Source organism: Kribbella flavida DSM 17836 (assembly GCF_000024345.1).
In the GTDB taxonomy this organism is placed as follows: Bacteria; Actinomycetota; Actinomycetes; order Propionibacteriales; family Kribbellaceae; genus Kribbella; species Kribbella flavida.
This window is the reverse complement of record NC_013729.1, coordinates 5,141,689-5,198,617: the sequence shown is the minus strand read 5'-3', so window position 1 is coordinate 5,198,617 and position 56,929 is coordinate 5,141,689. Positions and strand designations below refer to the sequence as shown.

General features: G+C 71.1%; 51 protein-coding genes (1 of these 51 cut by a window edge). 38 read left to right on the top strand and 13 right to left on the bottom strand.

Annotation, left to right across the window (positions count from 1 at the left end):
- Positions 1–1,146, bottom strand: partial view of an ROK family protein gene (locus tag KFLA_RS23895; protein WP_012922393.1) — the 5' portion only. It extends 15 nt beyond the left edge of the window; 1,146 of the gene's 1,161 nt are visible here — the first part of the coding sequence; its start codon is at positions 1,144–1,146; its stop codon lies beyond the left edge, outside the window.
- A 75-nt stretch (positions 1,147–1,221) separates the two neighbouring features.
- Here KFLA_RS23895 and KFLA_RS23890 point away from each other — a divergent pair, with 75 nt between their 5' ends.
- From KFLA_RS23890 to KFLA_RS23880, 3 genes are read left to right on the top strand one after another with little or no spacing between them, the layout of a single operon-like run.
- A complete protein-coding gene (locus KFLA_RS23890) occupies positions 1,222–1,839 on the top strand; it encodes an HAD-IA family hydrolase (RefSeq protein WP_012922392.1) in 618 nt (205 codons plus the stop codon).
- On the top strand, positions 1,839–2,981 hold the full coding sequence (locus KFLA_RS23885; RefSeq protein ID WP_012922391.1) for an MFS transporter: 1,143 nt from the start codon (positions 1,839–1,841) through the stop codon (positions 2,979–2,981). The genes KFLA_RS23890 and KFLA_RS23885 overlap by 1 nt, the downstream gene beginning before the upstream one ends.
- 13 nt (positions 2,982–2,994) lie before the next feature.
- Entirely contained in the window at positions 2,995–3,636 is a 642-nt protein-coding gene (locus tag KFLA_RS23880) for an alpha/beta hydrolase (RefSeq protein WP_012922390.1), read from the top strand.
- Here KFLA_RS23880 and KFLA_RS23875 read toward each other — a convergent pair.
- Positions 3,633–4,244 carry an HAD family hydrolase gene (locus KFLA_RS23875; protein ID WP_012922389.1) on the bottom strand — a complete coding sequence of 204 codons (612 nt, stop codon included), beginning with the start codon at positions 4,242–4,244 and terminating at the stop codon, positions 3,633–3,635. The genes KFLA_RS23880 and KFLA_RS23875 overlap by 4 nt on opposite strands.
- A gap of 192 nt (positions 4,245–4,436) precedes the next feature.
- Here KFLA_RS23875 and KFLA_RS23870 point away from each other — a divergent pair, with 192 nt between their 5' ends.
- The 5 genes from KFLA_RS23870 to rpmB all read left to right on the top strand — a co-directional run bounded on the left by KFLA_RS23870 (position 4,437) and on the right by rpmB (position 10,038).
- The gene (locus tag KFLA_RS23870; RefSeq protein WP_012922388.1) at positions 4,437–5,723 is read left to right on the top strand and encodes an ABC transporter substrate-binding protein; all 1,287 of its coding nucleotides are present in this window, start codon (positions 4,437–4,439) and stop codon (positions 5,721–5,723) included.
- Positions 5,724–6,722 carry a carbohydrate ABC transporter permease gene (locus KFLA_RS23865; protein WP_012922387.1) on the top strand — a complete coding sequence of 333 codons (999 nt, stop codon included), beginning with the start codon at positions 5,724–5,726 and terminating at the stop codon, positions 6,720–6,722. It begins immediately after the preceding gene.
- Positions 6,712–7,554, top strand: a complete 843-nt coding sequence (locus KFLA_RS23860) for a carbohydrate ABC transporter permease (RefSeq protein WP_012922386.1) — start codon at positions 6,712–6,714, stop codon at positions 7,552–7,554. The genes KFLA_RS23865 and KFLA_RS23860 overlap by 11 nt, the downstream gene beginning before the upstream one ends.
- A 30-nt stretch (positions 7,555–7,584) precedes the next feature.
- Positions 7,585–9,570 (top strand): aldo/keto reductase, encoded by a 1,986-nt coding sequence (locus tag KFLA_RS23855; RefSeq protein ID WP_012922385.1) that lies wholly within the window; start codon positions 7,585–7,587, stop codon positions 9,568–9,570.
- A 246-nt stretch (positions 9,571–9,816) separates the two neighbouring features.
- Positions 9,817–10,038 carry a 50S ribosomal protein L28 gene (gene rpmB, locus KFLA_RS23850; protein ID WP_012922384.1) on the top strand — a complete coding sequence of 74 codons (222 nt, stop codon included), beginning with the start codon at positions 9,817–9,819 and terminating at the stop codon, positions 10,036–10,038.
- A gap of 67 nt (positions 10,039–10,105) precedes the next feature.
- Here the strand turns inward: rpmB and KFLA_RS23845 are convergent, their stop codons facing one another.
- Together KFLA_RS23845 and KFLA_RS23840 are read right to left on the bottom strand one after the other, a co-directional pair.
- Positions 10,106–10,576, bottom strand: coding sequence for a P-loop nucleotide/nucleoside kinase family protein (locus tag KFLA_RS23845; protein ID WP_148256721.1), 471 nt, complete (start codon positions 10,574–10,576; stop codon positions 10,106–10,108).
- Between the two features lie 18 nt (positions 10,577–10,594).
- The gene (locus tag KFLA_RS23840) at positions 10,595–11,599 is read right to left on the bottom strand and encodes an SAM-dependent methyltransferase (protein WP_012922382.1); all 1,005 of its coding nucleotides are present in this window, start codon (positions 11,597–11,599) and stop codon (positions 10,595–10,597) included.
- Positions 11,600–11,643: 44 nt separating this feature from the next.
- On the opposite strand from KFLA_RS23840, the gene KFLA_RS23835 reads away from it, so the two are divergent.
- From KFLA_RS23835 to KFLA_RS23780, 12 genes are all read left to right on the top strand, one after another.
- Positions 11,644–12,828, top strand: a complete 1,185-nt coding sequence (locus KFLA_RS23835) for an MFS transporter (RefSeq protein WP_049797423.1) — start codon at positions 11,644–11,646, stop codon at positions 12,826–12,828.
- A gap of 10 nt (positions 12,829–12,838) precedes the next feature.
- Positions 12,839–14,476, top strand: a complete 1,638-nt coding sequence (locus KFLA_RS23830; protein ID WP_012922380.1) for a DAK2 domain-containing protein — start codon at positions 12,839–12,841, stop codon at positions 14,474–14,476.
- Complete coding sequence (recG, locus tag KFLA_RS23825) at positions 14,473–16,716, top strand: ATP-dependent DNA helicase RecG (RefSeq protein WP_012922379.1); 2,244 nt, start codon at positions 14,473–14,475, stop codon at positions 16,714–16,716. The genes KFLA_RS23830 and recG overlap by 4 nt, the downstream gene beginning before the upstream one ends.
- Before the next feature lie 52 nt (positions 16,717–16,768).
- On the top strand, positions 16,769–17,359 hold the full coding sequence (gene rsmD / locus KFLA_RS23820) for a 16S rRNA (guanine(966)-N(2))-methyltransferase RsmD (RefSeq protein WP_012922378.1): 591 nt from the start codon (positions 16,769–16,771) through the stop codon (positions 17,357–17,359).
- Positions 17,356–17,826, top strand: coding sequence for a pantetheine-phosphate adenylyltransferase (gene coaD, locus KFLA_RS23815; protein ID WP_012922377.1), 471 nt, complete (start codon positions 17,356–17,358; stop codon positions 17,824–17,826). The genes rsmD and coaD overlap by 4 nt, the downstream gene beginning before the upstream one ends.
- 130 nt (positions 17,827–17,956) lie before the next feature.
- Complete coding sequence (locus KFLA_RS23810; RefSeq protein WP_049797422.1) at positions 17,957–18,478, top strand: YceD family protein; 522 nt, start codon at positions 17,957–17,959, stop codon at positions 18,476–18,478.
- A 62-nt stretch (positions 18,479–18,540) separates the two neighbouring features.
- Entirely contained in the window at positions 18,541–18,732 is a 192-nt protein-coding gene (gene rpmF / locus KFLA_RS23805) for a 50S ribosomal protein L32 (protein WP_012922375.1), read from the top strand.
- A 13-nt stretch (positions 18,733–18,745) separates the two neighbouring features.
- Positions 18,746–19,495, top strand: a complete 750-nt coding sequence (gene rnc, locus KFLA_RS23800; protein WP_012922374.1) for a ribonuclease III — start codon at positions 18,746–18,748, stop codon at positions 19,493–19,495.
- Positions 19,496–19,660: 165 nt separating this feature from the next.
- Positions 19,661–20,515: a bifunctional DNA-formamidopyrimidine glycosylase/DNA-(apurinic or apyrimidinic site) lyase gene (mutM, locus tag KFLA_RS23795; RefSeq protein WP_012922373.1), complete on the top strand. Its 855-nt coding sequence runs from the start codon at positions 19,661–19,663 to the stop codon at positions 20,513–20,515.
- A 140-nt stretch (positions 20,516–20,655) separates the two neighbouring features.
- On the top strand, positions 20,656–20,856 hold the full coding sequence (locus KFLA_RS23790; protein ID WP_012922372.1) for a hypothetical protein: 201 nt from the start codon (positions 20,656–20,658) through the stop codon (positions 20,854–20,856).
- A gap of 245 nt (positions 20,857–21,101) precedes the next feature.
- A complete protein-coding gene (gene smc / locus KFLA_RS23785; protein ID WP_012922371.1) occupies positions 21,102–24,647 on the top strand; it encodes a chromosome segregation protein SMC in 3,546 nt (1,181 codons plus the stop codon).
- 137 nt (positions 24,648–24,784) lie between these two features.
- Positions 24,785–25,888 carry a threonine aldolase family protein gene (locus KFLA_RS23780; protein ID WP_012922370.1) on the top strand — a complete coding sequence of 368 codons (1,104 nt, stop codon included), beginning with the start codon at positions 24,785–24,787 and terminating at the stop codon, positions 25,886–25,888.
- A 61-nt stretch (positions 25,889–25,949) separates the two neighbouring features.
- Here KFLA_RS23780 and KFLA_RS23775 read toward each other — a convergent pair whose 3' ends face one another.
- Together KFLA_RS23775 and KFLA_RS23770 are read right to left on the bottom strand one after the other, a co-directional pair.
- Positions 25,950–26,855 (bottom strand): M56 family metallopeptidase, encoded by a 906-nt coding sequence (locus KFLA_RS23775; protein ID WP_012922369.1) that lies wholly within the window; start codon positions 26,853–26,855, stop codon positions 25,950–25,952.
- Positions 26,852–27,283, bottom strand: a complete 432-nt coding sequence (locus tag KFLA_RS23770) for a BlaI/MecI/CopY family transcriptional regulator (protein ID WP_012922368.1) — start codon at positions 27,281–27,283, stop codon at positions 26,852–26,854. Before KFLA_RS23770 ends, KFLA_RS23775 begins: the two co-directional genes overlap by 4 nt.
- Before the next feature lie 116 nt (positions 27,284–27,399).
- Between KFLA_RS23770 and KFLA_RS23765 the strand changes: the two genes are divergently transcribed.
- The 5 genes from KFLA_RS23765 to ftsY are packed head-to-tail and all read left to right on the top strand — an operon-like array spanning position 27,400 to position 34,418.
- Entirely contained in the window at positions 27,400–28,851 is a 1,452-nt protein-coding gene (locus KFLA_RS23765; RefSeq protein WP_012922367.1) for a cytochrome ubiquinol oxidase subunit I, read from the top strand.
- 60 nt (positions 28,852–28,911) lie between these two features.
- Entirely contained in the window at positions 28,912–29,910 is a 999-nt protein-coding gene (gene cydB, locus KFLA_RS23760; protein ID WP_012922366.1) for a cytochrome d ubiquinol oxidase subunit II, read from the top strand.
- Positions 29,907–31,538, top strand: a complete 1,632-nt coding sequence (cydD, locus tag KFLA_RS23755; RefSeq protein ID WP_012922365.1) for a thiol reductant ABC exporter subunit CydD — start codon at positions 29,907–29,909, stop codon at positions 31,536–31,538. The genes cydB and cydD overlap by 4 nt, the downstream gene beginning before the upstream one ends.
- Complete coding sequence (cydC, locus tag KFLA_RS23750; RefSeq protein WP_012922364.1) at positions 31,535–33,181, top strand: thiol reductant ABC exporter subunit CydC; 1,647 nt, start codon at positions 31,535–31,537, stop codon at positions 33,179–33,181. The genes cydD and cydC overlap by 4 nt, the downstream gene beginning before the upstream one ends.
- A 55-nt stretch (positions 33,182–33,236) precedes the next feature.
- On the top strand, positions 33,237–34,418 hold the full coding sequence (gene ftsY, locus KFLA_RS23745; protein WP_012922363.1) for a signal recognition particle-docking protein FtsY: 1,182 nt from the start codon (positions 33,237–33,239) through the stop codon (positions 34,416–34,418).
- 9 nt (positions 34,419–34,427) lie between these two features.
- Here the strand turns inward: ftsY and KFLA_RS23740 are convergent, their stop codons facing one another.
- Genes KFLA_RS23740 through KFLA_RS23730 form a run of 3 tightly spaced genes read right to left on the bottom strand, consistent with a single transcriptional unit; the run spans position 34,428 to position 36,651 of the window.
- Entirely contained in the window at positions 34,428–35,126 is a 699-nt protein-coding gene (locus KFLA_RS23740) for a DivIVA domain-containing protein (protein ID WP_012922362.1), read from the bottom strand.
- Positions 35,123–36,265 carry a globin domain-containing protein gene (locus KFLA_RS23735; RefSeq protein WP_012922361.1) on the bottom strand — a complete coding sequence of 381 codons (1,143 nt, stop codon included), beginning with the start codon at positions 36,263–36,265 and terminating at the stop codon, positions 35,123–35,125. Before KFLA_RS23735 ends, KFLA_RS23740 begins: the two co-directional genes overlap by 4 nt.
- Complete coding sequence (locus KFLA_RS23730; protein ID WP_012922360.1) at positions 36,265–36,651, bottom strand: group I truncated hemoglobin; 387 nt, start codon at positions 36,649–36,651, stop codon at positions 36,265–36,267. Before KFLA_RS23730 ends, KFLA_RS23735 begins: the two co-directional genes overlap by 1 nt.
- A gap of 238 nt (positions 36,652–36,889) precedes the next feature.
- On the opposite strand from KFLA_RS23730, the gene KFLA_RS23725 reads away from it, so the two are divergent.
- Positions 36,890–38,095: an RNA polymerase sigma factor gene (locus KFLA_RS23725; RefSeq protein WP_012922359.1), complete on the top strand. Its 1,206-nt coding sequence runs from the start codon at positions 36,890–36,892 to the stop codon at positions 38,093–38,095.
- Here the strand turns inward: KFLA_RS23725 and KFLA_RS23720 are convergent.
- Both KFLA_RS23720 and KFLA_RS23715 read right to left on the bottom strand, forming a co-directional pair.
- Complete coding sequence (locus KFLA_RS23720) at positions 38,067–39,038, bottom strand: asparaginase (RefSeq protein WP_012922358.1); 972 nt, start codon at positions 39,036–39,038, stop codon at positions 38,067–38,069. The genes KFLA_RS23725 and KFLA_RS23720 overlap by 29 nt on opposite strands.
- 67 nt (positions 39,039–39,105) lie before the next feature.
- Positions 39,106–39,681, bottom strand: coding sequence for a helix-turn-helix transcriptional regulator (locus KFLA_RS23715; protein WP_012922357.1), 576 nt, complete (start codon positions 39,679–39,681; stop codon positions 39,106–39,108).
- Between the two features lie 79 nt (positions 39,682–39,760).
- On the opposite strand from KFLA_RS23715, the gene KFLA_RS23710 reads away from it, so the two are divergent.
- Genes KFLA_RS23710 through KFLA_RS23700 form a run of 3 tightly spaced genes read left to right on the top strand, consistent with a single transcriptional unit; the run spans position 39,761 to position 42,440 of the window.
- Positions 39,761–40,711: an NAD(P)/FAD-dependent oxidoreductase gene (locus tag KFLA_RS23710; protein ID WP_012922356.1), complete on the top strand. Its 951-nt coding sequence runs from the start codon at positions 39,761–39,763 to the stop codon at positions 40,709–40,711.
- Between the two features lie 26 nt (positions 40,712–40,737).
- Complete coding sequence (locus tag KFLA_RS23705; protein ID WP_012922355.1) at positions 40,738–41,190, top strand: sigma factor-like helix-turn-helix DNA-binding protein; 453 nt, start codon at positions 40,738–40,740, stop codon at positions 41,188–41,190.
- The gene (locus tag KFLA_RS23700) at positions 41,187–42,440 is read left to right on the top strand and encodes a hypothetical protein (RefSeq protein ID WP_012922354.1); all 1,254 of its coding nucleotides are present in this window, start codon (positions 41,187–41,189) and stop codon (positions 42,438–42,440) included. Before KFLA_RS23705 ends, KFLA_RS23700 begins: the two co-directional genes overlap by 4 nt.
- A 5-nt stretch (positions 42,441–42,445) precedes the next feature.
- Here KFLA_RS23700 and KFLA_RS23695 read toward each other — a convergent pair whose 3' ends face one another.
- Positions 42,446–43,042, bottom strand: a complete 597-nt coding sequence (locus tag KFLA_RS23695; RefSeq protein WP_041290436.1) for a TetR/AcrR family transcriptional regulator — start codon at positions 43,040–43,042, stop codon at positions 42,446–42,448.
- A 251-nt stretch (positions 43,043–43,293) separates the two neighbouring features.
- On the opposite strand from KFLA_RS23695, the gene KFLA_RS23690 reads away from it, so the two are divergent.
- The 4 genes from KFLA_RS23690 to KFLA_RS23675 are packed head-to-tail and all read left to right on the top strand — an operon-like array spanning position 43,294 to position 48,307.
- Positions 43,294–44,649 carry an ammonium transporter gene (locus KFLA_RS23690; protein ID WP_063822789.1) on the top strand — a complete coding sequence of 452 codons (1,356 nt, stop codon included), beginning with the start codon at positions 43,294–43,296 and terminating at the stop codon, positions 44,647–44,649.
- On the top strand, positions 44,646–44,984 hold the full coding sequence (locus KFLA_RS23685) for a P-II family nitrogen regulator (RefSeq protein WP_012922351.1): 339 nt from the start codon (positions 44,646–44,648) through the stop codon (positions 44,982–44,984). The genes KFLA_RS23690 and KFLA_RS23685 overlap by 4 nt, the downstream gene beginning before the upstream one ends.
- An 11-nt stretch (positions 44,985–44,995) precedes the next feature.
- Positions 44,996–47,254 carry a [protein-PII] uridylyltransferase gene (locus KFLA_RS23680; protein WP_012922350.1) on the top strand — a complete coding sequence of 753 codons (2,259 nt, stop codon included), beginning with the start codon at positions 44,996–44,998 and terminating at the stop codon, positions 47,252–47,254.
- Between the two features lie 9 nt (positions 47,255–47,263).
- Positions 47,264–48,307, top strand: a complete 1,044-nt coding sequence (locus KFLA_RS23675) for a DUF2332 domain-containing protein (RefSeq protein WP_012922349.1) — start codon at positions 47,264–47,266, stop codon at positions 48,305–48,307.
- Between the two features lie 36 nt (positions 48,308–48,343).
- Here KFLA_RS23675 and KFLA_RS23670 read toward each other — a convergent pair whose 3' ends face one another.
- Positions 48,344–49,084: an arginase family protein gene (locus KFLA_RS23670; protein ID WP_237706582.1), complete on the bottom strand. Its 741-nt coding sequence runs from the start codon at positions 49,082–49,084 to the stop codon at positions 48,344–48,346.
- Positions 49,085–49,442: 358 nt separating this feature from the next.
- Here KFLA_RS23670 and ffh point away from each other — a divergent pair, with 358 nt between their 5' ends.
- From ffh to KFLA_RS23645, 5 genes are all read left to right on the top strand, one after another.
- On the top strand, positions 49,443–51,020 hold the full coding sequence (ffh, locus tag KFLA_RS23665; RefSeq protein WP_041290433.1) for a signal recognition particle protein: 1,578 nt from the start codon (positions 49,443–49,445) through the stop codon (positions 51,018–51,020).
- Between the two features lie 202 nt (positions 51,021–51,222).
- Positions 51,223–52,695, top strand: a complete 1,473-nt coding sequence (locus tag KFLA_RS37130) for a lytic transglycosylase domain-containing protein (protein WP_012922346.1) — start codon at positions 51,223–51,225, stop codon at positions 52,693–52,695.
- 405 nt (positions 52,696–53,100) lie between these two features.
- Positions 53,101–54,174 carry a lytic transglycosylase domain-containing protein gene (locus tag KFLA_RS23655; RefSeq protein WP_237706581.1) on the top strand — a complete coding sequence of 358 codons (1,074 nt, stop codon included), beginning with the start codon at positions 53,101–53,103 and terminating at the stop codon, positions 54,172–54,174.
- Positions 54,175–54,199: 25 nt separating this feature from the next.
- Positions 54,200–55,294 (top strand): amidohydrolase family protein, encoded by a 1,095-nt coding sequence (locus tag KFLA_RS23650; RefSeq protein WP_012922344.1) that lies wholly within the window; start codon positions 54,200–54,202, stop codon positions 55,292–55,294.
- A gap of 181 nt (positions 55,295–55,475) precedes the next feature.
- Entirely contained in the window at positions 55,476–56,843 is a 1,368-nt protein-coding gene (locus tag KFLA_RS23645) for an N-acetylmuramoyl-L-alanine amidase (RefSeq protein WP_012922343.1), read from the top strand.
- The last annotated feature ends 86 nt before the right edge of the window (positions 56,844–56,929 follow it).

Here is a 56,929-nt window from a genome sequence, read left to right as displayed (position 1 = left end):
TTCTGCCCAGGCGGTCAAGGCGCTCTCGGTGGTGAGGTGGTCCAGGCCGAGTGCCGCGGCACCGCGCAGTACGCCGTCCTCGGAGTGGGCCGAGTCGAGCACCGGCGGGGGAGCGGCCCGGCGGAACTGCATCAGGCTCTCGCGGTAGCCGCGTTCGAAAGCCTCCGGCGCCGCGGCCCGCAGCGGGACGGCCAGACCGCCGAGCGTCACCACCTCCGGGTCGTGCGCGTTGACCAGGCCGGCGATCCCCGACCCCAGCGCCGCGGTGACCAGTTCGATCGCCGAACGTGTTGCCGGGGATGGTGGCCGGCGCAGTACGTCCTCGGCGTAGCCGTAGGGGTCGTCCGGTTCCGGCTCGCCCAGTCGGCGGGCCAACGCGCGGCCGTCGATCTCCAGGTCCCAGCAGCCGCGCGCGCCGCACGGGCAGAGGACCGAGCGATCGCCGAACGGCATGTGCCCGTACTCGCCGCCCGTACCGGTCGCCCCACCGGCCGGAACTCCGCCGAGGATCAGCGTGCCGCCCACACCGACCTCGACGATGAGGTGCAGCGCCGTCCCTGCTCCCGCGGCAGCTCCGGTCCGGGCCTCGGCCACGCCACTGAGCGTCGCGTCGTTGCCCGCCAGCAGGGGGAGGCCAGTGCCTTCGACCACTGGCGACAGGTCGACATCGCGCCAGCCGAGCGTCGCCGCTTGCAGAAGCTGGTTGCCCCGGACGGAGCCGACGACGGCCAGCGTGACGGCGACCAGCCGGTCGCCGTACTGCTGCTGCGCGGCGATGACTGTCTCGCGGAAGCTCGCGAGGACCGAGTCCGGCCGTCTGCTGCGGTGGCGCGTCGTCTGCTGCAGCTCCAGCGTGCCGTCGAGTTGGGCGATCGCACTCCGCCAGGTGCCTTGCCGCAGGTCGAGCACGAGGACGAGCGGTCCGTGCGGGTGAGCCTGCAGAACAGTGGTCGGCCGGCCCCGGCCGTGGATCGGGGCCGGCAGTTCGCTGAGCAGCGAGAACTCGCGCAGCCGGGCGGTCACCTCGGTCGCCGAACTCGTGCTCAGCCGGAGCTCCTTGGCGACCGCGGCGCGCGTGATGCCGGGGCGCCGGGCCATCAGGTTCAGCACCTCGGCCGCCGTCTGCCATCGCCCTCGTCTGGCCACGTCGCAGCTCCCAGCTCTTGCGGGCCCCAGGTGCCCAGAGGTTATCCTCGGTGGACGAGCTTAATGGAGGCCTCGATGGATGTCCGGAACGTACACGCGGTGCTCTTCGACATGGACGGCACCCTGGTGTCCTCCGACGCCGCGGTCGAGCGGGCCTGGACGACCTGGTCGGCCGAGTACGGCGTGGACCCGGCCGGGGTGCTCGCGATCGCCCACGGCAGTCCCGCCGAGTCCACGGTCGACCGCGTCCTGCCCGGCCTCGACCCGACGCTGCGGACGCTCGCCGCGGGCCGCCAGCTGCAGCTGCAGTACGACGACCTGTCGGACGTGACAGCGACTCCCGGCGCGCTGGAGCTGCTCGACGTGCTGGAGCGGCGGGGGCTGCCCTGGGCCGTGGTCACCAGCGCGGACCAGCGTCTTGCCAAGGCGCGGTTGTCGGCGGCGGCGATCCACCCGCCGGTCCTGGTGACGATCGAGGACATCACTCGGGGCAAGCCGGACCCGGAGGGATACCTGCGCGGGGCGGAGCTGCTCGGCGTACGGGCGGAGCGGTGTCTGGTGGTGGAGGATGCCGAGGTCGGGCTCGAGGCGGGGCGTGCGGCCGGGGCCTTCACCGCTGCGCTCAAAGGGCTGTCGGGTGATCTCGCACTGACCGACCTGCACCAGCTCGCGAAGCTGCTGGCGACGGGCTGATGGATCGGCGCGTCGACCTCCGGATCGGGCTGGCCCTCTCCGCGCTCGGCTTCCTGCTGGCCGGACTCGGGGCGTCGATCGCGGTGCTGGCCCGCGATCTGGACCGGCCGACGGACGAGCTGGCCCTGCTGTCCTCCGCTTTCGCGGTCGGTCTGCTGATCGTCGCGGCCACCGGTCCGGCGCTGCTGCGGTCCGTTGCCATCGGCACCGTACTGCGGATCGGCGCGCTGCTGTGTGCCGTCGGCGCGACTCTGCTCGCGCTGGCCCAGGGCTTCCTGCCGGCAATCTCCGGAGGGCTCTCGGTCGGGATCGGTGGCGCACTGCTCGTGCTCGTCGCGCCGCTGTTGCTGCACGGTCCGGCAGCCGCCGCTCGCCTGACCCGGGTCAACGCGGTGGCCAGTGCGACGGGCATCTTCGCGCCGCTGGCGATCGGTGGACTGGACTCGCTCGGACCGACCGGCCGGCTCGCCCTGCTCATCGCCGTACCGCCGTTGGTGCTGCTGGCGATGATGGCCGGTCCAGGCGTGGGGCCGACCTTTCAGGACGACGCCGAGCGGTCCCCGGTGACGCAGGTACTCCGCGGGTGGCTGCGCGTCGTACTGGCTGTCGGGGTGGAGTTCTGCTTCGTCATCTGGGCGGTCGCGCGGCTCGCGGCGACCGGTGTACCGATGGCGACGGCGGCTCTGCTCGGCAGCGGATTCCCCATCGGAATGGCCGTCGGCCGGGCTATCGGGCCGCTGCACTGGCGGAACTGGTCGCCGCTCGTCCCGGCGGGTCTCCTGGCCGCGGCCGGCACGCTGCTGGTCACCGTTTTCGACAGCCCGGCCCTGGTGACTGCCGGACTCGTCCTGGCCGGCCTCGGCGTCGCGCCGATCTATCCGCTCACCATTGCCGCACTGGTCGCCACTCCGGGCATCAACCCGGCCCGGCTGACCGCTCTCGGCGCGCTGGCCTCGGGAACCGCGATCCTGCTCGCTCCGAGTCTCCTGGCGGGGCTGGCCGGCTGGCTGGAGATCCGCATAGCCTTCCTGATTCCCCTGCCGCTGCTGGCCGTTCTCTGGACCATCAGCCGGCCGTTGTCCGCAAGCCCGAAGCGCGACCTGTCTGCTTCAATCAGCGGTCACGGGGACGACCGCGACTGACCGAAGGAGGCCGATGACGGCCGCGACTCTGCACGCCCGACCGCTCGCTCCGCGCGGAACAGCTCCGGGGGCGGGCCTGCACTTCTTCGGCACCGCAGCGCTGTTCGTGCCCACCGACCTGCCGGATGGTTCGCTGCCGATGGTCGTCCTGCTGCACGGCGCCACGTCGCACCCGGAGCAGGCGCTGCCGTACCTGCGGGACCAGGCCGAGGAGGCGAAGTTCCTGCTGCTCGCGCCGAAGTCGCGGGCAATCACCTGGGACGCCATTCGGACCGGGTTCGGTCCGGACGTCGAAGCTCTGGACACCGCGCTGACCGAGGTGTTCGAGCGCTTCGGAGTCGACCCGGCGCGGATCGCCGTCGCCGGCTTCTCCGACGGGGCGTCGTACGCGCTCGGGCTGGGCCTCGCGAACGGTGACCTGTTCAGCCGGGTGATCGCGTTCTCACCCGGATTCGTCGTGCCCGGGCCGCGGCACGGCAGGCCGCCGGTCTTCGTCTCGCACGGCGACGCGGATCCGGTCCTGCCGATCGAGCGCTGCAGTCACCGGCTCGTGCCGGCGCTGCGGGCGACCGGCTACCAGGTCGACTTCCACGAGTTCTCCGGCGGGCACGAAGTACGGCCGGACCTCGCCACGGTCGCCGTCTCGGATCTCTAGCTGAGCAACCCGTACGACTGCAGCAGCTCACGCAGTTCGGGGAGGCCGCTGGAGAGGTGGAACTGCTCGGCGTGCAGGCCGGCCTCGCGGGCGCCGTCGACGTTGGCCTGGTTGTCGTCGACGAACAGCACCGCCGTGGGCGGCAGGTCGATGGCGGCCACGATCGTCTTGAAGTACGCCGGGTCGGGCTTCGCCACACCGAGGTCGCAGGAGTAGAAGGACCGGTCGAACCAGGCGCCGTAGTTGCGCTGGTCGTTCATGATCGCCCGCCGGTAGGCCTGCTGGTTGGTCGCCAGGTGGCAGCCGACGCCGGTCGCGCGCAGTTCCTGCACCAGCGCGATCGCGTCCGGATCGGCCTCGAACCGCTGCCACAGGCCGAGCACCTGCTCGAGCGGAGTGGTCACGTTCCAGCGGGCCAGCACCTCGGCCACCGCCTCCCGGAAGTCCGCCTTGCCGGCCACCGAAGGAGCCTCCGAGGCCATCAGGTCGAGCACGAACTCCCCGGCGGGCCGGCCGGCGGGCACAGAGCTCTCCAGCGCTGCCTGCCAGTCGACGGTCGGCAGCTGGATCACGCCGTCGGCGTCGAACAGCACGGCTTCGATGGTCATGCGCCCATCCAACCAGCCGGCCGGAGCGCGTCCGCAGTCCGGTCTGGACGATGACCGACCGCTTCCGGACGATGGACGCAGCGCGAGCAGCGAACCCTTGACCGGTTCAGTTGGTATGCGCTTACCTTGAGCGGTCCGAACATATCCGGACAACTTCTGGCGCAATCGAACACAGAGAGCCCGGTGAGGCGCATGACTCTGACCAGACGGAAGTTCCTGACCCTGAGTACCGGCGGTGCCGCCGCCGCACTCGGCCTCACCGGCTGCGGCGGGTCGCGAGATTCGCTCGGCGGCCCGGACGAGCTGAGCATGTGGACCTGGGTCGGCTCGGTGAACGACTCGCTGATCGGCCAGGCCGAGAAGGCGATTCCCGGCGCGACCGCCAAGCGCCTGGCGATGACCCGGATCGGCACCAGCTACAAGACCAAGGTGCTGACCGCGCTGGCCGGCAAGTCGCTGGTGCCCGACATCGTGGCGATGAACGACGACGTCGCGACGTACTTCCCGAACGCCGACCAGTTCCTCGACCTGCACGAGCTCGGCGCCGACCGGTTCAAGGGCGACTTCCTGGAGTGGAAGTGGAAGCTCGGCATCACGCCGGAGAACCGGATGATGGCCTACCCGATGGACACCGGCCCGACCGCGCTGTTCTACCGCCGCGACCTGTTCGCCAAGGCCGGCGTCGAGACCGAGCCCGAGGACGTCGCCGCGGCCGCGCCGGACTGGGAGAGCTACATCCAGCTGGCCAAGAAGGTGAAAGCCGCGATCCCGGGCTCGGCGATCACCGACAACATCACCAGCATCTACCTCTACGCGCTGGCCCAGCAGACCAAGCGCTACATGACGCCCGACGGCCAGTACATCGGCGACCAGGACCACCTGCGGCAGGTCTGGGACCTGGCCGTGCGCGTGGTCAAGGAAGGGCTGTCGGCGAACGCGCAGGCCGACACCACCGACGTCAACGCCGTGGTCACCAACGGCCGGCTGGTGGCCTTCAACGCTGCGGTCTGGTGGGCGCAGCTCGGGCCGAAGAACGCCGCACCGGCGACCAAGGGCAACTGGCGGGTCTGCGCCCCGCCCGGTGGCGCCGGCAACCGCGGCGGTTCGTTCCTGGCGATCACCAAGTACTGTAAGGACCCGGAGGCCGCGTTCGCCTTCATCACCTGGCTGGAGTCGGCCAAGAACCAGGCCGAGGCGTTCCTCGACCCGGTCCTGTTCCCCTCCACGCCCGCCTCGTACGACGACCAGCGGCTGACCGCGCCGGACCCGTTCTTCGGCGGCCAGCGGATCGTCGACGTGTTCGCCGCCTCGGCGGAGAAGTACCCGGGCTCGTACTTCAGCCCGTACGACAGCGTCATCGCCACCCCGATCACCGCCGAACTGGTCAACGTCGAGGTCGGCAGCAAGACCTCGGACCAGGCCTGGAAGGACGCTCAGGAGCAGGTGCACCGCGAGCTGTCCCGGATGGGGGCGATCTAGATGGCCGTCAGCAACGCGGTGAGCGCTCCCGCGGTGACCGCCACCACCAAGGACCCGGCCGGCCGGCCGCCGAACAGGTACCGCCGCGCGCTGCCGCAGTACGCCGCGATCTCGCCGTTCTTCATCCTGTTCGCGATCTTCGGCGCGTTCCCGGTGCTGTTCTCGATCTGGCTGTCGCTGCACTCCTGGGACGGCATCGGCGCGATGCAGTGGGTCGGGCTCGAGCAGTACAGCTACCTGCTCAGCGACCCGAAGTTCTGGGCCGCGATCACCAACACGCTGATCATCTGGGTGCTGTCGACGGTTCCGATGCTGCTGCTCGCGCTGGTGATCGCGAACGCGCTGCACAACGCGACCCGGTTCCGCAGCTTCTACCGGATCGCCTACTTCATCCCCAACATCACCTCGGTGGTCGCGGTGACGATGGTGTTCGGCTCGATCTTCAGCAACAACTTCGGCCTGCTGAACGCGTTCCTGCAGTCGGTCGGGCTGAACAAGATCGAGTGGCTCAGCCAGCCGTGGGGCATCAAGGTCGCGATCGCCACCATCGTCACCTGGCGCTGGGTCGGCTACAACGCGATCATCTTCCTGGCCGGTCTGCAGGCGATCCCGTCCGACGTCTACGAGGCGGCCAAGGTGGACGGCGCGTCGCCGCGGCAGACGTTCTGGCGGGTCACCGTGCCGATGCTGCGCCCGGTGATCCTGTTCGCCGCGATCACCTCGACGATCGGCGGGCTGCAGATCTTCACCGAGTCCCAGGTGCTGCTCGGCAACTCCGGCGGCCCGGGCGGCGCCGGCACCACGATCGTGTCGTACCTGTACCAGAACGCGTTCGGCGCGAACCAGTTCGGCTACGGCGCCGCGATCGGCTGGGCGCTGTTCATCCTGATCGTGCTGTTCTCGATCATCAACTGGCGGCTGATCGGCGGCGACGAGAACGACCGGCTGACCAGCCGGCTGCGGCGGCGGGCGGGAAAGGAGCAGACCGATGAGCGCTGAGTCGAATCACTCCGGCCGGATCCGCGAGGTCGTCAGCCACCTGGTGCTGATGTTCGGCGTCGCGCTGTCGATCTTCCCGTTCTACTGGATGCTGGTGATGGCCTCGAACACCACTCCGGACATCTTCACCTACCCGCCGAAGCTGGTGGTCGGTTCGCACCTGCTGGAGAACATGCGCAACGTGCTGGACAACATCGACTTCTTCGGCGCGATGCTGATCACGCTGCTCGCCTCGCTCGGGGTGACGGTGCTGGTGCTGTTCTTCGACTCGCTGGCGGCGTTCGCGTTCGCCAAGTACGAGTTCCCGGGCAGCAAGTGGCTGTTCGGGCTGCTGCTGGCCACCTTCATGATCCCGTCGCAGCTGGCGCTGGTGCCGCAGTTCGTCACGCTGGCCGAGTTCGGCTGGATCGGGTCGCTGAAGGCGCTGATCATTCCCGGCGCCGCGAACGCGTTCGGCATCTTCTGGATGCGCCAGTACGCCCGCGGCGCGATTCCCGACGAGCTGATCGCGGCCGCCAAGGTCGACGGCGCCGGCTTCTTCCGGCAGTACCTGACCGTCGGGCTGCCGGTGCTGCGGCCCGGCCTGGCCTTTCTCGGCATCTTCACCTTCATCAACGTCTGGAACGACTACCTGTGGCCGTTGATCGTGATGACGGACCCGAACAAGCTCACTCTCCAGGTCGCCCTGCAGCAGCTGAACGGTGTCTACGGCACCGACTACAGCATGGTGATGGCCGGTGCTTTGATGAGTGTGGTGCCGCTGATCGGGGTCTTCGTCATCGGCGGCCGCCACTTCATCGCCGACATCGCCGCCGGCGCCGTGAAGTCCTGACCCTGTCCGCACACTTCGAGGGGACCCTCTGTGCCCAACAGCTCGCTCCGCTGGGGAATCCTGGGGACCGGCAACATCGCCTCCAGGTTCGCCAGTCAGCTCCCGTCCTCGACCACCGGCGAGCTCGCCGCGGTCGGCAGTCGCAGCCAGGCCTCGGCCGACGCCTTCGGGGACACCTACGCGATCCCGCACCGGCACGCGTCGTACCAGGCGCTGCTGGCCGACGAGACCGTCGACGCCGTCTACATCGCCACCCCGCACCCGCTGCACCCGGAGTGGGCGATCAAGGCGGCCGAAGCCGGCAAGCACGTGCTGTGCGAGAAGCCGCTCGCGATCAACCGGTCCTGGGCCGCGGCGATGATCGAGGCCGCGGTCCGCCACGACGTCTTCCTGATGGAGGCGTACATGTACCGGTGCCTGCCGCAGACCAAGCTGGTCGCCCAGCTGGTCCGCGACGGCGAGATCGGCACCGTGCACCAGATCCAGGCGTCGTTCGCGTTCCAGGCGCAGTTCCGCGCCGACAGCCGCCTGTACGCCGACGAGCTGGCCGGCGGCGGCATTCTCGACGTCGGCGGCTACCCGGTGTCGATGGCCCGGCTGATCGCCGGGGCCGCGGTCGGCAAGCCGTTCGCCGACCCGGCGGCGGTCACCGGTGCCGGCACGGTCGGCGAGACCGGCGCCGACGAGTGGGCGGTCGCCACCTTGTTCTTCGACAGCGGGATGACCGCCCAGGTCAGTACCGGGGTGCGGCTGAAGGACGAGCCGGTGGTGAAGGTGTTCGGCAGCGACGGCTACCTGGTGGTCGAGGACCCGTGGTTCGGCGGTGACGGCAAGCCGACCCACGTGACCGTGCACAAGGTGGGCCACGAGCCGCGGGACATCTCCGCGGAGCCGGCCTTCATCTACGCCGCCGAGGCGGACGCCGTCGCGGCCGCGATCGAGCAGCGGCAGGCGCCGGAGATGTCCTGGGCGGACACGCTCGGCAACCTGGAGGTCCAGGACGCCTGGCGCCGGGCGATCGGCCAGCAGTACGCGAGCGAGCGCGACGACGCGGTGATCCCGACCACGACGGGCCGTCCGCTGGCCCGGCGCGCGGACGCCCCGATGACGTACGGCGTGGTGCCGGGGCTGGACAAGCAGGTCTCCCGGCTGGTGATGGGCGTCGACAACCAGAACACGCTGCCGCACGCGGCGACCATCTTCGACGACTTCGTCGAGCGCGGCGGCACGACGTTCGACACGGCGTACGTCTACGGCGGCGGCCGGGGCGAGAAGCTGCTCGGGCAGTGGATGGCCTCGCGCGGCAACCGAGACGAGGTCGTTGTCATCGGCAAGGGTGCGCACACGCCGCACTGCGACCCGGCGTCGATCACCCGGCAGCTGGAGGAGAGCCTGGAGCGGTTGCGGACCGACCACGTCGACCTCTACCTGATGCACCGCGACAACGAGCAGATCCCCGTCGGTGAGTTCGTCGACGTGCTGGACGAGCACTTCCGGGCCGGCCGGATCAAGGCGTACGGCGGCTCGAACTGGTCCACCGCGCGGTTCGACGAGGCCAACGCCTACGCCGCCGCGCACGGCAAACAGCCGTTCACCCTGCTGAGCAACCACCTCAGCCTGGCCCGCGCGTACGACGTCCCGTGGAAGGGCTGCCGGCACGTCAGCGACGACGAGTCGCAGGCGTGGCTGCGGGAGCGGCAGGTCGCGCTGTTCCCGTGGTCGAGCCAGGCGCGCGGCTTCTTCACCGGCCGGGCCACGCCGGAGGACACCACCGACGAGGAGCTCGTGCGCTGCTTCTACTCCGACGAGAACTTCGAGCGGCTGCGCCGGGCCCGGGAGCTGGCCGAGCAGAAGGGCGTCGAGCCGACCGCGATCGCCCTGGCCTGGCTGCTGCACCAGCCGTACCCGGTCTTCCCGCTGATCGGCCCGCGGCAGATCTCCGAGACCCGCACCTCGCTGCCGGGCCTTTCGGTCCAGCTGACCGAGGACGAGGTGGCCTACCTGACCGCCGAATGACGACTTCGAGCACGGCTCAGCCACGATCTCGCGGCGAAAATGGCTGAGCCGTGCTCAAGGTGGGGGTGGAAGCCGGCCGTGGGGCGCGGGACGGCCCGAGGTCGACTGCCGGAGGACCAGGACCGAGTTGGTCCGGGCTGACGGCGCTGTGTAGCATGGTCTGTCGGTGCCCTGAGGTCGAGCACGACGTCGAGCACCTCTGTGAGCACCCTGAACGCCCTTGAAGACCCTTGAACACGGAGAATCATGTCTAAGAAGTGCGATGTTTGCGGCAAGCAGCCGACGTTCGGCAACAGTGTTGCCCGGCTCGGCAAGGGCGCGATGATCCGCCGGGTCAAGGCGCGTACGCCGCGGCGGTTCAACCCCAACATCCAGCCGATCCGCGCGATCATCAAGGGCACGCCGACCAAGATGAAGGTCTGCACCTCCTGCATCAAGGCGGGCAAGGTTCAGCGCGTCGTCGGTTAGAACTTCCGGCCTCCGGTAGGCCGGCCTCCGTGTAGGGCCTCAGAGGCGCCCGGGATCTCCCGGGCGCCTACTGCTGTTGCACGACGTACCGGTCGTAGGCGGTCAGCTCCTCCGGCGCCGGCCGCTCGAAGCTCCCGTCGTACGCCGTGAGCTCGTCGCGGGTGATCCGGAAGGTGGCGGCCGGGGCGAGCTCGTTGCGCGCGCTCAGGCGTAACCAGAGCACGTCGAGCGGAGGGTCCAGCACGATCAGCTCGGTCCGGGCGCCGAGGTCTGTGGACCGCCGGCGGAACAGCTCACGCTCCTCGCGGCTCCAGCAGCCGTAGTCGAGGATCACGTTGGTCTGCAGCGTCAGGGCGCGGGCGGCGACGCTCCAGAGCAGCTGCGATTCGAGCACCCAGCGCTTGCCATTGTGCTCGCCGGCGCCGAACAGCGCGCTCATCCACTCGTCGGGGGTCAGCCGGAGCGCGTTACGCTCGGTCTCCAGTCGCCTGGCCAGCGTGGTCTTGCCTGAGCCGGGTAACCCGATCAGGAGCGTCATGATTGCGGCCGGCATCGGTCAGCGGGCCCGGGCGACGACGGTGATCTCGCGGCGGTTGTGGTGCAGCTGACGCGCGTGCAGCACGTCGTACTCCTTGCTCAGCACGTCCATCCCGCGCCGGGCCGCGTCGAGCGGGTTGCGGCCGCCGCCCTTGAGGGTGACCACGGCCAGAGCTCCGCGGCGCAGGTGCGGGACGGCGTCGAGCATCACCCGGGCACTCATCACCTGGTCCATCCGCATGTCGTTCACGACGGCGTCGAAGCGGACCTGGTTGCGGCGGAAGAACTCGCCGGCCGTGGTGGCGACGTGGTGGATCCGGCGGTCGGTGTCGAGCCGGGGGTCCAGCGCGCCCGGGTCGACCGACCAGACCTCCTGCTCGTACTGCCGCAGGATCCGGGTCCAGCCGCCCGGGCTGGCGCCGAGGTCCAGGGCTCTGCCGCCCGGCCGCAGGTCCAGCCGGAAGGTCTGGATCGCCTCCTCCAGCTTGAACTCCGACCGTGACACCCGCTCGTCGGACCGGGCCAGTCGCATCCGGCCCCCGGGCCAGTCGGCGAGGCTGTGCTCGAGCCGGTTGAGCCCGACCAGGACCGCGCGGCCGGACACGAAGCAGGACACCACGATCTCCTGCCCCGACCGGCTCACCTCGACGCCGCGAGCGCCCAGCGCGTCCTCGAGCAGGTGGTAGAAGGTCCCTCCGCTGCCGGCGCCGTCCGTCCAGGTCTGCACCGCCAGGCGCTGCGGATGCCGCGGCAGCTCGGCCAGCACCAGCTCGGCGAGCTCGTGCCCCGGCGGTACGTCGTCCGGCGGGAAGCCGGCGATCTCCACGGTCAGGTGCCGGACGAAGATGATCCGGCCGTCGTCGCAGGCGGCGGCCAGCTCACCGACAGGTGGCGCGTTCGCCACGAGCCGGCCGAGGTTCGCGCTGACCCGCTCGATCTCGACGTCGCGGCCGAACTCCTCGCGGATCTCCCGCACCGCCAGTTCGTAGCTGTCGGGGGAGAACGAGAAGAGCAAGGCAGGCACAGCACATGGTAAGCGCCGGCCGACCGCCCGCTACATTCGCAGCCGTGACGGCCGACCGCGGAACAGCTGAGACGAGCACAGGGCGCTCCACGGGGCCCTTGTGGGCAGCCGGTTTCACCACCGCCTTCGGGGCCCATGCGGTCGCTGCCAACCTCGGTGGCTTCTCCGAGGACGCAGTGCAGTCCCTGCTGACGCTCGGCATCCTGCTCGCCCTGTACGACGGTGCCGAGGTCCTGCTGAAGCCGCTGTTCGGCACGATCGCGGACCGGGTCGGCGCCCGGCCGGTCCTGCTGGCCGGACTGGTCGGCTTCGCGGTCGCCTCCGCGGCGTACGCGGTGGTGGACAGTCCGGGCTGGTTGTGGGTCGCCCGGCTCGGTCAGGGCGCGGCGGCCTCGGCGTTCTCGCCGGCGGCCTCGGCGCTGGTGGCGCGGCTGAACCCGGCAGCAAAGCACGGAAGGGCTTTCGGCAGCTACGGGTTCGCGAAGAGCGTCGGCTACACGCTGGGCCCGCTGCTCGGTGGCGGACTGGTGTGGGCCGGCGGGCTGCGACTGCTGTTCGCGGTGACGACTGTTCTGGCGCTGGTGGTGGCGGTCTGGGCGCTGCTCGCCGTGCCGGTGGTTCCGCCTCTGCCACGTACTCGACAGACAGTTCTGGACCTGGCCAAGCGGATCGCCGACCCCGTCTTCCTTCGGCCTACCGCGGCCCTGGCCGCTGCCACCGCGGCGTTGTCGGTCGGAGTCGGCTTCCTGCCGGTCACCGGCGCTTCTGCTGGGCTGGGACCGATCGCCACGGGTGCAGCCGTGTCTGTGCTCGCTGCAACGGCTGCGGTCGTGCAGCCGCGTGCTGGGCGAGCCCTGGACGCCGGTCGGCTGGGCACGCGAACCGGCCTGACGGTGGGCCTGCTGATGACGGTGCTGGGACTGCTCAGCGCGGCGCTGCCCGGACTGACCGGGCTGCTGATCGCCGCGGTGCTCATCGGGACCGGAACCGGGCTGATCACCCCGCTGGGCTTCGCGGCTCTGGCGGCGTCCACTCCGCCTGAGCGGTTGGGGCAGACGATGGGCACGGCGGAGCTGGGCCGCGAGCTGGGCGACGCCGGTGGCCCGCTGCTGGTCGCAGGCATTGCCACTGTCGCGACACTCGGCGTCGGGTACGCCGGGCTCGCCGCCCTGCTGGCGCTGGGCCCGGTGGCCGGTCTGCTCAGCGCATCACTTCGGGCCAGACGTTAGCCTTCCGGGCGTGGAGGAGCTGACGGTCGAGGTGCTGCGGAGCTGGGCGCGTGCTGCGCTCGTGGAGCTGGGGCGCGCCCGGACGGAGATCGACGAGCTCAACGTGTACCCCGTGCCGGACGGTGACACCGGCACCAACCTCTACCTGACCTGGGAGGCGGCGTGCGAGGCGCTGCCCGAGGGAGAGCTGACCTTCGCCGAGGCGGTGCAGGCGTTCGGCCGCGGGGCGCTGCTCGGGGCCCGCGGCAACTCCGGCGTCATCACCTCGCAGTTGGTCCGGGCCTGCGGGCTGCGGCTGGCCGAGAACCTTCCCCGCGAGCAGGACGACACCCCGGACTCCCGGCTCGCCGACCCGCGGATGAGCGAGCCGGTCGCCTTCGCCGACGCGTTGGTGTTCGCCGCCGACGCGGCGTACGGCGCGGTGGCGCAGCCGGTCGAGGGCACGATGCTCACTGTCGCCCGGGCCGCCGCTGACGCCGCCCTGACCGCCGCCAACGAGGGCAGGTCGCTGCCGGAGGTCTGTCTGGCCGCGGTCGCGTCGGCCCGCCAAGCTCTGACCCGGACCACCGATCAGCTGGAGGTCCTGCGCCGAGCAGGCGTCGTCGACGCCGGAGGGGCCGGCCTGGTGGTGATCCTGGGCGCGATGGAGCAGGTGCTGACCGGACGGGCTCCGGGAAAGACCACCGGAGTGCCGGCTCGGATCCCGGCGCCCGACCTGGCCGGCACCGGCGACGACCTCGGGCCGGACGGACCGGCGTACGAGGTGATGTACCTGCTGGACGCGGCCGACGAGGCGGTGGGGGAGTTCCGGCGGGCGCTGACCGGACTGGGCGACTCGGTCGTCGTGGTCGGCGGCGACGGGTTGTGGAACGTGCACGTGCACACCGACGACGTCGGCGCGGCGGTCGAGCTGGGCATCGGGATCGGACGGCCGTACCGGATCCGGGTGACGCACTTCGCCGACCTCGCCCCGCACCCGCCGGCGCCGGGCCGGGCGGTGATCGCGGTCGCGGCCGGCGACGGGCTGGCGCGGCTGTTCGGCGAGGCCGGGGCGGTGGTGATCCGGGGCGGGCCCGGGCGGCGCTGCTCGACCGGCGAGATCCTGGCGGCCATCGAGCGGTCCAAGGCCCCGGAGATCGTGCTGCTGCCGAACGACAAGGACTCGATCGCGGTCGCCGAGGCCGCCGCGGCGGCGGCCCGCCAGGACGGCGTACGGGTGGCGGTGATCCCGACCCGGGCGCAGGTCCAGGGGCTGGCCGCGATCGCGGTGCACGACCCCGAGCGCAGCTTCGACGACGACGTGGTGCAGCTGTCCGCGGCCGCCGGCCAGACCCGGCACGGCGCGGTCACGATCGCGGTGAAGGACGCCTGGACGATGGCCGGCACCTGCCGGATCGGTGACGCGCTGGGCGTCGTGGACGGCGACTTCACGCTGATCACCGAGGACCTGGAGACGGCCGCGACCAGCGTCGTGGACCGGCTGCTGGGCGGCGGTGGAGAACTGCTGACGGTGGTCAGCGGCCGCGACGCCGACCCCGCGCTGGTCGAGGCGGTGGTGCGGCACGTGCGCCGGCACCGCAAAGATGTCGACGTCGTGGTGTACGACGGAGGGCAGGAGCGGTACCCGTTGCTGATCGGGGTGGAATGACAACAGACATCGACCGGAAGCTGCGCGACTTCCTCGGCGCGAAGACCGCGAAGACGTTCGCGGAGGTGCTCGGCATCGAGACGGTCGGGCAGCTGCTGCGGCACTACCCGCGGCGCTACCTGAAAAAGGGCGAGCTGACCCCGTTCGACGAGCTGGAGGTCGGCGACCAGGCGACCGTCAGCGGCCGGGTGAAGAAGGTGACCGTGCGCTCGCTGGACTCCAAGCAGGAGATCCGGCTGGAAGAGGTCAACAAGTACCGGCGGCACCGGACGATCACCAAGGTGGTCGTCACCGACGGCCGCAACGACCTGGAGCTGGCGTTCTTCAACCAGCCGTGGCTGGCGAACAAGCTGACGCCGGGCACCGCCGCGCTGTTCTGGGGCGAGGTGACCACGTTCCGCGACATCCGGCAGCTGAAGGGCCCGGGCACCGAGATCCTCGACGAGGAAGACCTCAGCGAGGCCGAGATCGAACGCCGGGCCAAGCCGTTCCGCCCGTTGTACCCGGCGACCGCGAAGCTGCCGACGGCAACGATCGAGCGGAGCATCAAGATCGTGCTGGACAACCTGGAGGACGTCGAGGACCCGATTCCCGAGCTGGTGCTGGCGAACGAGAAGCTGCTCGGCCTGCGCGAGGCGCTGCAGAAGATCCACCTGCCGGAGACGGAGAAGGACTGGGACACTGCCCAGCAGCGGTTCCGGTTCGAGGAAGCCCTGGTGATGCAGACGATCCTGGCGCAGCGGCGCGCGGTCGCCGACGCGCTCAAGGCGGTGCCCCGGAAGCGGACACCGGGCGGCCTGCTGGACGACTTCGACGCGCGGCTGCCGTTCCAGCTGACCGAGGGCCAGGCCGAGGTCTGCGACGAGATCTTCGCCGACCTGGCCCGGCCGCACCCGATGCACCGGCTGCTGCAGGGCGAGGTCGGCTCCGGCAAGACGGTGGTCGCGCTGCGGGCGATGCTGTCGGTGGTCGACGCGGGCGGTCAGGCCGTCCTGCTCGCGCCCACCGAGGTGCTGGCGACCCAGCACCACAAGACGCTGACCAAGATGCTCGGCGAGCTGGCCGAGGCGGGCATGCTCGGCGGCGCCGACCGGGCCACCCGGGTGGGCCTGCTGACCGGCTCGCTGAACGCGGCGTCCCGGCGTACGGCGATGCTCGACGCGGCGAGTGGAGCCGCCGGGATCGTGGTGGGCACGCACGCGCTGCTGGAGGACAAGGTCCAGTTCGCCGACCTCGGGCTGGTGGTGGTCGACGAGCAGCACCGGTTCGGCGTCGAGCAGCGGGCCGCGCTGAGCACCAAGTCGGGGGAGAACACCCCGCACGTGCTGGTGATGACCGCGACGCCGATCCCGCGCACGGTGGCGATGACGGTGTTCGGCGACCTCGCGGTGTCCACGCTGACCGAGCTGCCGGCCGGGCGGTCGCCGATCAAGTCGTCGGTGGTGCCGGCCAAGGAGAAGCCGGCCTGGCTGGAGCGGGCCTGGCAGCGGGTCCGCGAGGAGGTCCAGAAGGGCCACCAGGCGTACGTCGTGTGCCCGCGGATCGGCGACGACGTGAAGAACGCCGGTGACGAGGAAGGCGAGTTCGCCGCCGGCGGCGAGGACGAGGGCGACGCCAAGAGCAAGCCGCGGCCGGCGATCTCGGTGCTGCAGGTCGCCGAGGTGCTGCAGCAGGTGCTGCCGGACCTGCGGCAGGCGGTGCTGCACGGGCGGCTGCCGGCCGAGGAGAAAGACGCGGTGATGTCCCGGTTCGCCGCCGGCGAGATCGACGTGCTGATCGCGACCACCGTGATCGAGGTCGGCGTCGACGTGCCGAACGCCTCGACCATGGTGGTGATGGACGCCGACCGGTTCGGCATCTCCCAGCTGCACCAGCTGCGTGGCCGGGTCGGGCGGGGCAAGGTGCCGGGGCTGTGCCTGCTGGTCACCGACGGCTGGCCGGGCTCGAAGTCGCGCGAGCGGCTGGACGCGGTCGCCGCCACCACCGACGGCTTCGAGCTGTCCCGGATCGATCTGGAGAACCGGCGCGAGGGCGACGTGCTCGGTGTCGCGCAGTCCGGCCGCCGGTCCAGCCTGAAGCTGCTCAGCGTGCTGCGCGACGAGGAGGTCATCTACGCCGCCCGGCACGTGGCGAACTCGCTCGTCTCGGTCGATGCCGACCTCGCCGGTTACCCCGCACTGCGGGCTTTCGTCCGCGACGCGCTGGAGTCCGAAACCACCGAGTACCTGGAGAAGACATGAACTTTCGGCCGCGCCTGCGGCACGGCGCGAACTCGAGGGGACGGGATGCCCCGTGACCCGGATCATCGGTGGGGCGGCGCGGGGGCGGCGGATCGGGGTGCCGGCGGGAACGGGGACGCGGCCGACGGCGGACCGGGTGCGGGAGGCGATGTTCTCGTCGCTGGAGTCGGAGTTCGGCACCCTGCTGGGGCTGAACGTGCTCGACCTGTACGCCGGGTCCGGTGCCGTCGGGCTGGAGGCGCTGTCCCGGGGCGCGGCGCGGGCGGTGCTGGTCGAGGCGGACCGGCGCGCGGCGGACGTGATCGCCGCCAACATCCGGGTGGTCGGGTTGCCCGGCGCGACGCTGCTCACCCGGCCGGCCGAGAAAGTGGCCCAGGGCGACAATCCGGCGCCGTTCGACCTGGTGTTCGCCGACCCGCCGTACAGGCTGGAGACGGCCGAGCTGCAGGACGTGCTGCTGGCGCTGGCGGAGCGGGGCTGGCTGGCCGACGACGCGGTGGTCGTGATCGAGCGCGGCAAGCGGGAGCCGTGGGAGTGGCCGGCCGGATTCGCGGCGCTGCGGGACCGCAAGTACGGCGAGACGCGGCTTTGGTACGGTCACCGCCATGAGCAGGAGACCGGCGTGAGCGAGGCCCCGGCGTGAGCAGAGCGGTGTTCCCGGGCACCTTCGACCCGCCCACGAACGGGCACCTGGACGTGATCGCCCGCGCGTCGGCGGCGTTCGACGAGGTGATCGTGGCCGCCGGGGTGAACCAGGCCAAGCAGCGGCTGTTCGGCGACGACGAGCGGGTCGCGATGCTGACCGAGATCGCGCAGCCGTTCGGCAACGTGACGGTCGCGACGTTCGAAGGGCTGCTGGTCGACTACTGCCGCTCGGTGGACGCGCAGGTGATCGTGAAGGGACTGCGCTCCGGCAGCGACTACGACTACGAGCTGCGGATGGCGCAGATGAACCGGCGGTTGTCCGGTGTCGACACGCTCTTCCTGCCGACCGCTCCGGACCACGGCTACGTCTCGTCCAGCCTGGTCAAGGAGATCGCCAAGCTGGGCGGCCCGGTGGACGCCTTCCTGCCGCCGGCCGTTCACTCGCGGTTGCTCGCGAAGCTGTAGAGCCGGCCCCGGATTGGGCTACCCGCCGGGGACTTGGTAATGTTGTCCACTGGTCTCGACGAGACCGAGATTTTGCCTGCCCACGCCTGAAAGGGATGTCCTGAGCGCCTTGGACCCGCGGTCCCCACTCGTGATCGACACGCACGAGCTGAAACGCCGCGCCGGGTCCCAGCGCGAGGTCTCCTTCACGGCACCGGCACCGGCCGATCTCGGGATCGACGTGATCGGCGTCCCCGAGGGCGACCCCATCCAGTTCGATCTGCGGCTGGAGTCGGTTGTCGAAGGGGTGCTCGTCACCGGATCGGCCACCGGCCGCCTGGTCGGGGAGTGCGCGCGGTGCCTGGTCGACATCGAGGACGAGTTCCTCGCCGACGTCCAGGAGCTGTACGTCTACCCGGAGAGCGAAGCCGAGCCGGACGAGGCCAGCCGGATGGAGGGCGATCTGATCGACCTCGAGCCGGCGCTGAGGGACCAGGTGGTGCTCGCGCTGCCGTTCACGCCGCTGTGCACGGACGACTGTCCGGGACTGTGCCCCGAGTGCGGGACACGCCTGGCCGACGAGCCCGGGCACCAGCACGAGAACGGGATCGACCCCCGGTGGTCGGCCCTCGGTGGCCTGCTCCAGCAGAATGAACGACCGCAGGACAAGTAGACAGTTACCGCACACCAGCCGGCCGGGTCTCGTACCCCCGGCCGAACCGAGGAGTCATAACCGTGGCCGTTCCGAAGCGGAAGATGTCGCGCAGCAACACCCGGAGCCGTCGGGCCCAGTGGAAGGCCACTGCCGCCGCCCTGGTCACCTGCGTGAACCCCGCCTGCCGCGCGAAGCACCTGCAGCACACCGTTTGCCCGACCTGCGGCCAGTACGGCGCGAAGGGCGAGCGTCGCCAGGTCGTCGAGAGCTAAGAGGCACCAGTCAGTGAATTCGGTCAACCCTGAGCCAGCCTCGGGGCACGGGGGCCTGTACGCCGAGCTGAACCAGCGGCTCGGCGTATCGCTGGCTGACGAACTACTGGAGCACGCCTTCACCCACCGTTCGTTCGCGTACGAGAACGGTGGGCTGCCGACCAACGAGCGCCTGGAGTTCCTCGGGGACTCCGTGCTCGGCGTCATCGTCACGGAGTCGCTGTTCCGCAACCATCCGGACCTGTCCGAGGGCCGGCTGGCCAAGCTGCGTGCCGCGGTCGTCAACATGCGCGCGCTCGCCGGTGTCGCCCGCGACCTCAAGCTCGGCAAGTACCTGCGGCTGGGCCGGGGCGAGGAGGCGACCGGCGGCCGGGACAAGTCGTCGATCCTGGCGGACTGCGTGGAGGCGCTGATCGGCGCCGTCTACCTGGACCGCGGGTTCGAGGTGGCCGGCCGGGTCGTGCACACGCTGTTCGACGACCTGATGGAGTCGTCGGCCCGGCTCGGCGCCGGACTGGACTGGAAGACCTCGCTCCAGGAACTGGTGGCCCAGCTGGGCGTCGGCGTTCCGGAGTACGTGATCGCCGAGTCCGGCCCGGACCACGCCAAGACGTTCGAGGCGCGGGTGCGGATCGGTTCCGACACCTACGGCCACGGCATCGGCCGAAGCAAGAAGGAAGCCGAGCAGCAGGCCGCCGAGACCGCCTGGAAGGCTCTGCGCGCGGCACACCCGGACAGCATCGACCCGTCCCAGCAACCCTAAGGTGTCCTGCCTTGGGGATTCGTACACCGTCTCCGGCGCCCGGAGGGGCACCTCGCTGCGTTGTCGGGCCGCCACGATGAACCCCGCATCGAGGCGGCCCTCCGCCTTGCGATGCACCCCTCCGGACACCGGAGCCGTCGCACGACTCCCCAAGGCAGGACACCGGTGCCTGAGCTCCCCGAGGTAGAGGTCGTTCGCCGCGGACTCGCGGATTTCACCACCGGGCGGACGATCGACGCGGTCGAGGTGCTGCACCCGCGGCCGGTGCGCCGGCACCTGGCCGGGCCGGACGACTTCGCAGCGTCGCTCAAGGGCCAGACGTTCGCGGCCCCGGCCCGGCGCGGGAAGTACCTGTGGCTGCCGCTGCGGTCCGGGGACGCCGTGCTGGCGCACCTGGGGATGAGCGGGCAGTTCCGGGTCCAGCCGGTCGGCGCGCCGGACGAGAAGCACCTGCGGATCCGCTTCCGGTTCGCCGACGACGGTGGAGAGGTCCGGTTTCTGGACCAGCGCATGTTCGGCGGCCTGTCGTACTCCGAGGGCGGGGCCGAGCTGCCCGGGGAGATCGCGCACATCGCGCGCGATCCGTTCGACCCACTGTTCGACCTCGACGCGTTCGTGGCCGGGATCCGGCGCCGCAAGACCGGCCTGAAGCGCGCGCTGCTGGACCAGACGCTGGTCTCCGGTGTCGGCAACATCTATGCCGACGAGGCGTTGTGGCGCGCCAAGCTGCACTACGCCAAGGCGACCGAGACGCTGAAACCCTTGCAGGCAAGGGAAATCCTCGGTCACGCCCGCGCGGTGATGAGCGAGGCGCTGGACGTCGGCGGCACCAGCTTCGACGCCCTGTACGTCAACGTGAACGGGGAATCCGGCTACTTCGAGCGCGGCCTGGCGGTCTACGGCCAGGAGGGTTCCGGCTGCCCGCGCGACGGCCGGCCGATTCGGCGCGAGCCGTTCATGAATCGTTCGTCCTTCCGCTGCCCCAAGTGCCAGCCGGTGCCGCGACACGCCCGGTGGTGAGCGCGATTTCGTTAATTGCCGGGGCTCAGGTTGACCCTTGGCGTAGCGGGTGTCACCCTGAAAGACGGCACATCTTTTGAGAAGCGCTCCTCGGACCGGGGGCGCTACCGGCCAGAAAAACCCTTCCGGAGGACAGCACAATGGCCAAGGCTCTTCTAGGGCATCTTGGAGGCACTGACCCGCGTCTGCTCGAGCAGGTTCGACTGCTCAACCGGCGCGTCGCGGACCTGGAGGCGCACGTGATGCGGCTTCAGGCGGAGAACGACCATCTGGTCGCAGCCGTTCACGACGGCAGGCTGCTCACCGTGGACGAGGCGCTGAACACGCCGGCCACGGTCTGAGGACCAGCGCCACCCACAACGCGACACCGGGTAGTACCAGCGAGACCGAGTAGTACCAGCTCCGTCCGCACCACCATCGGCGGCGGCCCCCGTCCGGGCCTCCGCCGGTTTCATGTCCACGGTCGGTAGACTCAGAAGCGGAACGACTTCCCCCGGTAGCGGCAGCGTCACGGTCAGTTGCGACGGTTCCTTCGGTACCGTCTGTCCTTTCACGGGTTGGGAGCAAGGCTTTGTACCTGAAGAGCATGACGCTCCGGGGCTTCAAGTCGTTCGCGTCCGCGACGACGATGAACTTCGAACCAGGGATCACCTGCATCGTCGGCCCGAACGGTTCCGGCAAGTCCAACGTCGTCGACGCGCTCGCCTGGGTGATGGGTGAGCAGGGCGCCAAGTCGCTGCGCGGCGGCAAGATGGAGGACGTCATCTTCGCCGGCACCTCCGGCCGCTCCCCACTGGGCCGCGCCGAGGTGGTGCTCACCATCGACAACACCGACGGCGCGCTGCCGATCGAGTATGCCGAGGTGACGATCTCGCGGACGATGTTCCGCAACGGCGGCTCCGACTACCAGATCAACGGCCAGAACTGCCGGCTGCTCGACGTCCAGGAACTGCTCAGCGACTCCGGCATCGGCCGCGAGATGCACGTCATCGTCGGCCAGGGCCAGCTCGACTCGATCCTGCGCGCCACCCCGGAGGGTCGGCGCGGCTTCGTCGAGGAAGCCGCCGGGGTGCTCAAGCACCGCAAGCGCAAGGAAAAGGCGATCCGGAAGCTGGAGTCCACCGAGGGCAACCTGAACCGGCTCGGTGACCTGATCACCGAGATCCGTCGCCAGCTGAAGCCGCTCGGGCGCCAGGCGGAGGTGGCGCGCCGGGCGGTGACGATCCAGGCCGAGGTCCGCGACGGCCGGTCCCGGCTGCTCGCCGACGACATCGTGCAGGCCCAGTCCGCGCTCGAGGCCGAGCTGAAGGACGAGGCGATGCTGACCCAGCGCCGGTCCGAGATCGAGGCCTCGCTGCGGGAGGCGCGGGAGCTGGAGGCCGAGCTCGAGGAGGCGTTGCGCGAGGACGCCCCGGCGCTGCAGGCCGCCCAGGACACCTGGTACCAGCTGTCCCAGTTCAGCGAGCGGATCAAGGGCACCGCGCGGATCGCCGCCGACCGGATCCGGTCGCTGAACGACGAGGCCGAGGAGCCGCGGGCCGGGCGTGACCCGGAGGAGCTGGAGCTGGAGGCGGCCCGGGTTCGCGAGACCGAGGCGCAGATCGAGGCCGAGGTCGAGGCGCACTCCGAGCTGCTCGCCGAGGCGATCGAGCGGCGCCAGCAGCTGGAGGCCGAGCACGCCGAGGAGGAGCGCCGGATCGCCGCGCTGATCCGCGCCTCGGCCGACCGCCGCGAAGGCCTGGCCCGGCTGACCGGCCAGGTGAACGCGCTGAAGAGCCGCGCGGCCGCCGCCGAGTCCGAGATCGGCCGGCTCGCCGCCAACCGGCGCGAGGCCGAGCAGCGGGCCGCCAAGGCCCAGCACGACTTCACCGCGCTGGAGACCCAGGTGGCCGGCCTCGACGCCGGTGAGAAGGGTCTGGACGACCAGTACGAAGCAGCGCAGGGCGTCCTGGACGAGATGGACGAGCGGCTCACCAAGCTGCGCGCCGAGGAGCGTGACGCCGAGCGGGAGCGGACCGGCCTGGCAGCCCGCAAGGAAGCGCTCGAGATCGGCCTGAACCGCAAGGACGGCGCCGGCGCGCTGCTGGCCGCGTCCGAGCAGGTCACCGGGCTGATGGGCTCGATCGCCGCTCTGCTGAGCGTGCGGCCCGGCTACGAGACCGCGGTCGCCGCCGCGCTGGGCGAGGCCGCCGACGCGGTGGCCGTGACGCACACCGCCGCCGCGGTCGACGCCGTCGGGCACCTCAAGGAGCACGATCTGGGCCGCGCCGGGATGCTGCTCGGGGACGCCCCGGCCGGCGACTACGAGTCCTGGCCGCCGTTGCCGCCGGGCGCGACGTACGCCGTCGAGGTCGTCGACTGCCCGGAGAAGCTGCGCCCGGCGCTGCACCGGGTGCTGCGCAAGGTCGCGGTGGTGGACGACGTCGCCGCCGCGCACTCGCTGGTCCAGCACCTGCCCGACGTGACCGCGACGACGCGGGCGGGCGACGTCCTGGGCGCCCACTTCGCGTACGGCGGGTCCGACGCCGCGCCGAGCCTGATCGAGGTGCAGTCGGCCGTCGACGAGGCGGCCGAGAAGCTGACCGAGGCGACCGCCCGCAGTGAGCGGCTGCGGTTCGAGCTGGCGGCGCTGGAGCAGGAGCGGGCCCAGCAGAAGGAGCACGTCGAGATCACCCTGGCCCGGCTGCACGAGTCGGACGCAGCGATGGCGGCGGTGGCCGAGCAGTTGGCCCAGTTCGGCTCGCTGGCCAAGGCGTCCCGTGGCGAGGCGCAGCGGATGGCCGAGGCGATCGCGGCCGCCGAGGAGGAGCGCGACCGGAACCTGTCCGGCCTGGCCGAGCTCGAGCAGCGGCTGCACGACGCCGAGATGTACGACGACGACGGCGGCGACGAGCCCGACCCGACCGAGCGCGACCGGCTCGCCGAGGCGGCGAAGGCGGCCCGGGCGGGCGAGATGGAGGCGCGGCTGGCGCTGCGGACCACCGAGGAGCGGGCCCGGGCGCTGTCCGGCCGGGCCGACTCGTTGGAGCGCGCGGCCCGACAGGAGCGCGAGGCCCGGGCCCGGGCGATCGCGCGGGCGTCCCGGCGGGCCCGGCAGTCCGAGGCCGCGCAGGCCGTGCACCTGGCCGCCGGACACGTGCTGGCCCGGCTGGAGAACTCGCTGCAGCTGGCCGCCACCGAGCGGGCCGAGATCCAGGCGCAGCGGGCCGAGCGGGAGCAGGCGCTGGCCCAGGCGCGGTCGGCGACCCGCAACCTCAGCTCCGAGTTGGAGCAGCTGACCGACACCGTGCACCGGGACGCGCTGGCCCGCGCCCAGCAGAAGATGAAGCTGGAGCAGCTGTACGAGAAGGCGCTGAGCGAGCTCGGTACCGAGGTGGATGCGCTGATCGCGGAGTACGGGCCGGATCAGCTGGTGCCGCCGCTGGTCAAGGACGGCGACGAGGACACCGAGCGGGAGGGCGAGCCGTTCGACCGGGCCAAGGTGGAGAAGCGGCTCAAGCAGGCCGAACGCGCGCTGAACCAGCTCGGCCGGATCAACCCGCTCGCGCTCGAGGAGTTCGAGGCGATGGAGGAGCGGCACCGCTTCCTGTCCGAGCAGCTGGACGACCTGAAGAAGTCCCGCCGCGACCTGATGGACATCGTCAAGGAGGTCGACGAGCGGGTCGAGCAGGTCTTCACCGAGGCCTACCGCGACGTCGAGGTCGCTTTCGAGCACGTGTTCAGCCGGCTGTTCCCCGGCGGTGAGGGGCGGCTGGTGCTGACCGATCCCAGCGACATGCTGAGCACCGGCATCGACGTCGAGGCACGGCCGCCGGGCAAGAAGGTCAAGCGGCTGTCGCTGCTGTCCGGTGGCGAGCGGTCGCTGGTCGCGGTCGCGTTCCTGGTCGCGCTGTTCAAGGCCCGGCCGTCGCCGTTCTACATCCTCGACGAGGTCGAGGCGGCGCTCGACGACACCAACCTGGGCCGCCTGCTGGAGATCTACGAGGAGCTGCGGGAAAACAGCCAGCTCCTGGTGATCACCCACCAGAAGCGCACGATGGAGGTCGCCGACGCGCTGTACGGCGTGACCATGCGCGGCGACGGCGTCTCCGCGGTGATCTCCCAGCGGATCCGCGAGGCCGAGCCGGCCTGAGCTCCCGGACCCGCAGCACTCGGCAATCCCGGCCACTCCGGCGTGGCGAGCGCAACACGCCGTGCTGGAACCGGGTTGATGGGTGGTGGGCGTTCGGTGCCGGCGCATCGGGTTGCCGGCCGGGAGAGGATGGAGCTGTGGCTTATCCGACAGCTTCCTCTGCCGATGACCTGAAGACCCGCCGCAAGGCTGCGGCTGCCGAGTCCACGCGCTGGCTGACCGGACGCAGGCCGTCCGTCGCCGACACGTTGCGCCAGCTGGCCGACGTGGCGACGGAGGACGCGCGGGACGGCTACGGCACCGGCGGCGAGGTCGCGCTGCTGGAGGCGGAGGTGGCGGAGCTGCTGGGCAAGCCCGCGGCCGTCTTCATGCCGACCGGGATCGCGGCGCAGCAGAGCGTGCTCCGGGTGTTCGCGGACCGCGCCGGCACGCAGCGAGTGGCCGTGCACGGGCTCTCCCACCTCTTGGTGCACGAGCTGAACGCACTGGAGGAGCTGCACCACCTCCGCATCGAGCGGCTGACGTCGGAGCGGCGGCAGCCCCGGCCAGACGAGCTGGCCGCGATCCCCGGCAGGCTGGCCGCCGTGGCACTCGAGCTGCCGCTGCGCGATGCCGGCTTCGTCCTGCCCACGTGGGACGAGCTGGTGATCTTCGCCGAGGCGTGCGCGCAGCGCGGCGTACCGCTGCATCTGGACGGCGCTCGGCTGTGGGAGAGCACGCCGTACCTCGGACACAGTCTCGCGGAGGTCGCGGCGCTGGCGTCGACCGTCTACGTGTCCTTCTACAAAGGGCTGGGCGGGCTGAGCGGCGCCGCGCTCGCCGGGCCGGAGGACGTGGTCGCGGAGGTACGCCGCTGGCAGCGCCGCCTCGGCGCCAACCCCTACACCCTCTTCCCGTACGCCGTGTCCGCGCGTGACGGCTTGCGCCGGGTCCTGCCCCGGATGGGCGAGCTGCACGACCGGGCCGTCGAGCTGGCGGCGGAGCTGGACCGGACCGGGTTCCGGGTGTTCCCGGCGCCGCCGCACACGAACTCGTTCCGGGTCTACGCGCCGCGGCCGGCCGAGGAGATCGAACTGGCGGCCGTCCGGCGGATGGAGGCGACGCGCGAGTCGCTGGTCCACAGCTGGCTACCGGCCGACGTGCCGGGCTGGTCGTGGGTCGAGCTGGTGGTGACTCCGGACACGTTGGCGTGGCGGGTGGACGAAGTGGTCAAGGGCTTCGGGGACCTGCTGGCAGACTGAGTCCGGAACACCGGTGAGGTCATGGCCTTGGGCAACGACCAGACCGGGCCGTGCTGAGTGGTCAGCGGACGGCGCCGGCGAGGGCTTCCAGGACGGGGGCGGCGACGGTGACGGTCGGCAGGACCAGCAGGGCGGCGGCCGCGGTGTAGGTGGCCGCCGACAGCAGGGGGTGGCGCGGTTCGGGTTCGGCCAGGCGCTGGACCCGCAGCACCGTGGACGACTTGGCCGCGGCCAGTCCGGCCGCGGGGGCCGGTGATCCGGCGAGGGCGACCAACGCGCGGGCGAGCGGCAGCGGGCCGCGGCGGCGGCGTGCGTCGTCGTCGGCGAGCAGCTCGACCAGCGTGCGCGCCTGCTCCAGCGCGACCTCGCTGCGCACCCAGCGCGGAAAGGCCCTGTGCAGGGCGGTGAACGCCTCCAGGACCAGGTCGTGCCTGGCGCGGAGGTGCGCTTGTTCGTGCGCCAGGACCGCGCGCAGTTCGTTCTCGTCGAGGCGGTCGAGCGCGCCGACGGAGACGACGACGCGCGCGCCGCGAAGCGCCGGCAGGCAGTAGGCCAGCGGTGTCTGCTCGGCCAGTACGCGCAGACCGGGGATCAGGCCGTCCGGTGTCGCCAGGACGTCGACGAGGTCGCGATGGCGCTTGCGCCGGGCTCTGGTGCCGACGGCGACCCGTCCGGCGGCGTACAGGAGGCGGATGGCGACCAGTGCGGTGAGGGCCAGTACCGCAGCGGCCGCCAGGTCGCGCGGCGACGATGGGTTGAAGCGGGGCTCGCCAGGCTGACCTGCTGTGGAGTACGACAGCGCGATGCCCGCGCCGAGAGCTGCCAGCACCGCTGCGAGAGCCAGCGCCTGCCAGAGCGCTACTGCTGCACGCGGGATGCGGTAGGGCCAGCTCGATCGCGCGAGGAGGGCCGGCGCCGGTCCTGTCAGCACCAGCGCCAGCGCCGCGAGCAGGATCGGAGTGATCACCCCTCCCGAGCCTCCAGCCCGACCGTGCTCCCCTTCCCACCGGCACTCTCGCTCGCTTCGAGCCGGCTGAGGGCTTCGCGCAGCAGCGCGGCCTCCTCGTCGGAGACCTGGCCGACGAAGCGGACCAGGGCCTCCCGGCGGTCACCGGCCTGGTCGAGAGCGTCGCGCATCAGGTCGGCCGCCAGGTCGGCGCGCGGAGCCGCGGCCCGGTAGCGCCAGGCCTTGCCGTCCCGCTCCCGCTCGGTCAGCTGCTTCTTGGCCAACCGGTCCAGCACCGTCATCACGGTGGTGTAGGCCAGCTCCCGGGTACCGGCGAGCCGCTCGTGCACCTCGCGCACGGTGAGCGCGGCGTCGGCGGCCCAGAGCTGCTCCATCACCAGCCGCTCGAGCTCGCCGAGCGGTCGCGGGGCCTTCGGATCGGTGGTCACGTGACCAGTATAACTACGGCTTGTAGTAGATCTGCGCCCGGATCTACTACGCAACGTCGTAGGTCTGCGCTAATGTCTACTACGTAACGTCGTAGATGGCCCTTGGAGGGCGACCCGTGGACACCTTGGACCTGGCGCGCTGGCAGTTCGCGATCACCACCGTCTACCACTTCTTCTTCGTCCCGGTGACGATCTCGCTGGTCGCGATCACGGCCGGCCTGCAGACCGCGTGGTACCGGACCGGCAAGGACAAGTACCTGCGGCTGACCAAGTTCTACGGCAAGCTCTTCTTGATCAACATCGCGATGGGTGTGGTCACCGGGCTGGTCCAGGAGTTCCAGTTCGGGATGAACTGGAGCGCCTACTCGCGCTTCGTCGGCGACGTGTTCGGCGCGCCGCTGGCGCTGGAGGGGCTGCTCGCGTTCTTCCTGGAGTCCACCTTCATCGGGCTGTGGATCTTCGGCTGGGACCGGCTGCCGAAGAAGGTGCACCTGGCCTGCATCTGGATGGTGGTGCTGGGCACCCAACTGTCGGCGTACTTCATCCTGGCGGCCAACTCCTGGATGCAGAACCCGGTCGGCTTCGGGTACGACGCCGAGCGCGGCCGGGCCGAGCTGACCGACATCTGGGCGGTGCTGACCAACAAGGTCGTGCTGGTCACCTTCCCGCACACGATCTTCGCCGCCTTCATGGTCGGCGGCGCGTTCGTCGCCGGGGTGGCGGTCTGGCACCTCATCCGCCGGCCGGGCGTCGACACCGGCGCGTTCCGGACCGCGCTGCGGCTGGGCGCGGTGATCGTGATCGTCGCCGGCGCCGGGGTGGCGCTGAGCGGCGACCAGCAGGGCAAGGTGATGACCGAGGTGCAGCCGATGAAGATGGCGGCCGCCGAGGCGCTCTACGAGACCGAGAAGCCGGCGTCGTTCTCGGTCTTCACGGTCGGCACGCTGGACGGGTCGCGGGAGATCTTCTCGGTCAAGGTGCCGTACCTGCTGTCCTTCCTGGCCACCGGGCACTTCGACGGCGAGGTGCAGGGCATCAACTCGCTGCAGCAGGCCTACGAGCAGCTCTACGGCCCGGGGTCGTACAAGCCGAACATCCCGCTGACCTACTGGACCTTCCGGTTGATGATCGGGGTCGGGATGGCGGCGGCGGGGCTGGCGGCGCTGCTGCTGTGGGTGACCAGGCGGGGCCGATCCCCGCACCGGCTGCTGATCTGGCTGGCTCTGCCCCTGCCCCTGCTGCCGATGGCGGCGAACGTCTTCGGCTGGATCTTCACCGAGACCGGCCGGCAGCCGTGGCTGGTGTTCGGCCTGCTGCCGACCGCGGCCGGGGTGTCGCCGGGCACGACCGCCGGGGAGGTGCTGACCAGCCTGATCGGCTTCACCCTCCTGTACGGCGTACTGGCGGTGGTCGAGGTGAAGCTGATGTTCAAGTCGATCCGGGCCGGTCTGGCCGGCACCGGGGCCGGTGCGCCCGGGGACCCGAGCCGCCCGGGCGGCGACGACGCCGACGGCCCGGCCGACGGTCCCGGTGCCGACGAGGCCAAGCCCCTGTCCTTCGCGTACTGAAGCGCATCCAGAAGTGCGTCCAGAAGTTCGTACTGATCACGGCCTGAGGTGGAGTGGACGATGGAGCTGACAACGGTCTGGTTCGTGCTGATCGCGTTCCTGTGGGTCGGGTACTTCGTGCTGGAGGGTTTCGACTTCGGGGTCGGCATCCTGCTGCGGGTGCTCGGCCGGGACGAGCCCGAGCGGCGCGCGCTGGTGACCACGATCGGGCCGGTCTGGGACGGCAACGAGGTCTGGCTGGTCGTGGCCGCCGGTGCGACCTTCGCGGCCTTCCCGGAGTGGTACGCCACCCTGTTCAGCGGGTTCTACCTGCCACTGTTCGCGATCCTGGTGGCGCTGATCCTGCGTGGGGTGGCCCTGGAGTACCGGGGCAAGCGCGACGACCTGCCCTGGCGGTCCCGGATGGACACGCTGATCGCAGTCGGGTCACTGCTTCCCGCGGTGCTGTGGGGCATCACCTTCGCCAACCTGGTGCGCGGCGTACCGCTGGACTCGTCGTACGAGTACGTGGGGAGCCTGGGCGACCTGTTCAGCCCGTTCGCCTTGCTGGGCGGTCTGACCTTCACGGCGGTGTTCGTGGCGCACGGCGCGATCTTCCTGGCGCTGCGGACGACGGATGACCTGCGGGAGCGGGCGAATCGAAGGGCAGCGACGACCGGCGTGGTCGCGGCGATCCTGGCCGGACTGTTCCTGGCCTGGACCCAGCAGCTGCGGGGCGACCGGTGGTCGCTGATCGTGGCCGGCCTCGCCGTGCTGGCGCTGCTCGGCGGCGTGGCTGCGAACCGAGCTCGCCGGGAGGGCTGGGCGTTCGCCGGGACGGCGCTGGCGATCGCGCTGGCGGTCACCTCGTTGTTCGTCGCGATGTTCCCGGCGGTGATGCCGTCGACGCTCGACCCGTCCTCGACGCTGACGACGGCGGCCGCCGCGTCGACGCCGTACACGTTGAAGATCCTGACCGTGATCGCCGCGATCTTCACGCCGCTGGTGATGCTCTACCAGGGCTGGACGTACTGGGTGTTCCGCAAGCGCGTCACGGTCGAGCCGGTCGCGGTCTCATGAAACCTCTCGACCCGCGGCTGCTGCGACGGGCCACAGCGGCTCGGCTTTTCCTCGCCGGCTCGGTGCTCATCGGCGTGGCCACGGGTGCTCTGGTCGTGGTGCAGGCGGTCCTGCTCGCCCGAGGCATCTCCGACGTCGTACTGCGTGACGCGGCGGTCGGCGAGGTCGCGTGGTTGCTGGCCCTCGTCGTGACCGGGCGGGCGGCGCTGGCGTGGTTGCAGGAGGTCATCGCTCAGCGGGCCGCCGCTGCGGTGAAGTCGACGCTGCGGCGCCAGGTTCTGGAGCACTCGCTGAAGCTCGGGCCGGCCTGGCTCAGCGGAGAACGCAGCAGCGCACTGACCACGTTGCTGACCAAGGGCCTCGACGACCTGGACCCGTACTTCGCCCGCTACCTGCCGCAGCTGGTGCTGGCGGCGACGGTGCCGGCCGGAGTGGTCGGCTGGATGGCGACTGGTGACCTGATCGCGGCTGGCACTGTCGTGGTGACGCTGCCGTTGATCCCGGTGTTCATGGCGCTGGTCGGATGGGCCACCGAGGCCTACAGCCGCCGTCGGCAGCGGGCGCTCGCGGTGCTGGCTCATCACTTCGCGGATGTGGTGTCGGGACTGGCCACGCTGAAGCTGTTCGGCCGAGCCAAGGGGCAGGCGGCCGCGGTCCGCCGGGTGACCGAGGAGCACCGGGTGGCGTCGATGGCGAGTCTCCGGCTGGCCTTCCTGTCGTCGCTGGTGCTGGAACTGCTCGCGAGCATCTCGGTGGCGCTCGTCGCGGTCGGCGTCGGGTTGCGGCTCGTGGAGGGACGGCTCGGACTGGAGACGGCTTTGCTGGTGCTGATCCTGGCGCCGGAGGCGTATCTGCCGCTGCGGCAGGTCGGAGCCCAGTTCCACGCGAGTGCCGACGGCGTCGCGGCGAGCGAGGAGGTCTTCCGGGTGCTGGAAACGCCGCTGCCCGCGCAAGGCGAGCGGACCGACGTACCGGACCTGCGGTCGACGGCGCTTCACCTGCACGACGTCACGGTGCGGTACCCCGACCGGGAGGCGCCCGCCCTGGACGGGTTCGACCTGGACCTGTGGCCGGGCGAGGTGGTCGCGCTGACCGGGCCGAGCGGAGCAGGCAAGTCGACGGTGCTCGCGGCGATCCTCGGCTTCGTCGTACCGGAGCACGGGGTGGTGGTTGCCGGTGGCAGCGCCGCCGACGAGTTCGAGCCCGAGCTGTGGCGGCGGCAGTTCGGCTGGGTGCCGCAGCGGCCTGGTCTGCGCAGCGGGAGCATCGCCGACAACGTGCGGCTCGGCCGGCCGCTGGCAACCGATGCCGAGGTCCGGCGCGCGCTGGACCTGGCCGGAGCGGCGGAGCTGGAGCTGGACACTCCGGTGGGGGAGCAAGGGCAGTTGCTGTCGGGCGGCCAACGTCGGCGCGTGGCGTTGGCCCGAGCGCTGGTGACGGATGCCCCGGTGCTGTTGCTGGACGAGCCGACGGCAGGGCTGGACGCCGAGGCGGAAGCGGCGGTGGTCGCCGGCCTGCGGACGACGGGCCGGACGATCCTGCTGGTCGCGCACCGTCCGGCGCTCATCGAGGCAGCTGATCGAGTGGTCTCCGTGCAGGGCGAGCCGAGTGAGTTGATGCCGGTATGAACACGAGCACGAACATGCGCATGAACACGAGCATGGCCGGACTGGTGATGCCGGAGCGGCGGGTTCGGCCGCGGCTGCTGCTGGCGGTGCTCGCCGGAGTGCTGGCGTCGGGGACCGCAGTGGGCCTGCTGGCCACCTCGGCGTGGCTGATCACCACCGCGGCCGCGCAGCCGCCGGTACTGACGTTGATGGTGGCGATCGTCGCGGTCCGCGCGTTCGGTGTCGGCCGAGGCGTCTTCCGGTACGTCGAACGGCTGGCCGGCCACGACGCGGCGTACCGGGTGCTGGGGGACACCCGAGCCCGGATCACGGAGCGGCTGGAGGAGCTCGCGCCGGTCGGGCTGGCATCGTCGCGCAGGGGAGACCTGCTGGCGCGGCTGGTGCTGGACGTGGATGCGGTGCTGGACCTGTGGCTGCGGGTCGTGCTGCCGGTGCTGATCGCGGCCGTGACAGGTGCGGCGACGGTTGGCCTGCTGGTACTGCTGCTTCCGGTAGCAGGCGGGGCGGTTGCTGTCGCGGTTCTCGTGGCCTGCACGGTCGTGCCGTGGCTGACCGCAGCCAGTGCGCGCCGCGCCGAGCGGATGATGGCTGACGCTCGCGGTGACGTGGCAGCCGCCGCCACCGAGAACCTGCAGACCGCAGCCGATGTACTGGCGTTCAACGCGGTCGACGGCGTGCTGGCCTCGTTCGAGGCGGCCGACCGGCGACTCACCTTGGCCCAGCGCCGGTCAGCCTGGAGCGCTGGGCTCGGCAACGGTCTGCTGGTGCTGTGTGTCGGTGGTGCCAGCATCGCCGGGCTTGTCCTCGGTAGTGGAGCGGCGATCTCCGGACCGGTCTTCGCTGTGCTCGTGCTGACTCCGCTGGCCTTGGCTGATGTGCTGGGCGGAATTCCGGCTGCCGCGCAACTGGCGATCAGAGTCAAGGGTTCGCTGCAGCGCGTGGACGAGCTGGTGAAGACGCCGGCTCCGGTGACTGAGCCGGCAGACCCGCAGCCGCTGCCGGAAGGTCGTGGGTTGCGAGTACGGGGTCTTCGAGTGGGCTACGGCCCGGAGGACGTACTGCGTGGCGTTGACCTGGACCTGCCGGCTGGGAGCCGAGTGGTGATCACCGGTCCGAGCGGGTCGGGCAAGAGCACGCTGGCCGCCGTACTGCTGCGGTTCCTGGAGCCGCGTGACGGCGAGGTGCTGCTGGGTGGCTGCGACGTACGGCGCCTCGACGGAGACCAGGTGCGGTCGAAGGTCGGGCTGCTGACGCAGGAGAGCTACGTGTTCGACACCAGCATCCGGGAGAACCTGCTGCTGGCCCGGCCGGGCGCCAGTGACCTGCAGTTGTGGAACGCGCTCTACCGGGCCCGGCTCGGCGAGTTCGTGCACGGCTTGCCACGCCGGCTCGACACGATGGTGGGGGAGCACGGCGCGCGGCTGTCCGGTGGGGAGCGGCAGCGGCTGGCGTTCGCCCGGCTCCTGCTGGCCGACCATGACGTTCTGGTGCTGGACGAGCCGACGGAGCACCTGGACGAGGAGACTGGTCGCAAGCTGCTGGCCGACCTGTTCGAGGCGGCCGGCAGGCGTACGGTCGTGCTACTCACCCACAGGCCGGAGCTGGCCCCTCACCCAACGCGACCGGTCGTCAGTCTGCCGTGAGCCGTGACCTGAGCGATGGGGGATCCGCTCCGGGCGTCTGCCAAGATGGGGAACCGTGTTGACCTCTCAGCTTGTTCCTCTGCTCGCCGATGCCGCCCTGATCGCCATCATCGCGGTGATCGTCGTCCTGGTCGCCGGGACCACCGGCCTGGTCGTCACCAGGCAGCGCCGGACCAGGGAGCTGCCCGCTCCCACCCCGCCGGCGCCGCTGGACACCGGCGAGCGGGTGGAACCGAAGGTCGGCGAGGACGCCGAGGAGCCGCGGGACACACCGACCCGCACGCTCGAGGACACCGAGCTGCCGACGCTGGAGAAGCCGGAGTCCGCGCAGGGCCGGCTGGTCCGGCTGCGCGCCAAGCTGGCCCGCTCGCAGAGCTCGCTCGGCAAGGGCCTGCTCGCGCTGCTGTCCCGCGACAAGCTGGACGAGGAGGCGTGGGAGGACATCGAGACCACGCTGATCACCGCCGACGTCGGCGTCACCCCGACCCAGGAGCTGGTCGAGCGGCTGCGCACCCGGGTCCGTGTCGAGGGCGTCAGCGGCGAGCAGGCCCGCGCGATCCTGCGCGAGGAGCTGATCACGCTGGTCGACCCCACCCTGGACCGGTCGCTCAAGGTGGACCGCAAGGACGGGAAGCCGGCCGTCGTCATGGTCGTAGGCGTCAACGGCACCGGCAAGACGACCACGGTCGGCAAGCTGGCCCGGGTTCTGGTCGCGGAGGACAAGCACGTCGTGCTGGGCGCGGCGGACACGTTCCGTGCGGCCGCCGCGGACCAGCTGCAGACCTGGGGCGAGCGGGTCGGCGTCCGGACCGTTCGGGGGCCTGAGGGCGGCGACCCGGCCAGCATCGCGTTCGACGCCGTCAAGCAGGGCATCGACGAGTCCGCGGACGTCGTACTGGTCGACACCGCAGGCCGGCTGCACACCAAGATCGGCCTGATGGACGAGCTGGGCAAGGTCAAGCGGGTGATCGAGAAGACCGCCGAGGTGGACGAGGTGTTGCTCGTCATCGACGCCACCACCGGGCAGAACGGCCTGACCCAGGCCCGGGTGTTCGCCGAGGTGATCAACGTGACCGGCCTGGTGCTGACCAAGCTGGACGGCACCGCGAAGGGCGGCATCGTGATCGCCGTCCAGCGTGAGCTCGGTGTCCCGGTCAAGCTGGTGGGACTGGGAGAGGGCGCCGACGACCTCGCGCCGTTCGAGGCCGAGCAGTTCGTCGACGCCCTTCTCGACTGAGCCGGGCGGTTACAAATTCCGGCGGTGCACCGCCGGAGACCGCGACCCCGCAGCAGGTTCGATGGCGTCGCTGCTGGACAGGTCCGTCCACCAGCGCACGTCGCCGTCAGCCGACTCCAGTGAGGCCGGCGCCTGGGGCAGCTGGCCCAGGGCGTCAGTGGTCGGCTGCGGACCATCCGGTACGCGCGGCAGGTGACCCAGGCGCTCCACCTGCTCGGCCAGCGCGTCCAGCACCGACCGGAGCTGGACGTGCGCCACCTGCGTGAAGGTGCGGACGTACTCCAGCTCGGCGGCCTGCACGTTGTTCGCCGGTAGTTGCCTTACCGCGGTCTCGACGGAGTCGCGGGCCCGCAGCAGGACGTCGCGCTGCTGCTCGCGCGCCGACTCGATCAGGTCCTTCGCGTACTGCTCGGCCTCCGAGACCAGGTTGTCGGCGATCTGCTGGGCCTGGCTCAGCAGGCCGACGGCGTTCGCGGTGATGTGCGCCCGCTGCTCGGCGTCGGCCGGCGCGCTGTCGCGCTGACGGTCCAGCTCGGCCCGCAGACGGGCCCGCTCGGCGTCGGAGTGCTCGACCTGCGCGGCGAGCTCGTTCAGGTACTCGCGGACCTCGTCCGGGTCCAGCCCCTTGCGGCGGGTGCCGAAGGTCCGGGTGCGGATCGCGTACGGCGACTGAACGGGTCTGCGGGCGGTCGGGTCTTCGGGCGTCACTGCGGGCCCCCAGCGGTGGTCGAGGTGGTGGTCGAGGACCCGAAGGTCTCGGTGCGGATGTCGGCCGCCGGGACGCCGGCCGCGCGGAGTTCGTCGACGGTGTGCGCGACCATCGGCGACGATCCGCAGACCAGGACGGTGTGTCCGGTCCACGGCCCGTGCTCGGCCGCGACGCTGCCGACCGGACCGCGCCGGCCCGGGTACGACGCGTCGTCCGACACCACCGGCGTGTAGCTGAACCACGGGCGCTGGGTCAGCCGGGTCAGCTGGGCGTGCTCGTACAGGTTCCACGGCATCCGGGCACCGTGGAACAGGTGGACCCGAGGCACCGGCACCGTCCGCCGGTCGAGTTGCTCGAGCATGGCGCGCAGCGGGGCCAGGCCGGTGCCGCCGGCCACCATCAGCAGGTCGCGGCCGTCCTCGGGAAGCAGCAGGGCGTCGCCGACCGGAGCGCCGAGCCGGACGGGGTCGCCCTTCTTGAGCGACCGGACCGCCGGGCCGCTGACCTGGCCGCCGGGAACGAGCTGGATGTGCAGCTCGATCGAGCCGTCGGGGCGCGGCGCGTTGGCCGGGCTGAAGTAGCGCCAGCGCCGGGGCCGGTACGGGATCTCCAGCGCGAGCGACTGGCCGGGCTGGTAGGGCACAGGTTCCTCGGGCCGGAGCTGGACGATGGTGATGTCCATCGTCCGGCGGTCGACGCCCAGGACCTCGGCCGGCCACCAGGCCGGTGTCTCCTCCGCGGACTCGTCGGCGGCCTGGACCATGACGGCTGCCACGAGCCCGTAGGCCTCGGCCCAGTCGGCGGCCAGTTGCTGGGTCCACGCGGCGCCGAGGAAGTGCTGCAGGGTGGCGAGCAGCGACGCGCCGACCGCGGAGTAGTGCTCGGCGATCACCGAGAAGCGGCGGTGGTCCCGGCCCAGTTGCTGCAGGAACGGGACCACCTTGTCGAGCTCGGCGGCGTTGCTGACCACGGCGCCGAGGGCGCCGACCAGTTTGTCGCGCTGGGCGGCCATCGAGACCGGGAACATCTCCCGGACCTCGGGATGGGACAGGAACAGGTGCGAGTAGAAGAACATCGGGACCTCGTCGCCGGCCTTGGCGACGACGTCCCAACTGCTCTTGAGGGCGGCCGGATCCATCAGTGGGTGGAAACGATGTCGCCCTGGGTCGCCCCCAGCGCCCCGACCACCCGGTCGATGATCTCGGTCGGTACGTCGTGCGCGCGCAGCGCGCCGACCAGGTGCTCGACGACCCGGCCGAAGTCCTCGGCGGTGATGCCGCGGCCGGCGTGCGCGGCGGCCAGGTCGTCGCCCTCGTAGGCGACCGGACCACCCATCACCTGGGAGACCAGCGCGACCTGGTGGCGCTTCAGCCGGGCCAGGTCGGTGTCGGCGAAGTAGTCGACGAGCTGCGGGTCGGCCAGCACTTCGCGGTAGAACAGGTCCACCACCGAGGCGATCGCGGGGCCGCCGCCCACCGCCGTGTAGTCGCTCACCTGCGGGTTGGACTGATCCTGCTCAGTCACGGCGTAACCATCTCCCAGTTCGTTCGTTGTCGGTCCCCGAGCGGACCCGATCGAACACCTTCGGTAGCGGCGAGGTCAAGGCGAGAAGGAAAAATGGTGTCGATGCGTCCGATCTGCGTGCGAACCGTTGACAAGACGGTGGGCGAAAGGAGATCTTTCTCGTCGGCCCGTTCGCGGAATGTTGCCATGGGCAATCAACGACCCCGCGGTGCGCGCGTCCCGCCGCGGTGGTGGCAGGATGATCCGCGTGGAAGGCTTGCTCCGGGAGCTCGCGCCCCAGGTGCTGGGTGCCGTCGTCCGGCGGACCGGCGACTTCACTGCGGCCGAGGACGCGGTCCAGGAGGCCCTGCTGGCCGCCGCCCGGACGTGGCCGCGCGACGGTACGCCGGACAACCCGCGTGGCTGGCTGATCCAGACCGCGCACCGCAAGGTGATCGACGAGATCCGGCAGGAGCAGGCCCGGCGCCGCCGCGAGGAGCTCGCCGCCCAGCGGGAGGTTCCGGCCGAGGAGGTCGAGCAGCAGGACGACACGCTGCGACTGCTGTTCCTGTGCTGTCACCCGGACCTGTCCGCGGCTTCGGCGATCGCCCTCACCCTGCGCGCGGTCGGCGGGCTGAGCACCGCGGAGATCGCGCAGGCGTACTTCGTGCCGGAGTCGACGATGGCGCAGCGGATCAGCCGGGCCAAGCAGCGGATCAAGGGCGCGACGTTCGAGCTCGACCCGGGCGACGAGCGGCTGCGCAACGTCCTGCACGTGCTCTACCTGATGTTCAACGAGGGCTACACCAGCAGCAGTGGCCCGGAGCTGCACCGCGCCGACCTGGCCACCGAGGCGATCCGCCTGACCCGGACAGTGCACGCGCTGCTGCCGGAGAACGGCCAAGTGACCGGTCTGCTCGCGTTGATGCTGCTCAACGACGCCCGGCGGGACGCCCGGACCGGTTCGTCCGGCGAGTTGATTCCGCTGGCCGAGCAGGACCGCTCGCTGTGGAACAAGGACTTCATCGCCGAAGGTGTGGCGCTCGCCGTCGACGCGTTTGGCCGTCCGCCGCTGGGGGAGTATCAGCTGCAGGCGGCGATCGCCGCGCTGCACGACGAGGTGGACCGGCCCGAGGACACCGACTGGCCGCAGGTGCTGGCGCTGTACGGGCTGCTGGAGGAGCTGTCCAAGAACCCGATGGTCACACTGAACCGCGCGATCGCCGCGGCGATGGTCAACGGCCCGGACGCCGGTCTCGCCATGCTGGAGCCGCTGGACAAGCAACTGGCCGGGCACTACCGACTGGACGCCGTACGGGGACATCTGTACGAGATGAAGGGGGAGACCGGGACTGCGGCGGAACACTTCCGCGCGGCGGCCCGGCGTACGACGAGCTTGCCGGAGCGGGACTACCTGACCCTGAAGGCCGCAGCGGTCAGTGATGCTGCGCGAACGCCGCAGTGATCTCCTCCGGGCCCTCGCCGGTCGCCAGCAGCAACCTCAGCAGCACCCGCGCCTTGTACGGGTCGAGGAAGCCGCCGCTGATCAGACCGCGGCCGAGGAGGTCGGACTCGGAGCCCACCGAGCGATAGGTGTTGCGCAGGATCGAGCCACCGCCGGTCCGTGACGTCAGTACGACGGGGATGCGCTCGGCCAGAGCGCCCAGCACCGGCGCCAGGGCAGACGGCACGTGGCCGACGCCGAAGCCCGCGACGACCAGGCCCTGATGGGTGTCAGCCAGTCCGTCGAGCAGGAGGCCGTCGTCGTCCAGCGTGACCGTGTAGAGCGCCACCCGGGTCGCGTCGAGGTCGGCAGGTTCCGCACGGCCGGGCACGCCGTCCTGGCGAGCGGGACGGGTGAGGATGCGGACCTGGTCCTCGACCAGCTGGCCGATCGGCCCGGCGTTGGGCGAGGTGAACGTCGCCGTGCTCGTGCTGTGCGTCTTGCGGACCCAGCGGGCGGCGTGGACCTCGTCGTTGAACACCACCAGGGCCCCGAGGTCCCGAGCCGCGGGGGAGCAGGCGACCCGCGCGGCAGCCAGCAGGTTCGCCGGGCCGTCCGGGCCGGCCAGAGTCGAGTTGCGCATCGCGCCCGTCAGCACGAACGGCTGCGGATGCGGCCACACCTGGTCGACCACGAACGCGCTCTCCTCGAGTGTGTCCGTGCCTTGGGTGACCACCACGCCGGTGGCCCCGTTGCTGACGGCCTTCGACGCGGCGTCCACCACGTCCAGCAACGTCGCGAGCGTCAGGTCCGCGCTGGGCACGGCTTCGACGTCCTGCACTTCCAAGGGCTGCCCCAGCTCGGCCAGACCCGGTACGGCGGCGGTCAGCTCGGCACCGGTCAACCTGTGCGAACCGCCGGCCACGGAGATGGTGCCGCCGAGGGTGAAGAGCGCGACGCTCACGGGCAGATCCTCTCGTTGGTCACAGCAGGCCGGGGCAGGTTACTACCTGAGCGGACCGGTCAACTACCTAGCGCGACTTGGCCCGGACGTGCATGCGCTCGCCCTGCGGCCCGTACAGGCACAGCAGCTCCACCGGCTCCGGTCCGGGGTTGCCGAACCAGTGCGGGACCCGGGTGTCGAACTCGGCCACCTCACCGGCCTCCAGGATGAAGTCCTTGTCGCCCAGCACGAGCCGGAGCCGCCCGGACAGCACGTAGATCCAGTCGTAGCCCTCGTGCGTCTTCTGCTCGACCTCTCCGCCGGGCCAGCCGGGCGGAGCAATCTGCTTGAACGCCTGCAGGCCGCCCGGCCGCCGGCTGAGCGGGATCAGCACGGCACCGAACCGCTTGATCGGCTTGGAGTGGATTCGCGGGTCGCCGGTCGAGGGCGCGTCGACCAGCTCGTCCAGCTGAACCTGGTGCGCCCGGGCCAGGGGCAGCAGCAGTTCCAGCGTGGGGCGACGCTGTCCCGCCTCCAGCCGGGACAGGGTGCTCACCGAGATTCCCGTGCTCTCCGCCAGTTGGGTGAGCGTCGTACCGCGCTCCTGCCGCAGCCGGCGCAGCCGGGGACCGACCGCTTCCAGCACCTCGTCGAAATCGTCCATGTTGCCATCTTGGCAAAGATCTTTGTCATTCTCGCGATGCTCGCGGATTCTCGGAGCAGACCGAGAGAAGGAGATCGACATGTACGACGTGATCGTGGTGGGTGGCGGAGCCGCGGGACTCAGCGGAGCCCTGGCGCTGGTCCGGGCCCGGCGGTCGGTGCTGGTCGTCGACCGGGGAGACCCGCGCAACGCGCCCGCCGACGGGGTGCACAACTTCCTGACCCGGGACGGGACGCCGCCGGCCGAGCTGACCGCGCTGGGCCGCGCCGAGGTGACCGGGTACGGCGGTGAGGTGATCACCGGGACCGTCACGTCCGCCCGGCCGACCGGCGACGCGGAGATCGGGTTCGAGGTCGAGCTGACCGACGGGCGGACGTTCCAGGCCCGGCGGCTGCTGGTGACGACCGGTGTGACCGACCAGCTCCCCGACGTACCGGGGCTGGCCGAGCGGTTCGGCCGGGACGTGCTGCACTGCCCGTACTGCCACGGCTGGGAGGTGCGGGACCAGGCGATCGGCGTGCTGCAGACCGGACCGATGGCGATCCACCAGGTGATGCTGTTCCGGCAGCTGAGCGACGACGTCACGCTGTTCCTGCACGAGGGGCCGGAGCCGACCGAGCAGCAGTGGGAGGAACTGGCCGCGCGCGGCATCTCCGTGGTGCAGGGCGAGGTGGAGGCCGTCGAGACCACGGACGACCGGCTGACCGGCGTACGGCTGCGGGGTGGCCGGGTGATCGCCCGGCAGGCGCTGGTGGTCCAGACGTCGCTGCGGGCGCGGGCGCGGTTCCTGGACGAGCTCGGCCTCAAGGCGGGCGACCGGGAGATCCGTGGAGTGGTCATCGGGACCGCGGTGGACGCCGGTCCGGGCGGAACGACCGACGTGCCGGGCGTCTGGGTGGCCGGCAACGTGACCGAACCGATGGCCCAGGTGATCAGCGCCGCGGCGGCCGGACTCGCGGCCGGCGCGGGCATCAACGCCGAACTGGTCGCAGAAGACACTCGCCGGGCAGTGGCCGCGCGCAGCAGTTGAGGCGTTGAATAGGGGCGGGAGGGTGGATGCGCGACACGGTCGACCCCGATTTCGCCTCGTACGTCGATGCGCGGCAGGGCAGGTGGCTGCGCAGCGCCTACCTCGTCTACGGCGACCCGGCGCGGGCCGAGGCGGAACTGCTGCACGCCTTCAGCCGGCTGTCACTTGTGTGGGGGCGCGAGGACGACCCGGACATGTTCGTCCAGCGCGTGCTCTACCAGCCCGCCCTGTCGCGCTGGAACAGGGCGAGTGTGTTCGAGGGCGACGACGAGCTCGCCCGATCGGCGCTCGGTGGGATGAGTCCGGTGCAGCGCACGGTGTTCGTGCTGCTGTACTACGAGGAGCTCACCGAGTTCGAGATCGCGGATCTGCTCTCGCTGTCCCACACCGCGGTGCACAGCCACGGCCAGGCTGCGCTGAGCCGGTTCCGCAGCGGGCTGGGCCATGGCGACTGGCGTAGCGCCGGGGACCGGCGATGAGGCGCGAGGACGTCCGGCCGCTGCTGCAGCGGGCAGTGGACGAGCTACCTGAGCCTGACCTGGCGGACTCGGCCTGGGCCGGCGGACTGACGCTTCGCCGGCGCAGGCGACGGACGACGGCCGTGGTGCTGGCAGTGGTTCTGCTCATGCTGACCGCTGCCGGCATCCTGGTCGCCGTCAAGGGCCCGAGCGCTGGTCTGACCTCGCCGGACCGGCCGCCGAGCCACCCGCCCGGCTATGTGCCGCCCGCTGGACAGATCGCCGGGATGGACTTCTGGCTGGCGCCGCCCGGTGGCAGCGAGCCGTTCCTGGATCGGCTGTCGACCCCGATGGGTGAACAGTTGCAGTACCCCGACGATGCGGAGCCTCTTCAGGCCCAGCCGGTCGAGCAGATCGCCGCGGTGGTGCTCACCCGGACCGACCGTGGCTTCCGGCCGCTCCTGCTGGGCAGCGACGCGAAGTGGTCCGAGGCGGACGTGCTGCTGGCTCCGATCGCCACCGGCTCGCCTCTCAGTCCTGGTTCGGTCGCCCCGAGCGGTGGCCGGGTGGCCTTCCCGCAGCCCGGTGGCGTGGTGGTCGTCGAATCGGCCTCCGCGCAGATCCGGCGCATCGCCCTGGCCGACCAGGACATCCGCAGCGTGTCCTGGCTCGTGGACAGCGAGCGGATGCTGGTCAGCGGCCCGCGCAGCACGTACCGGGTGGCGATCAACCCCGCCGCCAGTGGGGCCCAGGAGGTGGCGCCGATCCAGCCCAGCGTCGACCCGCACGCCGCGACCTCGCCGTACCGGCTGGACGGGGTGGCGGGGCAGGTCGTGCTGATGCGCTCCATCCTGCGAGGCTGGACGGTCGACGACACCGTCCAGCTGCCGGTGCAGAGCTGGACCGGGCAGACGTTCACCAGTGGCAACGTCGCGGCCCGGCTGTTCACCGCGACCCAGCTGCCGCAGGTGCCGACGATCGCGTCCCGGCCGCAGGTGGTGGCTGCGATCTCCGCCGTGCCGAGCGAGCCCAGTCGCCTGCTGGTGCTCGGCGAAACACCTCCGGCCACTCCACCGCCGTCAGGGCCCAGTACGCCGGACGCCGTTCGCGAGCGCGACTGCTGCGCCGTGGCCGGCTGGTACGACGCGTCGACGGTCCTGCTCCAGGTCACCGGCTGGATCCTGTCGTGGAACCTGGAGACCGGGCAGGTCCGCCGAGTGACCGAGGTCGACGTCGAAGCAGTTGCCCTGGGCCCCGGTCTGCGGGACTGACCGCCCTACTCGACGATGCAGCGCAGGGTCATCTCCATCAGGTGGTCGGCGTCGGCCACCGTCGGCATCGCCTCGCCGGTCAGCGCGCGAATCACCAGGACGCCGGCGAGCCACTGCACCATCAGCACCGGGTCGGCGTCCGGGCGGATCCGTTCGCCGCGGGCCCGGGCGCGCTCCAGCGCCGCCGCGGTGTGCGCGATCCGGCGCTGCAGGAAGGCGCGGTAGAACACGGCGAACTGCTCACCGCGGTTCATCTCGGTGACCGCGAGCCGGACCAGCGCGACCCCTTCCTTGGTGTTCACGAAGGCCAGCGCGTCGCGGTAGACCTGGCGCAGGTCGCCCGCGATCGACCCGGTGTCCGCGTCCGGGATCTCGATGTCGAACAGCCCGGCCAGCGCGTCGTTGGCCAGCTGCTCCTTGCTCGCCCAGCGGCGGTAGATGGTGGCCTTGCCGACGCCGGCCGCCTCGGCCACGTCGTCCACCGTCATGCGCTCGAACCCGCGCTCCAGCAGCAGCTGCACGGCGTACCGGCGGATCCTCGGCTCGGCGTCCGGGTCCCGCGGTCGGCCGCGGCGCGGCTTGTCCCCGTCGTTCGTCCCCATCGTGGTCGTCCCCAGCTCGGACGGTCGCAGTGGCGCGGCTGCGGCCGTGTGGTCCAGCCAGAGTGCCATATCCGGCGCGATGTCACCTGGATGTCACCTGACGCAGCGCTTTGTCACATCGCCGAAACATACGGACCGATCGGTTGAAACGGCGCGCCGACACCGTGTGCGATGTGGCCGCGCGCAGGCTTCCCGGCGCTGTGGAGCACCTCTCGACGAGGACGCCGGTCACCCCCAGATCGATGGAAGGGATGACGTTGATGGAGATCAACGCCGGCGATACCGCCTGGGTCTTGGTCAGTGCCGCCCTGGTGTTCTTGATGACACCGGGCCTGGCTTTCTTCTACGGCGGCATGGTGCGCGTCAAGAGCGTGCTGAACATGATGATGATGAGTGCCATCACCATCGCCGTCGTCACCGTGCTGTGGGTGGTGGTCGGCTACTCGTTGACGTTCGGTGGTGACAACGGCGGGGTGATCGGGAACTTCTCGGTGGCCGGCCTGAAGGGCTTGATCGCCCCCGAGGCGGTCAGCGGCACCATCCCGACGCTCGCCTTCGTGGCCTTCCAGCTGATGTTCGCGATCATCACGCCGGCGCTGATCTCCGGCGCGATCGCCGACCGGGCCTCGTTCCGCGGCTGGATCGTGTTCGTGGCGCTGTGGACCTCGCTGGTCTACTTCCCGGTCGCGCACGCCGTGTGGTACCTCGACGGCGAGGGTGGCGGCGGTTTCATCGCCACCGGCATCAAGGCGATCGACTTCGCCGGTGGCACCGCGGTGCACGTGAACGCCGGTGCGGCGGCGCTGGCGCTGGCGATCGTGCTGGGCCGGCGGGTCGGCTGGCGCAAGGACCCGATGCGGCCGCACAGCCTGCCGCTGGTCGTGCTCGGCGCCGGGCTGCTGTGGTTCGGCTGGTTCGGCTTCAACGCCGGCTCGGCGCTGTCGGCCGGCACCACCGCCGCGGTCACCTTCGTGAACACCCAGGTCGCCACCGCGGCCGCCGTGATCGGCTGGCTGATCGTGGAGCGGATCCGGCACGGCAAGGCCACCACGCTGGGCATGGCCTCCGGCGCGGTCGCCGGTCTGGTCGCGATCACCCCGGCCTGCGGCGCGGTCACCCCGGTCGGCGCGCTGATCCTGGGTGTCGTGGCCGGTGGCATCTGCGCCTTCGCGGTGTCGCTGAAGTACAAGCTGGGCTTCGACGACTCCCTCGACGTGGTCGGCGTGCACCTGGTCGGCGGCCTGGTCGGCTCGCTGGCGATCGGCTTCCTCGGTTCCGCGGCCGCGCCGTCGGCGGTGGACGGCCTGTTCTACGGTGGCGGTGCCGGTCAGCTCGGCCGGCAGGCGCTGGCGAACCTGATCGTCGGGGTCTACTCCTTCGTGGTCGCCTTCGTGCTGGCCAAGCTGATCGACCTGACGATCGGCTTCCGGATCAAGGAGGACGACGAGCGGGAGGGTGTCGACCAGGTCGAGCACGCCGAGACGGCGTACGACTTCCTGGCCGCGGGCTCCGGCCTGCGCGGCCCGGCCACGGCGGTCCGGACCCCGGCGCCGGTCGACGACGCCCCGGCCAAGGACGCTGCTGACAAGGAAGGTGCGAACGCATGAAGCTGATCACCGCGGTGGTCAAGCCGCACAAGCTCGAAGACGTCCGGACCGCGCTGGAAACGTTCGGGGTGACCGGGATGACGGTCACCGAGGCGAGCGGTTACGGCCGGCAGAAGGGCCACACCGAGGTCTACCGGGGTGCGGAGTACGAGGTGGACCTGGTGCCGAAGGTCCGGCTCGAGGTGGTCGTCGAGGACGGCGACAGCACCGACGTGCTGGACGTGATCGTGAAGGCCGCGCAGACCGGCAAGATCGGCGACGGCAAGGTCTGGGTGACCCCGGTGGAGACGATCGTCCGGGTCCGGACCGGCGAGGTCGACGGAGACGCTCTGTGAGGACGCGGTAGATGGTGGACCGGGCGGCACAGCGGCGCGTTCGGGCCGGCGAGGCCGACGAACTGCTGTACCTGCTGCTTGCGAAAGCCTGCGACGCCCTCGGTGTTCCCACCGAGGGCGTCGCCCTGGTCGCTGTCGGCGGCTACGGCCGGGAGGAGCTGTCGCCGTACAGCGATCTGGACGTGATGCTGGTGCACGTCGAGGGGTATCCGCGGGTGGACGAGCTCGCCGCGCAGATCTGGTACCCGCTGTGGGACTCGCGGACGAGGCTGGACCACAGCGTCCGGACGATCGACGACGCCCGACAGGCGGCGGCCGACGACGTACGGGTCGCACTGGGTCTGCTGGACGCGCGGCACGTCGCCGGGGACTCGCACCTCACCCTGCACTTGCGGTCCGTGCTGATGGCCGACTGGCGGCGTACGGCGAAGACCCGGTTGCCCGCGCTCGCCCAGGCCTGCCGGGACCGCGCCGACACGGTCGGAGAGCTCGCCCACCTTGCCGAGCCGGACCTCAAGGAGGCGTACGGCGGCCTGCGCGACGCCGTCGTACTCCGGGCGCTGGTGGCGTCCTGGCTGATCGACGTACCGCACCCGGTGGTCGAGCGGGCCCGGCTGGACCTGCTGAACATCCGGGACGAGCTGCACAGCGTTGCCGGACGCGCGACGGACCGGCTGGTCGCCGACGTGGCCGGTGACGTCGCAGCCGGGCTCGGACTGGACGGGCGTGACGAGTTGCTTCGGCAGGTGTACTCGACCGGGCGGACGCTCGCGCACGTGTGCGACGTGTCCTGGCGGCGCATCGAGAGCCTGGTCAACCGGCCTCCGCGCTCCCGGCGTCGTCGTACCGGTGGGCCGTTGCTGCTGGCGCTGGACGAAGGAGTCGGGCAGCACGAGGGCGAAGTCGTCCTCATGCCTGACGCTCGGCCTGAGCGTGACGCTGCACTCGGTCTGCGTGCTGCAGCGGTCGCTGCGGATCGTGAACTGGTCCTCTCACCTGCTGTCTGCGACCGGCTGGCCGCGACCGCGGCTGCGTTGCCGGAGCCTTGGCCGGGCGAGGCGCGGCGGCTGTTCTGCGCGCTGCTCGGTGCTGGGCAAGGTCTGCTGGAGGTCTGGGAGGCGATGGACCAGGCCGGCTACGTCTCCCGGCTGCTGCCCGAGTGGGAGAGCGTGCGGTTCCGGCCGCCGCAGTCCGCGGTCCACCGCTTCACGGTCGACCGGCACCTGCTGGAGACCTGTGTCGAGGCGTCGAAGATGGTGCGCGACGTACGCCGTCCCGACCTGCTGCTGGTCGCCGCGCTGCTGCACGACCTCGGCAAAGCGGTCGAAGGCGATCACAGCGTCACCGGTGCAGTCATCGCTGCCGTCATCGGGCGCCGGCTCGGCTTCAGCGAGGTGGACGCGGACACGATCACTCTGCTGGTTCGCCAGCACCTGATGCTGGCGCAGGTCGCCACCCGGCGGGACCTGGACGACCCGATGACCGTGGACCTCGTCGCGGGCATCGTGGGCGACACCGACACGCTCGACCTGCTGGAGGCCCTCACGTACGCCGATGCGCGGGCGGCCGGTCCCGCAGCCTCGTCACCTTGGCGGCTTCGGCTGGTGGGGGAGTTGTGCCGCCGGGTGCGGGGTGAGTTGTCCGGTGGAGGGGCCGGACTGTGGACCGAAGCTCCGCCCGTTCCGGTGCCCGAGCTGCACCAGGTGGTCGGCATCGGACGGCTGGGCGTCACCGTGTCCGACCATCACGGAGACGTGCAGGTCAACGTAGCTGTGCCGGACCAGGTCGGGACGCTGTCCACCGTGGCCGCCGTACTGGCTGTCGAGCGGCTCGCTGTGCGGTCTGCGGTGATCACCTCGGTGGAAGGGCTCGGCATCTCGCAGTGGACGGTCGCGGGCTCACCACCTGATCCCGTGCGGCTGCGGGACCGGTTGTCGGTGGCACTGCGCGACAACAGCGACCTCGTACGCCGGCTGGCCGCGCGGGACTCGTCCGTCCGCAAGGGTGCCGCCAGTCGGGTGGATCTGCTGCCGGACGCGTCGGAGACCGCGACTGTGCTGCAGATCCGGGCGCACGACCGGCCGGGGCTGCTGTACGACATCACCGCAGCGATCGCCTCGACCGGCGCGGACATCAGGTCGGCGCACGTGAGCACGCTCGGCGCCGAGTGCGTCGACGTCTTCTACCTGACCGACGGCCACGGCTCGCCGCTGGACGAGGAGGACGCGCGGGTGACCGCCAAGACCATCCTCGATCGGCTGACCTTTTAGGGTCGGGGTGTGGACGTCGTCGAAGCATTCAAGCTCCAGGCCGCTGCGTGTGAAGAGCTCGGCTCCCCGCTGTACGCCGATCTTCTCCGCCGGCTCGTGGACGATTACGAGCTCGGCGGAGTCTCCACCGAGGTGCTGGCCGGGCATGAGCAGGATCCAGGGCCGTCGGCACTCGCACTGCGGCTGCTGGGCTCGGTCCACCGGCTGGTGCTCGCTCGGGAGGTGCCGGAGCTCGGCGTCTTCTACCCGAGCGTCGGGGGTGAGTGGGACCCGGTGCTGGGCTGGGAGGCGTTCGAGCAGGTGCTCCAGGCGCGTGGTCCGGAGCTGCGCAGTCTGCTGAGCCAGCCGCCGCAGACCAACGAGGTGGGCCGCTCTACTGCTCTCTACGGCGGCCTGCTGCGGCTGGCCGAGGTGGTTCCGCTGCCGGTACGGCTGTTTGAGATCGGCTCCAGCGGTGGGCTGAACCTGCGCGCCGACCACTTCCGCTACGACCTGGCCGACGGCACGTCGTTCGGTGCCGCTGACAGCCCGGTGGTGTTCGCCGACGCGTGGTCGGGGCGCCCGATCCAGCCGGCGCCCGCACTGCGGATCGCGGAGCGGGTCGGGAGCGACATCAACCCGGTGAACCCGCTGAGCGAGGACGGCGCGCTCACGCTCATGTCGTACGTGTGGCCGGACATGACCGAGCGGCTGGCCCGGCTGCGCGGTGCGCTCGCGGTGGCTCGCGACGTGCCGGCCGACGTACGCCGGGAGGACGCGTTGTCCTTCCTGCGCAACCTCGAACTGGCCGAGGGGCACGTGACGGTCGTCTGGCACTCGGTGATGTGGCAGTACCTCACGCAGGCCGACCAGGCCGCCGCCGACGCCGCGATCGCCGAGCTGGGGGAGCGGGCGACGGCGACGGCTCCACTCGCGCGGCTCTGTCTGGAGCCGATGCGGCGGACTCCGGACGCGCCGTACGAGTTCCTGATCGTGCTGCAGGTGTGGCCGACCGGCGTGCCGCGCATCCTCGGGCACGCGGCGCCGCACGGGGTGCCTGCTGTGTGGGAGTGAGCCTGGATTCGGTGCGCCAGCTGGGTTACGCCGAGGTCAGGTCAGGGCTGCGACGAGGGTGTCGGTGAGCTCGGCCGCGTACTTGCCGTCCGGGTCGAGGTCGGGGTCGAAGATGCCGATGTCGATCCCCGCGCACTGCGTCGAGGCCAGGAGCGGCTCGAGCAGGTCCTGCAGCTCCTGATGCTGCAGCCCACCCGGATCGGGACTGTCGACCGCCGGCATCACCTCGGCGTCCAGGATGTCCACGTCCAGGTGCACCCAGAACCCGTCCAGCTCGTCGCGCTCCATCCGCTCGAGCACTCCACGCGCCGCCTTCGCCGGATCCCCGATGATGTCCCGCGCCGGCCACACGGGGATCCCGGCCGCTCGCACGTCCGGCTCGTACTCGTCGTCGTCCCGGATCCCGAGCAGCGCCGCATCCGTGTCCCGCACGTAGGGCCGCAGCGACTCCAGATCCGTCAGATCCGCCTGCCCACGGCCCGTCACCAGCGCCAGCGCCTCCCCACCCGCCGCGCCGACGTACGGCGAGTTGTCGACGGTCCGGAAGTCGGAGTGCCCGTCCAGGTAGACCACTCCGAACCGTCCCCGCCGCCGCAACGCCACCGCCGGCCCGAGCAGGTTGCTGCACTCCCCACCCAGCAGCACCACGAAGTTGCCTTCATCAACCAACCGGCCGACCCGCTCCGCCACCCGCACGCTGTACCCCGCCATCGCCGCCGCGTTGAACACCCCGTCCCCCGGCTGCCAGTCCCCGCGGTCGTACCGAGGCGGTGTCACACACCCCGCATCCCGAGCCCCGACCCGCCCCACGAACCCCTGATCCCGCACCGCCCCCGCCAACTTGTAACACCCCGGCACCGCCCCCACCACCGGCGGCCGCAAGCCCAAGTTGGACGGCCCGTCCAGCACAACCCGAGGCCTCACGCACATCACCTAACCAAAAGTCGACCGATGAGTGGTTAATGCTGCTGCGGTCCGACGCCCCTGTCAATCACCGGCCCCCGGCCGCGCGACCGGTTCTGGTGATCCGCACCTCGTGGCCGTTGTCCACAGGTGGGAGTGGAGCGCGGGACCGGTAGACTCGCGGAGTTGTGCCGGGTTGTTGGGCTTCACCGAAAGAAACGGACTGTTCCTCGTGTTCGACACGCTTTCCGACCGTCTTTCCGCCGCGTTCAAGAATCTGCGGGGCAAGGGCAAGCTGACCGACGCCGACATCGACGCGACCGCCCGGGAGATCCGGATCGCGTTGCTGGAGGCCGATGTCGCGTTGCCGGTGGTGAAGGAGTTCATCGCGGCGGTCAAGGAGCGGGCCAGTGGGGCCGAGGTGCGCGGGGGGCTGAACCCGGCGCAGCAGGTGATCAAGATCGTCAACGAGGAACTGGTCACGATCCTCGGTGGTGCGACGCGTGAGCTGCGGATGGCGAAGAAGCCGCCGACGGTGATCATGCTCGCGGGTCTGCAGGGTGCCGGTAAGACGACGCTGGCCGGCAAGCTCGCGAAGTGGCTGAAGGAGACCCGGCACCAGACGCCGATGCTGGTCGCCGCCGACCTGCAGCGGCCGAACGCCGTGACGCAGCTCCAGGTGGTCGGCCAGCGGGCCGGCGTACCGGTGTTCGCGCCGGAGCCGGGCAACGGCGTCGGCGACCCGGTCGAGGTGGCCCGCCGGGCGATGGACGAGGCGCGGACCAAGCAGCACAGCGTGGTGATCGTCGACACGGCCGGCCGGCTGGGTGTCGACGAGGAACTGATGAAGCAGGCCGCGGACATCCGCGACGCCGTGTCGCCGGACGAGATCCTGTTCGTGGTCGACGCGATGATCGGTCAGGACGCGGTCACCACGGCCCAGGCGTTCCTGGACGGCGTCGGCTTCGACGGCGTGGTGCTGTCCAAGCTGGACGGCGACGCCCGCGGTGGTGCCGCGCTGTCGATCGCGCAGGTCACCGGCCGTCAGGTGATGTTCGCCTCGAACGGCGAGAAGCTCGAGGACTTCGACGTCTTCCACCCCGACCGGATGGCCTCGCGCATCCTCGGCATGGGCGACGTGATGAGCCTGATCGAGCAGGCCGAGCGCACCTTCGACGCCGACCAGGCGGCCAAGACCGCGGCCAAGCTGCAGAAGAAGGGCGGCAAGGACTTCACCCTGGACGACTTCCTCGCCCAGATGCAGTCGGTGCGCAAGATGGGCCCGCTGACCAAGATCTTCGGCATGCTGCCGGGCGCGGCCCAGTTCAAGGACCAGCTGGAGAACTTCGACGAGCGCGAGATCGACCGGATCGAGGCCGTCATCCACTCGATGACGCCGGCCGAGCGGGCCGATCCGCACATCATCAACGGTTCCCGCCGGGCCCGGATCGCGAAGGGCTCGGGCACCGAGGTCGCGACCGTGAGCGGGCTGGTCGAGCGGTTCTTCGAGGCGCGCAAGATGATGTCCGCGATGGCCAGCGGCAAGGGGCTGCCCGGAATGCCGGGCATGCCCGGGATGCCGGGTATGCCGGGTGCGGGCGGCGGCAAGAAGGGCAAGCAGCAGGCGAAGAAGGGCAAGAAGCGCGGCTCGGGCAACCCGGCCAAGCGGGCGAACCCAGGCGCCGGCCGGCCGGCCGAGCCGCAGCCGGGCGAGCTGCCCGCGGCCTTCGGTGGCGGCAACTTCGCCGGCGGCAACTTCGAACTGCCGGACGCTTTCAAGAACCTGGTGGACGGCAAGGACGAGAAGTAGGACGCTGGTCGCAGGGGAGGACGTCCCGCGCCGGGAACAGCGGGGGACGGTACGCCGTACGGTCGGTGTCGGCGGGGTAGAGACTTGTTGTCCGGGGGGCCGGACGCTCCGACAGCGGTTGTCGCCGAGCGGGCAGACGTTAAGATCGTGCCTACGCCCGTGAGGATGGGGTCACTGCGGACTACGTCGAAGGACGGTTCGGATGAGGCAGCAGTTCAGGGATCTCGACACGTGGCGGGGCAAGTTGACCGCGACGTGGATCTGCCTGGCTCCGCCTGCCGCGATGGTCGCCGTGTTCGTCGCCGGCGGCGTTCCCTCCAACACCTTCGTGGTCGACTCGCACGCGCTCAGCCAGCCGCGCCAGGACTCGATCTTCGACGCCCTGGCGCAGGACGTGCCGAACCAGCCCGGCGCCGACGGCAGCGTCGGCACCGAGAAGCGCTCCTCAATCGAGGTCCCGGTCACCGGGGCCACCGACAGCTTGCAGCAGCCGACCGTCGGTCCGGCCGGCTCGGTCTCCGGTATCCCTGGCACGCTGCTCGCGGCGTACCAGAAGGCGGCCAACGACCTGGCCGTCGCCAAGCCCGGCTGCCACATCACCTGGCCGCTGCTGGCCGGCATCGGCAAGGTCGAGTCCGCGCACGCCAGCGGCGGCCGGGTCGACAGCGCCGGCAACACCCGCGGCCAGATCCTCGGCCCGGTGCTCGACGGCGGCCCGGGCATGGCTGCGATCAGCGACACCGACCAGGGCCGGTTCGACGGCAACACCCGGTGGGACCGCGCGGTCGGCCCGATGCAGTTCATCCCCGGCACCTGGAACGGGTTCGGCGCCGACGGCAACGGCGACGGCGTGAAGAACCCGCACAACGTCTTCGACGCGACCCGGGCGGCCGGCGACTACCTCTGCTCGGGCAGCTCCGACCTGAGCAAGCCGCAGGGCCTGGTCCAGGCGGTACTGCGCTACAACCACTCGATGGAGTACGTGTCCACGGTGCTGCGCTGGATGAAGTCGTACAGCGACTCCGCGGTCACCACGCCCGACGGTGACGGCGTGATCGACCCGCCGGCCGGCGACAACGGCAACGTGGACCAGGACGACGACCCGGCGCAGGTGCCTGACAACGACGGCACCACGCCGGGATCATCCGCGACGACCAGCACCTCGAGCCCGACCAGCCCGGCGACGACGGCCCCGACGACGGCCCCGACGACCGCGCCGACCACCGTGCCGTCGACGGTTCCGACCCAGCCGACCCGGTCGCCCACGCTGACCCCGCGTCCGAGTTCGCCGCCGACTTCCCGGCCCACCTCGCGGCCGCCGTCCACCAGCGTCCCGACGACGCAGACCAAGCCGCCGGCGCCCACGCTGACCCCGACGTCGACGCACACCCAGACGCAGAACACTCCGACGCCGACGCCCACTCCGACGCCCACTCCGACGCCGACCCCCACGCCGACACCCACGCCGACACCCACGCCCACCCCGACGCCGACGGACACCCCCACGCCGTGCGGTCCGAACGAGACGCCGCCGACCGCCGACCCGACGCAGACTCCCGCGCCCGTGCCCAGCTGCACGGCGACGCCGTCCGGCCAGCAGTCGACCCAGTCCGAGCACACCGGCTCGCCGAGCCCGACCGACGCCCCGCAGAAGAAGACGTCCCCCACGCCGTGAGCTGAGCAACCAAAAGCACTCGGCTGAGCCGTACGACGCCGCCTGGCAGCCCGTCGTACGGGACCCAGGCAACCATCCCCGCCCGGCGTACCAGGGGCGCACAGCCCGTCTCCCGCCCCGACCAAGGGCCTGCGGCAAGGGTGCTATCGGCTCAGGTAACTTTCCGTCAGTCCTCGGTAACTTTCTGGCGTATCGATCGTTGAGCCGATCATGCGCCTAACCCGTAGTGGTAACCGTCGGGTCAAAATCATCATCGCTTCACTGTGCACGGCCCCGCTCCTGGTCGGGGCCATCGTGACGGTCGCCTCGGGCGGAGCCGGTGCCTCCGGCCAGCTCGCGGCGGACAGCCCGGTCGCTCCTTCGCCTGGAGCCGGACTGAACAGCGGTGAATTCGACGAACTGACCATGATCGTTCCGCAGCGTCCCGGAGTGGACGGCCGGATCGGATCTGACAAGCCTGCCCGTGCCGACGTGCCCGTCCAGGGTGCGACCGACGGAAGTTCGGTCGTCCGCCCTGGCCGCCCGAACGCCGTCAACGGCATCCCGCGCGGTGTCTTCCCCGCGTACCGCCGCGCCACCGCGAACCTCGCCGTCGTCCGGCCGAACTGCGGCCTCACCTGGCCGCTGCTGGCCGGCATCGGCAAGGTCGAGTCGAACCACGCCAGCGGCGGCCGGGTCGACGTGGCCGGCACCACCCGCGGCCGGCTGCTCGGCCCGGTGCTGAACGGCAAGGCCGGCCTGGGCAGGATCCCCGACACCGACCGCGGCCGGTACGACACCGACCGCGTCTGGGACCGGGCCGTCGGCCCGATGCAGATCATCCCCGGCGTCTGGAACGAGTTCGGCGCCGACGGCAACGGTGACACCTTCCGCAACCCGAACAACGTGTACGACGCGGTCACCACGGTCGCGGTCTACCTGTGCTCCGAGGGCGACGACCTGAAGCGCCCGCGGGACCTGGTCGCCGCCCTGCTGCGGTACCAGCACAGCAAGGACTTCGTCGCCACCGTGCTGCGCTGGATGCGCGTCTACAGCAAGAGCGCCGTCCTGATCCCGAACGCGAAGGGCAACCTGTCCGCGCCGAAGCCGACCGGCAACGCCGAGCGCAAGGTCGACCCGCGCCAGGTCCCCGAGGTGCCGGACGACACCTTGCCCACCACCGGCACCGCGACACCGAAGCCGGGGCCGAGCACGCCGGTCGAGGTGACGCCGTCGATCCCGGACCCGATCGAGGAGACGACGCCGACCGAGCGGCCGACCCCGCGGCCGACCCGGACGCCGCCGTCGGCCCGGCCGACGTCGACGCCGACGCCGACCGAGGACACCCCGACGCCCACCCCGACGCCGACGCCGACGCAGGACACCCCGACGCCGACGCCGAGCGACACCCCGACCCCGTCGGACACGCCGTCCGGGTCGCCCTGCACGGGCGAGGGCAACCCCACACCGTGCACCCAGGGCAGCGGGTCGCACGGCTGACGCCATCCCGGTTACGGTCGGCTCTATGACGACCGCGTCCGGAGTACTCAGGCTCGTCGGCACGGTGCTGCCGGCCGGCGAGCGGCAGGAAATCCACCTCAGCGGCGGGCTGGTCGTCGACCGGCCCGCCGCTGCTGACGTCAGTACGGTGAGCACCGGCGGCTGGATCGTGCCGGGCCTGGTCGACGCGCACTGCCACATCGGCCTCGACCAGCACGGCGCGGTCGACCAGGTCACCCAGGAGCAGCAGGCGATCGCCGACCGGGACGCCGGCGCGCTGCTGGTCCGCGACGCCGGCTCGGCCGCCGACACCCGCTGGATCGACGACCGCGAGGATCTGCCGAAGATCATCCGGGCCGGCCGGCACCTCGCCCGGTCCAAGCGCTACCTGCGCAACTACGGCTGGGAGATCGAGCCGGACGAGCTGGTCGCGTACGTCGAGCAGGAGGCCCGCCGCTCGGACGGCTGGGTCAAGCTGGTCGGCGACTGGATCGATCGGGACGCCGGCGACCTGACGCCCTGCTGGCCGGCCGAGGCGCTGACCGCCGCGATCGCGCGCGCCCACGAGCTCGGGGCCCGGGTCACCGCGCACGTCTTCGGCGAGCACGCCCTGCCGGACCTGCTGGCTGCCGGCATCGACTGCCTGGAGCACGCGACCGGGCTACGGCCGGAGATGCTCGACGAGATGGCCGCCCGCGGGGTCGCCATCGTGCCGACGATCATCCAGCTGGAGAACTTCCCGGGCTACGCCGACCAAGCCGAGGCGAAGTTCCCGCGGTACGCCGCCCACATGCGGGACCTGTTCGCCCGCCGCCACGAGACCCTGCGTCACGCGGTCGAGGCCGGAGTCCCGGTGTACGCCGGGACGGACGCGGGCGGTGTGCTCGGGCATGGTCTGGTCGCGGCCGAGATCCAGGCACTGACCCAGATCGGGATGACCGGTGAGCAGGCGCTCGGGGCCGGGTCCTGGGCGGCCCGCGAGTGGCTCGGCGTACCGGGGGAGCTGGTGCCCGGGGCACCGGCCGACCTGGTGGTCTACGACGAGGATCCGCGCCGTGATCCGGCGGTGCTGGACAGCCCGCGGCTGATCGTGCTGCGCGGCCGGATCGTCAAGGGCTGAGGCACTGAGCCGTCCTGGCCTGCGTGAGCAGGCGAATTCACGCTGTGACGGGAGAAAATTCACCTGACCACTGGTCGGACCGGAAGATTTTGCCCTAGCGTGTGCTGCACCTGCCGACGCCCCTCGGTGGGACGTCCGTCGCGGGAGGCGCGTGCGGACGTCACAGCGGAAGGAACCGCCCATGGGTAAGACTGCCGCCCGCGTCCCCCGATTGACCGCCGTACTCGCCGTCGCCGCCGCCGGCGCCCTCGCGTTCAGCGCACTGCCCAGCAACGCCGCCCAGCCGGCGCCGCAGACCGGTGCTCCCAGCCTCGCCGAGGCTTTCCGGACCGCGGCCACCCAGTACGACGTACCGCGCGAGCTGCTGGTCGGCATCGGCTACGCCGAGTCCCACCTCGACGGCCACAACGGTTTGCCCAGCCAGGCCAACGGCTACGGCGTCATGCACCTGGCCAGCAACCCGGTCAACCCGACGCTGTCCGAAGCGGCCAAGATCACCGGTCTGCCGGTCGAGCAGCTCGCCAAGGACACCGGGTCGAACATTCTCGGCGCCGCCGCTGTGCTCGACGCGTACGCCGACCGCGCGGGCCTGGCCGGGGCCGCCCGCCAGGACCTCGGCAAGTGGTACTCCGTCGTCGCGCAGTACTCGCACTCGGCCGACGGTCCGACCGCCCGGCTCTACACCGACGAGGTCTACCGGATCATCGGCCAGGGCGTCGGCGCCGCGGGCGTCTCGATCCAGCCGAAGAAGGTGACGCCGGACCGCGGCAAGTACACGAACGTCGCTCCGCTCGGCACCCGGACGCCGAGCTCGATCGCGGCGGTGGACTACCCGGGCGCGATCTGGAACCCGGCCAGCACCAGCAACTACCGGGTCGGCCGGACCGCGGCGATCAGCACGATCGTGATCCACGTGACCCAGGGCTCGTACACCGGCACGATCAGCTGGTTCAAGAACCCGGCGTCCCAGGTCAGCGCGCACTACGTGATCCGCTCCAGCGACGGCCAGGTCACCCAGATGGTGGCCGAGAAGGACACCGCCTGGCACGCCCGCAGCACCAACCCGTACACGGTCGGCATCGAGCACGAGGGCTGGGTCGACCAGCCGTCGTGGTTCACCGACGCGATGTACCGCTCGTCGGCGGCGCTGACCAGGAGCATCGCCGACCGGCGCGGCATCCCGAAGGACCGGGCGCACATCCGCGGCCACAACGAGCTGCCGGACAACGACCACACCGACCCGGGGCCGAACTGGAACTGGACCTACTACATGCAGCTGGTGAACGGCGGCACGCCGACGTCCAACTTCACCACCTACGGCAGCGGGGTCCGGGTTCGCTCTGACGCCCGGCTGAGCGCGCCGATCGTGACCACGCTGGCCGGCCCCACGCGGGTCTACGTCACCTGCCAGAAGCAGGGCGACACGGTGACCGCCGAGGGCACCACCAACAACTGGTGGTCGAAGCTGCGTGACCAGGGCGGCTTCATGACCAACATCTACATCGACCACCCGGACGCCAAGCTGCCCGGCGTTCCGATCTGTCCCTGATCGACGCCGAGTGCTCCGGGGCCGGCCCCGGAGCACTCGGTAGGATCCAGCAGGCGCCCGGTGGAAGAGTAGAGCCTGCTGTACCG

What these genes read in the sequence shown, in the direction of transcription:
- KFLA_RS23890 (WP_012922392.1), top strand. Translation starts at nt 1,222, where the DNA reads ATGGATGTCCGGAACGTACACGCGGTGCTCTTCGACATGGACGGCACC.
- KFLA_RS23885 (WP_012922391.1), top strand. Translation starts at nt 1,839, where the DNA reads ATGGATCGGCGCGTCGACCTCCGGATCGGGCTGGCCCTCTCCGCGCTC.
- KFLA_RS23880 (WP_012922390.1), top strand. Translation starts at nt 2,995, where the DNA reads ATGACGGCCGCGACTCTGCACGCCCGACCGCTCGCTCCGCGCGGAACA.
- KFLA_RS23875 (WP_012922389.1), bottom strand. Translation starts at nt 4,244, where the DNA reads ATGACCATCGAAGCCGTGCTGTTCGACGCCGACGGCGTGATCCAGCTG.
- KFLA_RS23870 (WP_012922388.1), top strand. Translation starts at nt 4,437, where the DNA reads ATGACTCTGACCAGACGGAAGTTCCTGACCCTGAGTACCGGCGGTGCC.
- KFLA_RS23865 (WP_012922387.1), top strand. Translation starts at nt 5,724, where the DNA reads ATGGCCGTCAGCAACGCGGTGAGCGCTCCCGCGGTGACCGCCACCACC.
- KFLA_RS23860 (WP_012922386.1), top strand. Translation starts at nt 6,712, where the DNA reads ATGAGCGCTGAGTCGAATCACTCCGGCCGGATCCGCGAGGTCGTCAGC.
- rpmB (WP_012922384.1), top strand. Translation starts at nt 9,817, where the DNA reads ATGTCTAAGAAGTGCGATGTTTGCGGCAAGCAGCCGACGTTCGGCAAC.
- KFLA_RS23845 (WP_148256721.1), bottom strand. Translation starts at nt 10,576, where the DNA reads ATGACGCTCCTGATCGGGTTACCCGGCTCAGGCAAGACCACGCTGGCC.
- recG (WP_012922379.1), top strand. Translation starts at nt 14,473, where the DNA reads ATGACAACAGACATCGACCGGAAGCTGCGCGACTTCCTCGGCGCGAAG.
- KFLA_RS23790 (WP_012922372.1), top strand. Translation starts at nt 20,656, where the DNA reads ATGGCCAAGGCTCTTCTAGGGCATCTTGGAGGCACTGACCCGCGTCTG.
- smc (WP_012922371.1), top strand. Translation starts at nt 21,102, where the DNA reads ATGACGCTCCGGGGCTTCAAGTCGTTCGCGTCCGCGACGACGATGAAC.
- cydB (WP_012922366.1), top strand. Translation starts at nt 28,912, where the DNA reads ATGGAGCTGACAACGGTCTGGTTCGTGCTGATCGCGTTCCTGTGGGTC.
- cydD (WP_012922365.1), top strand. Translation starts at nt 29,907, where the DNA reads ATGAAACCTCTCGACCCGCGGCTGCTGCGACGGGCCACAGCGGCTCGG.
- cydC (WP_012922364.1), top strand. Translation starts at nt 31,535, where the DNA reads ATGAACACGAGCACGAACATGCGCATGAACACGAGCATGGCCGGACTG.
- KFLA_RS23735 (WP_012922361.1), bottom strand. Translation starts at nt 36,265, where the DNA reads ATGGATCCGGCCGCCCTCAAGAGCAGTTGGGACGTCGTCGCCAAGGCC.
- KFLA_RS23725 (WP_012922359.1), top strand. Translation starts at nt 36,890, where the DNA reads ATGATCCGCGTGGAAGGCTTGCTCCGGGAGCTCGCGCCCCAGGTGCTG.
- KFLA_RS23715 (WP_012922357.1), bottom strand. Translation starts at nt 39,681, where the DNA reads ATGGACGATTTCGACGAGGTGCTGGAAGCGGTCGGTCCCCGGCTGCGC.
- KFLA_RS23710 (WP_012922356.1), top strand. Translation starts at nt 39,761, where the DNA reads ATGTACGACGTGATCGTGGTGGGTGGCGGAGCCGCGGGACTCAGCGGA.
- KFLA_RS23705 (WP_012922355.1), top strand. Translation starts at nt 40,738, where the DNA reads ATGCGCGACACGGTCGACCCCGATTTCGCCTCGTACGTCGATGCGCGG.
- KFLA_RS23700 (WP_012922354.1), top strand. Translation starts at nt 41,187, where the DNA reads ATGAGGCGCGAGGACGTCCGGCCGCTGCTGCAGCGGGCAGTGGACGAG.
- KFLA_RS23695 (WP_041290436.1), bottom strand. Translation starts at nt 43,042, where the DNA reads ATGGGGACGAACGACGGGGACAAGCCGCGCCGCGGCCGACCGCGGGAC.
- KFLA_RS23690 (WP_063822789.1), top strand. Translation starts at nt 43,294, where the DNA reads ATGACGTTGATGGAGATCAACGCCGGCGATACCGCCTGGGTCTTGGTC.
- KFLA_RS23685 (WP_012922351.1), top strand. Translation starts at nt 44,646, where the DNA reads ATGAAGCTGATCACCGCGGTGGTCAAGCCGCACAAGCTCGAAGACGTC.
- KFLA_RS23680 (WP_012922350.1), top strand. Translation starts at nt 44,996, where the DNA reads ATGGTGGACCGGGCGGCACAGCGGCGCGTTCGGGCCGGCGAGGCCGAC.
- KFLA_RS37130 (WP_012922346.1), top strand. Translation starts at nt 51,223, where the DNA reads ATGAGGCAGCAGTTCAGGGATCTCGACACGTGGCGGGGCAAGTTGACC.
- KFLA_RS23655 (WP_237706581.1), top strand. Translation starts at nt 53,101, where the DNA reads ATGATCGTTCCGCAGCGTCCCGGAGTGGACGGCCGGATCGGATCTGAC.
- KFLA_RS23650 (WP_012922344.1), top strand. Translation starts at nt 54,200, where the DNA reads ATGACGACCGCGTCCGGAGTACTCAGGCTCGTCGGCACGGTGCTGCCG.
- KFLA_RS23645 (WP_012922343.1), top strand. Translation starts at nt 55,476, where the DNA reads ATGGGTAAGACTGCCGCCCGCGTCCCCCGATTGACCGCCGTACTCGCC.